This window comes from Gammaproteobacteria bacterium (genome assembly GCA_030949385.1).
Taxonomy (GTDB): domain Bacteria; phylum Pseudomonadota; class Gammaproteobacteria; order JAUZRS01; family JAUZRS01; genus JAUZRS01.
Map to the genome: position 1 here is coordinate 1 of JAUZSP010000004.1, position 57,671 is coordinate 57,671.

Sequence of the window (57,671 nt, forward strand, 5' to 3'; positions counted from 1 at the left end):
ACCTTCGCCAGATTTTTCAGTATCCGCTGGTTCAACTCGGTTTCTTCTTTTAACTGCCCCTCAAACTCGGCTTTCAGGCTGTTAAAGCGTTCAGCAAAATCAAAATCATCATCCACCTCAGCCAGCCCGACATATCGCCCAGGGGTGAGGACATAATCCAGTTCTTTGACCCGCTCGATGGGGGCGGCACAACAAAACCCTTTGATGTCTTGGTATTGATCTACCGTAGGGGCAATCCCTTGTGGTTGCCCTTTTTCTGATCGTTGCCCCATTGGTATTTCGGCATCATTTTGGGCACCCACAAGGGGAACCCCTACGGAATTACGCCAATTATGGTAGGTGTCGGTGATGGTTTGTATATCGTCTTTGGATAATTCACGGGTACGGCGATTGATCAAATGCCCCATATTACGGGCATCAATAAACAGGATTTGATTATTTGTTGGGGCGAACGGCTGCTCGCTCCTACGGATAAACCACAAGGATGCAGGGATTTGGGTATTTAAAAATAATTTGGCAGGCAGGTTGACGATGCAATCAATCAAACCCGCTTCGACCAAGGCTTTTCTAATCTCACCTTCGCCCGATGTTTTCGAGGTCAAGGCTCCTTTTGCCAGCACAAAACCGGCTTGTCCACTGGGGGCAAGGTGATAGATAAAGTGCTGAATCCATGCGTAGTTGGCGTTGCCTGTGGGCGGTGTGCCGTAGTGCCAGCATCCGTCTTTACGCAGTAGATCACCGCTCCAGTCGCTGACGTTGAACGGCGGATTGGCGATAATGTAATCGGCTTTGAGGTCTTTGTGGGCATCGTTTAAAAACGAGCCTTCGTTATTCCATTTCACCTGTGAGCTGTCAATGCCACGAATGGCAAGGTTCATTTTTGCCAACCGCCACGTAGTCTGGTTGCTCTCTTGTCCGTAGATGGAAATATCGTTGATTCTGCCCTGATGGTCAGCCACAAATTTTTCCGATTGCACAAACAGGCCACCCGAACCACAGCACGGGTCAAGCACGCGCCCTTTGTAGGGTTCGAGCATTTCAATCAGTAATTCAACGACGCTTCTAGGGGTGTAGAACTGTCCGCCTTTTTTACCTTCTGCTAAGGCAAATTCACCGAGGAAATACTCGAACACATGCCCTAGCACATCCGCACTGCGAGATTTAGCATCGCCTAGGGCTATATTGCTGATCAGGTCAATCAGTTCGCCCAAGCTGGTAGGGTCAAGATTTTGTCTTGCGTAGACTTTGGGCAACACGCCTTTTAGAGATGCATTTTCCTTTTCAATTGCATCCATCGCTTCATCCACCGTTTTGCCAATGGTGGGTTGTTTGGCATGGGCTTGCAGACGTGACCAGCGGGCATCTTGTGGTACAAAAAAGACATTTTCGGCTTGGTATTCGTCCTTGTCTTCAGGGTCAGCCCCCACATAGTCGCCTTCACCTGTATTTAATGTGGCGTACAGCTCTTCAAAGGCATCGGAGATGTATTTAAGAAAAATCAGCCCTAAAACCACATGCTTGTATTCGGCAGCATCAATGTTTTTTCTGAGCTTATCAGCCGATTTCCACAGTTGCTTTTCCAGTGATTCTTCTTGTCCTGCTTTCTTCTTCGCCATTGTGTCTCCGTTGGTTATTTGTTACTGGCAGGTGGTTATTGTAAGGAGCTAATTGCTGCGGATAACCGATGGACGGCACGCAGCAACAGCCTAAACATGACCCCCCAAACCCTAGCCTTCAGCCACAAACCCAAACGCACGATCATGCACATACACCAACTTACACGCCTCAAGGTATTTGGCATCGTGAATCCGACCGGCCTTAACGTAACCGGTATCCCCCTGATTCAAGATCAACGGCTCACCGTCTGCCAGCAACCCCGACTCTGAAGCGGTGTAAAACTGAATCGCCATTTTACCCTCCACCACCACGGTCATATCATCGCCCGGATGAGAGTGCGGTGGCTCTTCGCTGCCTGCGTCCCATTTTTCCAACATCACCTCAACCCCATCAGGGTTGGTGGGGTGCGTGGTTCTGAGGGTGAAACCCGCTGGGGTATCGGGAATGCTGATGTGATTCTTCCAAATGGCGCTGCTGTTCCCGTCTACGTCTTTATCCGTCGTACTCATACTGCTTTCCTTACGGTTTAATTGCTGAAAAATGGATTCTTAAAAGCCCATGCCAGGTGGCATACGCCCTTTCATACTGCGCATCATCTTAGCCATGCCGCCACCTTTGGAGACCTTTTTCATCATTTTGCTCATCTGCGCGTACTGCTTCATCAACTTGTTCACCTCCTGCACCTGCACTCCAGAACCAGCGGCGATGCGACGCTTGCGCGAGCCTTTTATGATGGCCGGATGACGGCGCTCCTGCTGAGTCATGGAGTTGATGATCGCCACCATGCGATTGACCTCCTTGCCCGCCGCACCGCCGCTCATCTGCTCGCGCACATTGGCAGGCAATTTACTCATGCCCGGCATTTTATCCATCAACGAAGAGATGCCCCCCATCTTCTCCATCTGCAACATCTGCTCACGCAGGTCATCAAGATCAAAACCGCGCCCTTTGCTGATTTTTTTCGCCAGCTTGGCCGCCTGCTTCTGATCAACGTTCTGCTGCGCCTCCTCCACCAAGCTGAGCACATCGCCCATGCCCAAAATGCGCGAAGCCAACCGGTCGGGGTGAAACGGCTCCAGTGCCGTCGTCTTCTCACCCACCCCCATAAATTTAATCGGCTTGCCAGTGATCTCACGCACCGACAACGCCGCACCGCCACGGGCATCGCCGTCGGTTTTGGTCAACACCACTCCCGTCAAGGGCAACGCTTCATTGAAGGCTTTGGCGGTGTTGGCGGCATCTTGGCCGGTCATGCTGTCCACCACAAACAGGGTTTCCGTCGGCTGCAAGACCTTATGCAGCTCTTTGATCTCGCCCATCATCTCTGCATCAATGTGCAAACGACCGGCGGTATCGACAATCAACACATCCACCAACTGTTTTTTCGCCGCTTTTAGCGCCTCTTTGGCGATTTTATGCGGTTTCTGTTTGATCGTGCTGGCGTGAAAACCAACCTCAACTTCAGCGGCGAGGGTTTTGAGCTGTTCGATGGCCGCTGGACGGTAAACATCACAACTGGTGACCAAGACGCTCTTCTTGTGCCGCTCTTTGAGGTGGCGCGCCAACTTGGCCACGGTGGTGGTTTTACCCGCCCCCTGCAGACCGGCCATCAAAATCACTACCGGCGGCTGCGCCTGCAAATTCAGCTCTTCACAGCTCTCGCCCATGACGCTGACCAGCTCGTCATGGACGATTTTGACAAAGGCCTGCCCAGGCGAGAGACTTTTAATCACCTCTTGACCCACGGCACGCTCTTTGACTTTGCCGATAAAGGTTTTCACCACCGACAACGCCACATCCGCTTCCAGCAGCGCCATGCGCACATCACGCAGACTCTCTTTGATGTTGTCGTCGGTTAAGCGCCCTTGGCCGCGCAGCCGATCCAGCGTCCGTCCAAGGCGTTCGGTTAAATTATCAAACATAGCAATATCACTTTAAGAGATGGGGTGGCCAATGCAATCAAGCCAATTCAAAGAGGGTATCAATATTTTAAGGAGGGGATTATAACTGGAAAGTATCGCCGGTTTTCAGCGGAATCAGATCAAATTCAGGCAGCAGCTCCGCGAGCTCTTGCATGGTCTGCTGTTCTGCCCCTGGTTTCAGGTGTGAAATGGCAATTTTAGGCCGGTGTTTGAGTTTGCGCAGATCCGCCGCCAACAGACTAGGGCAGTAGTGATGCGCCAGCAAAGCCAGGTCTAAATTGGCTTCAGGAAAACCACATTCAATCAACAGCAGATCCAGATGGGGTTTTTGATTCAGTGCCACCCAAAGCGTATCGTTGCTGGTGGTGTCGCCGGAAAAACAGAGCGCATGTTCACCGTCACTGATGTAATAGGCCACCCCAGGAATAACATGATTAACCTCAATCATATCCACTTCACGCTGACCTAATGCAACCACCTCACCAATGGCTTGCTCTCGATAGCGCATGACCGGTTTCTCTTCCGTTGGTAACAGACTGAAATCAGGCCAGATCAGCCAATTGAAAATATGCTGTTTAAGCGTATCAAGCGTGGTCTGTTGGGAATAGACCAGCAGCGATTCGGTCGCCAGATCTTCAAATAAAGTATCCACCAGAGGCGGCAACGACATGATGTGATCAAGGTGCGAATGAGTAAGAAACACATGCCGTAGCAGACGCATCTCCTCCAGCCGCAGATCACCCACGCCCGTACCGGCATCAATCAGAATATCGTCATCTACCAAAAACGATGTGGTCCGAAGTCCCTCTCCAATGCCACCGCTGCAACCTAAAACCCGTAAATTCATACTGTTTTTTTCACCAGAGAATCACACCTATAATCAAGGAATGCTAGCATAAATTAACGATTCTCTACCAGCAGAGCCTATTACCGCAATGTGAACCCGTTCACAAAAATAGAGTCGGACACGGAACTTCTTCAGCTCATAAAATTAAGTTAAGGGCTTCAAGCCCAGCCGCGCCTATGTCATTATGCACCTCTTAGAGATAGACTTAAAAACCTAACCAATTGAGCAATATCACAATGAATACAGTGGTGGTGGGCGTTTCCACGACATTTTTATACAGCCTCTCCGCTATTTTACTGGCACTGCGCCTCTGGCAACGGCAACACACCCGCAAATTACCTTTGCTGCTGCCCGCCTTGCTGGCATTGGCACTGCACGCACTGCACCTGTATCAAAACATGATTGGCGCGGCGGGCTTGCAGCTGAGCTTTTTCAGCGCCCTGTCGCTTTTCAGTTGGATTATCGTCGCCCTGATGCTGATGTTATCCGTACGCCAACCAGTGGAAAATCTCGGCATTGGACTGCTGCCCCTGACCGCTTTAGCGGTGCTCTCCAGTTTGGCGTTTGACGATCATGGAGCCGCCCTCAAGCAGCTTTCAGAAGGTCTGCAAATCCATATTTTGGTCTCGGTTTTGGCCTACAGCATGCTCAGTCTGGCCGCCCTGCAAGCGTTGCTGTTTTCGCTGCAAAACCGCAACTTACACAACCATCATCCAGGCGGTTTTATCCGCGCTCTACCGCCACTCTATTTGATGGAAGTGATTCTGTTTCAGATGATCAACATTGGTTTTATCCTCCTCAGTTTTTCACTGCTGAGCGGTTTTCTCTATTTAGAGGACATGTTTGCCCAACACATCGTGCATAAAACCATCTTATCCCTGTTTGCTTGGGGCATGTTTGCTACCCTGCTGATCGGTCGTCGCCTGTCAGGTTGGCGTGGCAAGCTGGCGGTACGCTGGACACTCAGCGCCGCTGCGCTGTTGATGCTGGCCTATTTTGGCAGCAAGTTGGTGCAAGAACTGATTCTTGCCTAAATAGCCTCGGTATTTTATTTTGCATAAGGTTGTATTGTGAACGACATCCCCCTCGGTGCCCTGTTTGGCATTTTGGCTCTTCTGATCATTCTCTCCGGTTTTTTCTCCGGTTCTGAAACGGCGCTGATGACCATCAACCGCTACCGCCTACGCCACATGGCCAAAAAAGGCCACAAAGGCGCACTGCGTGTCGATGCTCTGCTGCAACGCCCCGACCGTCTGATCGGCTTGATTCTGCTCGGCAATAACTTTGTCAACATTCTCGCCTCCATGCTCACAACTCTGATCGCGCTGCGCCAATGGGGTGAGTCCAGCATTGCCATTGCGGCGGGCTTATTAACCTTAGTGGTGCTTATTTTTGCCGAAGTGGCACCGAAAACCTTGGCTGCGCTGCACCCCGAACGCATCGCCTTTGTTGCCGCCTACGTCTACACCCCGCTGATGCGCATCGCTCACCCTTTGGTCTGGGTGGTCAACATTTTAGCCAACAACCTGCTCAAACTGATCGGCGTACAGGCGGACAAAAACCGCAATGAAAACCTCAGCCGAGAAGAGCTGCGCACAGTGGTCAACGAAGCGGGCAGCCTGATTCCCAAACGCCACCGCGCCATGTTGCTCAACATCCTCGACATGGAGAACATTACCGTCAACGACGTCATGGTGCCGCGCAAGGAGATCCTCGGCATCGACCTTGATGACAGTTGGGACGACATCCTTACTCAAGTAAGCAACAGCCCCCGCAGCCGATTATTGGTCTACCGTGAAAACCTAGAAGGCGTAGTGGGTTTTCTCAATCTACGCAAATTGGGCGGCCTGCACCTGCGCAACGAGATCAACCGCGACAGCTTAGAGTCCCGCATTCGTGATCCTTTTTACATCCCCGAAGAAACCCCACTGACCCAACAACTGATCGCCTTTCAGCAGAACAAGCGCCGCATCGGCTTGGTGGTGGACGAATACGGCGATATTTTGGGGCTGGTGACACTGGAAGACATCTTGGAAGAGATCGTCGGCAAATTCACCACCGACCGTCAAACCCTCAGCCCCCATCTGCACCCCCAAGGGGATGGTAGCTACATTGCCGACGGCAGCACCCCATTGCGAGAGATCAACCGCCAATTGAACTGGTCACTGCCCACCGACGGCCCCAAAACCCTCAACGGCCTACTGCTGGAGTATCTGGAGATCATTCCGCAAACGGGAACCACTTTGCTGCTGGAGTCCCACCCAGTGGAGATCATCCAGACCAAAGGCAATGTGGTGCGTTCGGTGCGCATTCACCCCAAGATCAAAAACAGACCACCACTCGAAAAGAACGCCGCTTAAATGGCCAAAACAAAACAACACTACCAGTGCCGAGAATGCGGAGCCATCAGCCCCAAATGGAACGGCCAGTGTCCCGATTGCAAACAGTGGAACAGCCTAGAGGAAACCCTCGCGCCGCCCCCCAGCTCCAGCAGCACCAAAACCAGCCGCAGCCGTTTCCAAGGCTACGCAGGGCAATCCCAAATCCTCTCCATGAGCGATGTAGCACTACAAGCGGAACCGCGCACCAGCAGCGGCATCGGTGAATTGGATCGCGTACTGGGCGGTGGCTTAGTTCACGGCTCCGTGGTGCTGCTCGGCGGCGACCCAGGCATCGGCAAATCCACCCTGCTGCTGCAAGCCTTGGCTGCATTGAGTCAAAAGCTCAACACCCTCTACATCACTGGCGAAGAATCCTTACAACAAGTCACCCTGCGCGCTCGGCGCTTGGGCTTGCAAGAAGAGGGGCTGCGCCTGCTGACCGAAACCTGCGTCGAACAGATCATTGCCGCCGCCCAACAGGAAAAACCCCATGTGATGGTGGTGGACTCCATTCAAACCGTCTTCACCGATCAACTGCAAAGTGCGCCGGGTTCCGTGGCGCAGATCCGCGAAAGCGCGGCTCGGCTGGTGCGCTTTGCCAAACAAAGTGATACCTCGCTGTTTCTGGTGGGTCACGTCACCAAAGAGGGCACACTAGCCGGCCCTCGGGTGCTGGAGCACATGGTGGATACGGTGCTCTATTTTGAGGGGGACAGTGGCAGCCGTTACCGTGTGGTGCGCGCGACCAAAAACCGCTTTGGCGCGGTCAATGAGCTGGGAGTCTTTGCCATGAGCGACAAAGGGCTGAGCGCGGTCAACAACCCCTCTGCCATTTTTCTCTCCCGTCACGAGCAACCCGTGGCAGGCAGTGTCATTATGGTGACCCGCGAAGGCACTCGCCCGCTGCTGGTGGAAACCCAAGTATTGGTGGACGAAAGCCACGGCAACCCGCGTCGAGTCAGCATCGGTCTGGAACAAAACCGCCTCGCCATGCTGTTGGCCACTCTGCACCGTCATGGCGGCATCGCCATGTACGATCAAGATGTGTTTGTTAATGTCGTCGGCGGGGTGCGCATCAGCGAAACCGCCGCCGATCTGCCCGTGCTGCTGGCGGTGCTCTCTTCGTTTCGAGATCGCCCCGTTGACCCACATCTGATCGCCTTTGGTGAGGTGGGCTTGGCGGGTGAAATCCGTCCCGTACCCAACGGTGAAGAGCGGCTGCGAGAAGCGGCCAAACACGGCTTTACCCAAGCCATTGTTCCCAAAGCCAATCAGCCCAGAAAAGCCATTAAAGGCTTGATTGTCCATCCTGTCAGTCGCCTCAGCGACGCCATTGAGTTATTAAATTGATCATTAGGCGGCTCTCAGGTACCGTTGCGCCTTTGGCGAACAGCTGACACTGAGCACGGGAGCACGGGCAATGGCAAAAAAAACCGCAGCGCGTAATTTTGAACAAGGCTTACAAGAGTTGGAACAGTTGGTGGAACGACTGGAACAAGGTGATCTGAGTCTGGATGACTCCATGGGCGAATTTGAACGCGGCATTCAACTGGCGCGCCAGTGCCAAACTCAACTGAGTCAAAGCGAGCAAAAAGTGGCTATTTTACTTGAAAAAGACGCACAGGCGGATCTACATCCCTTCACTGGCGACGACTGAACCGTGAGTGATTTCAAACAACAACTAAAACGACATCAACAACAGAGCGAACAGGCGCTTCACCGTTTCCTGCCCAGCATTGAAACTCAACCCCAACGACTGCATGAAGCGATGCACTACGCGGTGATGAGCGGCGGAAAACGCATTCGCCCCACTCTAACTTACGCCACAGGTCTCGCTCTTGGCGTTAAAACTGACACCCTCGATGCACCCGCCTGCGCACTGGAGCTGATTCACGCCTACTCATTGGTACACGACGACCTACCTGCAATGGACGATGACGATCTGCGCCGAGGCCGCCCCACCTGTCACAAACAATTTGATGAAGCCAGCGCCATTTTGGTTGGCGACGCGCTGCAAACCTTGGCCTTTGAGCTGTTGGCAGATCCAGACAACGCCCCACTCTACGCCGAACAGCGCCTGCGGATGATCCAGAGCCTCAGCCACGCCAGCGGTTCGCTCGGCATGGTGGGCGGTCAAGCCATTGATCTCGATGCCGTGGGCAATCTACTCAGCCAAGCCGATCTGGAGGCGATGCACCGCAAAAAAACCGGTGCGCTGATTCGAGCTGCCGTTCGTCTGGGCGCGCTCTGCGCCCCAAACATAGACGACCAGAGCCTCAAACAGTTGGATCACTACGCCGCCGCCATTGGCCTTACCTTTCAAATTGTCGATGATATTTTAGATGTCACCAGCGACACCCAAACCCTCGGCAAACCGCAAGGCTCCGACATCGCCAATAACAAACCCACTTACCCCGCGCTGCTGGGCTTGGCGGGCGCACAACACCACGCCAAGCAGGTGCATCAACAGGCGTTAACGAGTCTGGAAGGTCTTGATGGCGACTTCCAAACCCTACGCTCATTGGCGGACTACATTCTGCAACGGCGCTTTTAAAACAAATCTGAACATCCCGAACAACCACAGCACCGCCCCAGAATCAGCACTTGCATAGGGTCGAAACGCCCGCCATAATCCTTCGATTATTCTCAGTCGCCGTTAATTCATGCCACTAAAAAATCCCTATCCGTTATTAGAACGCACCAACTCTCCCGCAGAGTTACGCACACTCTCGCCTGCGGAGCTCATAACACTGACCCAAGAGTTGCGCGAGTTTTTAATCGAATCGGTATCAAAAACGGGCGGCCATCTGGCAGCCGGACTTGGCACCATCGAGTTGACCATCGCTCTGCATAAGGTCTATGACACCCCCCGCGACCGTTTAGTATGGGATGTGGGTCATCAAAGCTACCCGCACAAGGTGCTCACCGGACGACGCGAACAGATGTCCACCATACGCAAACAAGGCGGTTTAGCCGGTTTTCCAAAACGTTCAGAGAGCGACTACGACAGTTTTGGCGTTGGTCACTCCAGCACCTCCATCAGCGCGGCTTTGGGCATGGCTCTGGCCTCGTCCATCAAAGGCGAAGATCGCAAAAGCATCGCCATTATCGGTGACGGAGCCATGACTGCTGGAATGGCTTTTGAGGCGCTCAATCACGCCGGCCACCTAAACCACCCCGATCTGCTGGTGATTTTGAACGACAACGAGATGTCGATCTCCAAAAACGTCGGCGCACTGAGCCAATATTTGGCACGCATTCTCTCCAGCAAAGTCTATTCAGGTGTCAAAGAGGGTGGCAAAAAAGTACTCGCCAAACCGATGGTTCAATTTGCTCGACGCTGGGAAGAGCATATGAAAGGCATGGTGGTTCCAGGAACTCTATTTGAAGAATTAGGCTTTGATTATTTCGGTCCTGTAGACGGTCATGACCTACCCAACCTGATTCACATGTTCGAGAACCTGAAAAAACTCAAGGGACCACGACTGCTGCATCTGGTAACAAAAAAAGGCAAAGGCTACAAAAAAGCGGAAGAAGATCCTTGTGTCTATCACGGTGTCTCACCCTTCGACCCTCATACCGGCACAAAACCCAGCACGCCCTCACTCACCAACCCCAGTTACACCGCCGTCTTCAGCCAATGGCTCTGTGATATGGCCGCCATTGACAAAAAATTAGTCGGCATCACCCCTGCCATGAGCGAAGGCTCTGGTTTGGTGGAATTTGCTAAGCAGTACCCCGAACGCTATTTTGATGTCGCCATTGCCGAGCAACACGCCGTCACACTGTCGGCAGGGCTGGCCTGTGAAGGATTAAAACCCGTGGTGGCCATCTACTCGACCTTTTTGCAACGCGCTTACGACCAACTGATTCACGACGTGGTGTTGCAAAACCTGTCTGTGCTGTTCGCCATTGACCGAGCCGGTCTAGTGGGAGCCGATGGCCCCACCCATGCGGGCAGCTTTGACCTCTCCTTTATGCGCTGCCTGCCCAATTTGGTGATTATGGCCGCCAGCGATGCCAACGAATGTCGGCAAATGCTCTACACCGGCCATCAACACAATGGCCCAGCGGCGGTGCGCTACCCTCGTGGCAGTGGCCCAAAAGTCGAAATTCAGAGTGAAATGGAGCTGATCCCCTTAGGCAGAGCCGAACCTCGTCGCCAAGGTAAAAAAATCGCCCTGTTGGCCTTTGGCAGTATGCTCACCCCTGCCTTGCAGGCGGCTGAACGCCTTGATGCCACGGTGATCAATATGCGTTTTGTTAAACCCTTGGATGAAAACCTGCTGCTTGAGACGGCCAAAGAGCATCAACTGCTGGTGACCCTTGAAGAGAACGCCATCGCCGGTGGTGCGGGCAGCGGCATCAATGAATATCTGCTCAGCCAGGGCATACAGGTACCCATTTTAAACTTGGGTCTGCCCGATCAATTCAGCGAACACGGCGTACACAGCGACCTGCTTCGTGATTATGGTCTTGATGCCCAAGGCATTGTGAGCCAAATAAACACCTTCACTGCTTCAACGTAGCCACGGGGCGCTGTACTAACTTCGCCCGTGCCTTGAAGTGTGTTTTACCGCGTAAACCGTGAATCTGAACCTCTTCGCCCGGCGTCAATACCGAGGTGGATTCCAACAAAGTATACACATCCAGCACCGGCTCACCGTTGAGCTGAATGATAATATCACCGGCCTCCAGACCGGCTCGATAGGCCGGACCGTTGCGGTAAATGCCGGTCACCAACACCCCACTTTGCACACGCAATTTTTGCTGCACCCGCAGCGAGAGGTCTTGTGCCGCCACCCCCAGCCAGCCCCGCACCACCTCACCACGTTCAATAAGTTGGGTTAACACCGTCTGCACCAGCGGCGCTGGAATGGCAAAACCGATGCCTTGCGAACCACCAGAACGAGAAAAAATGGCGGTATTAATCCCCACCAATTCACCACGGGGATTGATCAGCGCACCACCTGAATTGCCTGGGTTGATCGCCGCATCGGTCTGAATAAAATCTTCAAAGGTACTCAAGCCAAGACGGTCTCGGCCCGTGGCACTGACAATGCCTTGCGTCACGGTCTGACCAACTCCAAAGGGGTTGCCAATGGCCAACACCACATCGCCAACAAACAGGTTCTCGGCAGCAGAAAACGTAATCGCGGGCAAATCTTCCTGTGGCACTTTCAATAGGGCTAAATCCGTCTCAGGATCACTGCCCACCAGGCTTGCCTTTTGCGGCGTGCCATCACTGAACATCACCAAAATATCGCTGGCATTTTTAATCACATGGTTGTTGGTGACGATGTAACCCTGTGAACTGACCACCACCCCCGAACCCAAACTGCGCTCCAGATGCGATTTTTGCTCTTCGCCAAAAAATTTCTGTAACAGCGGGTTTCGATACTGAGGAGGGTCTTGAATCCGTTTGGTGGTGTAGATATTAACCACCGACGGCGATGCTTTCTGCACCGCACTTCGGTAAGAATAAGGCTCTAAATTCTCTTGAGTTGGCTCCAGCAGCACGCTGCTCGGCGCTGCTTGTACAATCTCCACTTGCTGGCGCTGGGGCGGCAGAACTGAAAACAGCACCAGCGCCACCAGCAGTCCCAATGCGGTTGCTTGCAAGATAAAGGTGAGCAGGGGACGATTTGGCATTGAAATTCCTAAAAAAGCACAAATTAAGGTGTATTATGACCTCTTTTTGGCGTAATGCTAAGAATTAAAATATCCATTCACTCTGTTTGAGTTGTGAGAATCATGTTGGAACGCAACACTCTGCTGGCCTATCTGGATGCACTCTTAGCCAAAGATGACTTTCAAGATTACGCCCCCAATGGCTTACAGGTTGAAGGCCGTTCACAGATCAAAAAAATTGTCACCGGTGTCACCGCCACCCAAGCACTAATTGAAGCGGCCATTGATAACAACGCCGATCTGCTGTTGGTACACCACGGCTTTTTCTGGAAAGGTGAAGACCCTTGCGTGGTGGGCATGAAACAGCGCCGCCTAAAAGCACTGTTGCAAGCCGATCTTAATCTGGTCGCCTACCATCTGCCATTGGACGCTCACCCCACCCTGGGCAACAACGCTCAATTGGCTCAGCGATTGGGCATCAGCGCAACCCAAAGTGTGTCTGCGGGCGGCACACGGGACTTACTCTGGCTTGGACAATTGCCGCAGGCCATTTCAGCTCAAGACTTTGCTGCACAACTGGAACAGCAACTGCAACGCACTCCCTTATTAATCGAGAGCTGTGACAAAATGATCAAAACTTTGGCTTGGTGCTCCGGCGCAGCTCAGGGTTTTATTAGCCAAGCAGCGACCCTAGGCGCTGATGCTTACCTCAGCGGTGAGATCTCTGAGCAGACGGTACACGTCGCTCATGAGTGCGATATTCACTATTTTTCTGCTGGTCACCACGCCACAGAACGCTTTGGAGTACAAGCACTGGGGTCACACTTGGCAGAAAAATACGCTCTGGAACATCAATTTATTGATATTGGTAATCCAGTCTAAGCGTTTACGATGGTTAACTTTAGCTTAATAAGAAATTCTTTATATGCTAAAATTATTATTTTCTAAATAACTTTTTATTTGTGGGAGAGAGTCCATGTCTACTGAAGTTGTAGATAAAAGCAGACGCCGCTTTCTTACAGCTGCGACCGGTGTGGTTGGAGCTGTTGGAGCTGCTGCCGTGGCGGTTCCGTTTGTATCCTCCATGTTGCCGAGTGCTCGTGCTCGTGCCGCTGGAGCACCTGTTGAAGCCGATCTGAGCAAACTGGAACCCGGTCAGCTGTTAACCATTGAGTGGCGCGGCAAACCCGTCTGGATCGTACGACGTACCGAAGAAGCACTGCAAACCTTGTCGAGCCTGGACTCCCGTCTGCGTGACCCTGCCTCTGACGTACTCAGTCAACAACCTGAATACGCCCATAACGCAGTACGCTCGATCAAACCCGAATTTATGATCATGGTCGGCATTTGTACGCACTTAGGCTGTTCTCCCACCTTCCGCCCTGAAATGGCACCGGCTGATTTGGGTCCTGACTGGAAAGGCGGCTTTGCTTGTCCTTGTCACGGTTCACTCTTTGATTTAGCCGGTCGTGTCTATCACAATGTGCCTGCACCAACAAATTTAGTGGTTCCTCCACACAAATACCTGAGCGATCACTTTATCCTAATTGGTGATGATGGGAGCGTAGCTTAATGAGCAAGATGAACAATTTTATGGGCTGGATTGATGCCCGCTTCCCTGCAACCAAGATGTGGGAAGAGCACCTTTCCAAATATTACGCGCCGAAGAACTTTAACTTTTGGTACTTCTTTGGTTCATTGGCGCTGTTGGTGTTGGTATTGCAATTTGTCACCGGCATCTTCTTGACCATGAACTACAAACCTGACGGCGCATTGGCCTTTGCTTCCGTCGAATACATTATGCGCGATGTGGAATGGGGCTGGCTGATTCGTTACATGCATTCCACCGGTGCCTCGATGTTCTTTGTGGTGATTTATCTACACATGTTCCGTGGCATCATGTACGGTTCCTACAAAAAACCTCGTGAGCTGATCTGGATCTTAGGCATGTTCCTTTATGTCGCTCTGATGGCCGAAGCCTTTATGGGGTACCTGCTGCCTTGGGGGCAGATGTCCTATTGGGGTGCTCAAGTGATCATCTCCCTGTTCAGCGCCATTCCCTATGTAGGCGAACCCCTGTCTCTTTGGATTCGGGGCGATTACGTCATATCCGATGCCACCTTGAACCGGTTCTTTGCTTTCCATGTCATTGCTGTACCGTTGATCTTATTAGGTCTGGTCGTGGCACATATTCTGGCTCTACACGAAGTAGGCTCTAACAATCCCGATGGCGTTGAAATCAAAAAACACAAAGATGAAAACGGTGTCCCCTTGGACGGCATCCCCTTCCATCCTTACTACTCAGTCAAAGATTTGGTGGGTGTTGGGGTGTTTTTGACCCTCTTCAGTGCGGTGATTTTCTGGGCACCGGAAATGGGCGGTTACTTTTTAGAACACGCCAATTTTGTCCCCGCAGATCCATTGAAAACCCCTGAGCACATTGCACCCGTGTGGTATTTCACCCCCTTCTACGCCATTTTGCGTGCCGTACCTGACAAGCTGTTTGGCGTCATTGCGATGGGTGCTTCCATTGTGATTTTGTTTGTTTTGCCCTGGCTGGATCGTAACGGCATACGTTCGATTCGTTTCCGTTCTTTGGCTTACAAACTGAATCTGACCGTCTTTGTAATCAGTTTTGTTGTGCTGGGCTGGTTGGGTATGCAACCCTCCACCCCCACCTTGACGCTTTTTTCACAGATTTTCAGCGCACTCTATTTTAGTTTTTTCTTAGCGCTGTTTTTAATCAGCAAAAATGAAAAAACCAAACCGGTTCCAGAGAGGGTCACAGACTAATGAAAACACTCCTTGTAGCATTTTTGATCACGCTCATGCCACTGACCGGTATGGCCTCTGGCAGTGCAGTTCATCTGGATGAAGCCAACATTGATCCCAGCGACAAAGCATCCTTGCAACGTGGGGCGAAATATTTCATCAACTATTGCATGGGCTGTCACTCGGTTAAATATCAGCGTTACAGCCGCATGGCCAGTGACTTAGGCTTGAGTGATGCTCAAGTAGAAGATAACTTGATCTTTACCACCGATGAAGATGGTGCACCGTCTAAGGTTGGCTCGTTAATGACGATTAATATGTCGGACAAATACGCCAAAGCCGCCTTTGGAGTCGTACCACCAGATCTGAGCTTAGTGGCGCGTTCTCGCAGTCCAGACTGGATCTACACCTACCTGCGCAGCTTTTACCTGGATGATTCACGCCCCATGGGTGTAAATAACTCGCTGTTCAAAAACGTCGGTATGCCCCACGTTTTATGGGAATTGCAAGGCTTGCAAACGGCACGCTACGAAGCTCACGAAGAGGGTGCTGAAAAACACATCTCACATCTGGAGTTGACTCAAAAAGGCAGTTTGAATGAGGCGGAATACAATACCGTGGTACGAGATTTGGTGAATTTCCTCGCTTACGTAGCGGAGCCCACCAAGCAGAAACGTGAAAGCATGGGCATTTGGGTTATTTTGTTCCTGATGTTCTTCACCTTCATCGCGTATCAGCTGAAGAAGGAATACTGGAAAGACATCCACTAAGTTGTTTTTCTGTTAGACTCGCGCACCCTTGGAGCCAACTTCCTCGGGTGCGCTGTTGTTTTTATGCTGTTATCTTTATAAAAAATGAAATAAGGGAGTCCTGGCTATGTCGTCAATCGCCAATCGTCGATCTGTGATGATGCTGTTTTCTGTGCCGAACTGTTTACACAGTCATCGTGTGCGTATTGTCCTTGCCGAAAAAGACATTACGGTGGACATTCTTGATGTGGATCTAGACAACAAACCGGAAGATCTACTGGACATTAACCCCTACAACTCCACCCCTACTTTGGTGGATCGTGAATTGGTATTGTACGATTCACGGGTGATTATTGAATATTTAGACGAGCGTTTTCCTCATCCACCACTGATGCCCGTTGACCCCGTCTCTCGGGCGCACACTCGGCTCTCGCTGTTTCGGATCGAAAACGATTGGTACAGTCTGGTAGGCGAATTAGAAAGCGGTGATGCTGCTCGTGTTGAGACGGCTCGTTTACGTTTGACCGAAGAGTTAATCGCTTCCAACGATATTTTTGCCGTCAAGCCATTTTTCCTCAGCGATGACTTCACATTGGTGGATGCCAGCTTGGCACCTCTGCTCTGGCGTTTGCCACTCTACGGCATTGAAATCCCCGACACAGCGCCCGATCTAAAAATTTACATGCAACGTATTTTTGCCCGCGAAGGGGTACGAAACAGCCTCAGTGAAGCAGAAAAAGAGTGGCGCTAGCGGATGTCAGATATTATGACCTCCAATCGCGCCTATCTGGTGCGTGCCTTATTCGACTGGATCATTGATAACAACCTGACCCCGTACTTGTTGGTCGATGCATCTGACCCACAGGTTGTGGTACCGCAGCAATTTGTCGAAGAGCAGAAAATCGTCCTCAATATCAGCCCCAGCGCCACCAGCAACTTGGTGCTGGGCAATGAGGCCATCGGTTTTAATGCGCGTTTTTCTGGCCAGCCCATGAACGTCTCTTTTCCGATAGATGCTGTGATGGCCATTTACGCTAAAGAAAACGGCCAAGGGATGATGTTCGCCAAAGAAGAGGCCGCTGTTTTATTGGACAATGAAACCGACTCTGATCCTGAACCAAAACCACCCACACCGCCTGCCAGCAAACGACCCACGCTGAAGGTCGTCAAATAAGCCCCTTTCTCATCTGCCAACAAGCGCCTTATCGTTATGACATCACCTCGTAAAATATTGGTCACCAGCGCCCTCCCCTACGCCAACGGCTCGATTCATTTAGGCCACTTGGTTGAATATTTACAGACCGACATCTGGGTGCGTTTCCAAAAAATGCGCGGTCATAACTGCACCTACCTCTGTGCCGACGACGCCCACGGCACACCGATTATGCTGCGCGCCCAGCAAGAAGACATCAATCCAAAGACCCTGATTGACAGAGTTCGCGCCGAACACGAAGCGGATTTTGCCGATTTTCAGATCGAATTCGACAACTACCACAGCACCCACTCCGAAGAGAACCAGTTTCTCTCCAACCACATTTACACCCGACTGCGTGACGCAGGCCACATCAGCCGACGCACCATCAAACAAGCCTACGACGAAGAAGCGGGCATGTTTCTGCCCGACCGCTTTGTCAAAGGCGACTGCCCCAAATGCGGCGCGCCCGATCAGTACGGCGACTCCTGCGAAGCCTGTGGCGCAACGTACAGCCCCGCCGAACTGAAAAACGCCGTCTCAGCGATCAGTGGCAGCGCACCGGTGGAACGTGAATCAGAACACTACTTTTTCAAATTGGCCGATTTTGAGCCAATGCTCAAGCAGTGGACGCAAGGCGAACACATGCAGCCCGAAATCGCCAACAAACTGCAAGAGTGGTTTGAAGCCGGTCTGCAAGAGTGGGACATCTCTCGTGATGCACCCTACTGGGGGTTTGAGATCCCCGATGCCCCAGGCAAATATTTTTACGTCTGGCTCGATGCGCCCATCGGTTACATCGCCAGCTGCAAACACCACTGTGACAACAACGGCCTCGACTACACCGATTTTTGGAAGCCCGACAGCGACGTTGAGCTGTATCACTTCATTGGCAAAGACATCGCCTATTTCCACACCCTCTTCTGGCCTGCCATGCTCGAAGGTGCGGGCTTTCGCAAACCCGATGCGGTCTTCTGCCACGGCTTTTTGACCGTCGATGGCAAAAAGATGTCCAAATCACGGGGCACCTTTATCAAAGCGCGCACCTATCTGGACCACCTCAACCCCGAATATCTGCGCTACTACTTTGCTGCCAAACTCAGCTCCGGCATCGACGACATCGACCTGAATTTAGAAGATTTTGCTCAGCGAGTGAACTCCGACTTGGTGGGCAAACTGGTCAACATCGCCAGTCGTTGCGCCGGTTTTATCAAAAAACGCCACCAAAATCAGCTTTGTGAGCGCATCGACAATCCCGAGCTGTTGGCCGACTTTATCGCCGCCGCGCCCAAATTAGCGCAGCAGTACGAAGCCCGCGAGTTTAGCAAAACCATGCGCGACATCATGGCGCTGGCGGATCGCGCCAACCAATACATCGACGAGAAAAAACCGTGGATCATGGCCAAAGATGAGACTCAAGGCCAAGAGGTACACAACGTTTGCAGCATGGGCATCAACCTCTTCCGCATCCTGATGGGCTACCTAAAACCGGTGCTGCCGGTTTTAGCACAAAAAGCCGAACTGTTTCTCAACGTCGAACCACTCAGCTGGGAGCACTTAAGCACCCCATTGCTCGATCACCAAATCAACAAATTCAAGCCGCTGATGACCCGCATAGACCTCGAAAAAATCGAAGCAATGATGCAACAGACTCAGGTCGAGTTAGAACAAGAACACGCTCTGAAACTCGCCAACAGCCCGAAAAAAACCACCACCGCACTGGACAAAGAGCCTCTCGCCGCTGAAATCAGTTTTGACGATTTTGCCAAACTGGATCTGCGCATTGCCCGTATCGACAAAGCCGAGCACGTCAAAGGCGCAGACAAACTGCTGCAACTGACCTTAAATCTGGACGGTGCGACTAAAACCGTTTTTGCCGGAATCAAGTCCGCTTATCAACCCGAAGAGTTGGAAGGTCGTTTAACGGTCATGGTGGCCAATTTAGCGCCGCGAAAAATGCGTTTTGGCCTCTCAGAGGGCATGGTGCTGGCCGCCGGTCCTGGTGGAGATGAATTGTTCATTTTGCAACCGGACAGCGGCGCAAAACCCGGCATGAAAGTGAAATAAGCGGTTTTATCCACATCTGAAAAAAGCGTGCAAAACCCGCTTTTTCGATAAAAACTGCAAAGCAAAGCCCATATCTGCTATCTTTGCTCCAGCGTCACAATAAAACCAAAAAAACACCCAATGACTCATCACAACCACTCTGATTACCACACTTATGGATAAATCCATTCAAGTCCACGATTATCAAATATCGACTCGAAAATTAGCCCCTTCGGCAGCCGCTGTTGTCCGCAGCCTAAAACGCCCCCGCGTGATGGAATATCTCCACGACGGCGGTGCCAATCGACGTATTTTTGCCGTCGAAGGTCAAGCAGGACAAGGCAAGACCACCCTGATTTCACAGTTTTTGAAAGAGTATCACTGTCCTAATCTCTGGTACCAGCTGGATGAAAATGACACCCAGCCGATTCATCTTTTGGCCGGTCTGCTGTCGCTCTGTTACCACAATTTTTCAGATTTTGAATCACCCTTTTTAGAGCGTCTGGTGGAGTGGGGCGAAACCACCGACGACAAATTAGAGACCGCCGTTAACAGTTTGGTCTCCACTTTGGAACGCTACATTGGCAATGAACGTTATCTGGTATTAGACAACTTTCAAATTCTGGAAGGGCATAAAAAATCAATTAAAATCGTACAGATGTTGCTGGATCAAGCACCCAAACAGCTCAAATTCATCTTGATCTCTCGCCTACCAGTCACCCTGCTACTGGGTAAACGCAACTCACCTCAGGAATGGCTGACCCTTGGCAACCAACGATTGGCCTTTAACCACGACGAAATGCATCGTCTCTCCAGCGAAATCTTTGGCAATACCCTCACCGAAGAAGCGTACCAAGAGCTGTATAAAAACACCCAGGGCTGGCCTGTCGGGCTGATCTCCATGGGTCACAATCAAGACGACACCCTGCCCTCACCCAGCGGCATTATCACCGATGCCAAAAGCGCACTGTTGCTCAGTGACATCGGCTCCTACTTTAAATACGAACTGCTGGAAAAACTGCCCCCGGAACAGCGCAGCTTTCTCTCCCAAATAGCCCTACTGGAAGAGATCAGCACACCACTGGCCAGCGCGGTCACTCAGCGTGAAGACACACAAAAACTGTTGTGGTTGCTGCTGGAACGCCACGGTTTTCTCTACCGCCTCTCGCGCACCACCTACACATTGCATCCGCTGTTGCGCACCTACCTGCGCGAAGAGTCACAAAAGCAACTCAGCAAAGAGGCGCTGAACCAATACCTACGGCGCATTGGCAACCACTTCCAAGAGGAAGATAAAACCCACAAAGCAGTTTATTATTTTCTCAAAGCCGGTGATTACCAACATACCGAATCACTGCTGCAACAGATGAACGCCCGTCTGCTAAAAATTCCTCAGCACACCAGCGATCTGGAAGAGTTACAGCAACTTCTGCCGAAAAAAATCAGCGAAAATTCAGGCTGGTTATCTCTGCTGCTGGCCGCCATCCAGATGGAAACGGCTCCGCTGGAAGCCAGCCGCCACTTTGAACGAGCCAGAACCCTGTTCAACCAAAGTGACGATAAAAAAGGCTTGTTATTACTGATCACTCAAGAGCTGCTGTTCCACGCCCTGATTGACGGTCGCCATGAACGCTGTGCCGGTCTGCTCTCAGAGGCAGAGCCGCTCTATCAAAGCCTGCATCAGCAAATTGATCCCTACTCCACCATTTACATCAACAGCTCCTTGAGTGCTGCCAGCCTATTTGTCCATCAACAACAAGGCCCACGCGCCCTGAACGACACTTTGCGTATTGCCGAGCAGGGAAAATACCGTGACTTGATGATTCACATCCATCTATTGCAGGCCTTTCACCGGGTGCTCACCGGCCAGCTCAATGCAGCCAAAGAAGATCTCGAGGTACTACATCAAGCACTGCATCAAAACCAACTCAACCAGCTGGAACGCTGCCTCGCCTTTACCGTCGTCAGTTATTGGCTCTATAAATCAGCCAATTTTAGCGCCCTGAAACGTCATCTCACCCAGAAAAAAGAGCTGCTCAACGAAACATTACTTAACCAGACCCTACTTGCTTCGGTGATCCAAGTACTGCAAGTACAGATGTCCATTGCCGAAGGTCACTACGCCCAGGCTCGCAGCTTAGTGCGACGCACCCGCAGCATGGCCTACATCAATGATCATCGCCCGCTGCACAACCGCTTGATGCTCTATCAAGGCCTATTGGAAGCGATGAGCGGCGAATCCACTCAAGCTGCGCAAATTCTGAACGAATTGGAACAGCGCATCACCTCTGAAGGCCCCTTGGCGATCCACGACCACACCCTGATCGGCACCATTTACATGATGCTCGCCAATTGGGAACACGCCAAACGGCACTTAGACAAGGCCATTCAGTGGGGGCAAGTCTATGGCAATCAACAAGCCATCGCCGGAGCACTGCTGCACCGTATCTTTGTCCAGATTCAGCGTGATGAAACCGCCACCGCCAGCGCCGACATCAATCACTTCGTCTCCTTGATGAAGCAGATCCAATACCCCCATTTTGACCTCTGGTTACCGCGCATCAGCGAAGAGGTCTTCCGCTACGCGGTGACAAACAACATCGATGCCGAATACATGCGTGAAATCTCCGCCTCACGGCTCGACATCGGCATGGATGCCAAGGGCAACTCCATTCCTATCCTGCACATTGAGTGTCTAGGCCGTTTGGACTTTTTGCTGCACACTGAAACACGGCTCTCACAAGCCGATTTAACCCCCGCTCAGCGTGCCTTAATTGCTCTGTTGCTGACCACCCCTGAACTGCACATGGATCAAGCCGACATTCAACAAGCCCTGTGGCCAAACAGCCCACTGGAAAAAGCCCGTGCCACCTTTGATGCCCTATTGTCACGCCTGCGCAGCACCTTTAATAAGTCACTGACACCGCACTCAGCAAAATCTTACTTGCTGCTCAAGCGAGGTGAACTGTATTTGATTAATTGCCAAGCGGATCTGCTGTTGTTTGCTCAAGAAGGGCAAAAAGGGCTGAAGCTGTCCAAAAGTGGTAAATTCTGGGAGGCCAGCCTGTCACTTTATGCCGCGCTGGAAAAATGGCAAGGGGAATTCTGTATTGGCGTTGATCTGACCTACTCGGTACGCGATTTACGCGATCACTTGGGCAGCCAATACGTTCAATGCTGTAAAACACTGGCCAACATCGCTGCCACTGCCAACCGCCCTCATGAAGCCATTCAGCTGCTTACAGAACCGTTCCGTGCCGACCCCAGTGATGAAAATTTGGTCAGTACCCTCTATCTGCTGCACCGCAAAATTGATCAACGCGAAAAAAGCATCAAAATTTTACGCATGTACCGCAGCGCCCTAATTGAAGAGGGCATGGGAAGTACAGAGGCCAACGAAATCGTAGTGGAACTCTACAACAATCTCAAACAGCAACTGCTCAACAGCGAGCCATAAACCCGCACTGCGGATTTAAAAGGTGAAGGGTTTGCTGCCGTTGTGAGTTTTCACCACCATCGCAATGGTGTCTTCCAACGAGGTACCCGCCTCAATCAGTGCATTATGGTAGGCGGTCAAAACCAACGCCGCTTGATCTCGTTGCCCCAGCTGTTTATAAAGACTGTAAAGCCGACGTACCAGACTTTCATCGCTGGGATCCCGCTGGAAAAAGAGCTTCAATAGATCAACGGCCTCCTGATGCTCCCCCTCTCGTTCCACCAACTGCGCCAAAGCACGGCTGCACTGAGCGTGCTGTTCATTGAGCTGTTCGCGCAGATCATCAATCACCAGCAAATTCTGCTCTTCAGGGCAGAGCGGACCTTGCCAATAGTTGACTGCCTTGCGCAAACAGAATCCCGCCTCCCAATGTTTACCCTCCTTGTAGAGGCGCAAACCCTCCTCGCTTTGGCGACGGAAATGGTGCAGATCCACCTCACAATTACTCAAACAGAGCACGCCCCGCTTCAAGACAAAATACGACTTTGCCTTCCACGGTTTCAGCGCTTTATTCAAGGTGCTTCTGACCCGAGACAAAAGGGCATCAAAATTAGCCCGCGCCTTTTCTTGCGGACTGTCAGGCCACAACATCAGCTGCACCGAAGCTTGATCCAAACAGAGATCTGGAGCGGTAATCAACAGCGACAACAGAGAACGTTGAGCGGGGGTTAAATCCGACTGTTGCAAACGAGACTCACCAGATAACGTAAAAGAGATGTCGCCCAAACTCTGCACATGCACCATCGGCAAGACTTGACCTTTATCATCCACTCCCACATCCAAACATTGCACCGCCAATTGACGTAAAAAACGCGACTCAACGCCGTTTTTTATGCCCGTCAAATAGAACTGCATCGCCACATCGGGTATCCACACATCACTGTAACGGCCATTGTGTTGAGGCATCACGGTGACGAATTCTTGGGTATCTTGTTTGGCCAGATCTTCTTGCCCCAAGGCGTGGAACAGAGTCGCTCGCTGCAACAACACCGCCGACTGAGTAAAATAATCTTTACGCAGTTCGGCGCGTTTGTGCGCTTCATCCAAAAACAGTTTGGCTTCGCCGTGATCGCCCAACTGCAGATAAGCGGCTCCCAAAACCAGCAGAGCATGCAAACTGTGCATATCGCCTTTGGCCACTAAGGCCAACTGTGCCAGCGCTTTTTTGTGTGGTGCACTGAAGTTATCCAGCAACAGATCCAACAGAGGATGATAAGGCCGTAAATACTGACTTATGGCCAAATGCCGATCACACGCTGGCAAACCCAAATTTTGCTGTAAAAGGTGTTTGGCGGTTAAAAAATCACCCTCCGCCAACGCCGCCTGCATCTCCCAAACGAGCAACAATGCCCCGGCCAAATTCTGCTCCAAAATAGGCCGCGACAGATAGAGTTTGGAAAGCCTCAGATGACGTTTCAGCTCTTGCAGTTCACCTGAGCGATAGAGCCAATAAGCCATTGCAGCATAAATATAACCCTGCTCCAGTGCATCACACCAAGTCTCACCAATGACCCCGTGCAACGCCTCCATATCGCCTTTTGCTTCCAACAACTGACCCGAGGATATAAGGTCAAACAGGCGCATAAGGCGAATGCGCAGCGCCAAACGTTCAAAACGGTGTTCACTGGCCAGACGCAAAGCGTACTCCAGCGAGTTACGCCCCAACTCGGCATTATCATGAATCACCAGTTGAGCTGCGCCCAGACAGGCGCTGATGTACGCCTTAGCGTAATGGTTCAAACTGTGTTGCAACTCGCTGTACAGCACTGAAGCACGCTGATAAAGGTTCTGCACCTCTTCAATTTGGCCACTGACTAAGGTATGAAACAGAATTGAAAGTGACAACGCCAACAGCTCGCCTTGTTGATCTTCCTCCGCTTTCAACTTATTCAGGGCAAGATGCAGCGGCTCACGAGCCGCAGCAGGATCACATTCCATCGCAGCCGTCGCTTGCAATAACAGCAACCATGCCGAATTTGACTCCTTACGAGCCAGCAGTTGCAGCACATCTTTTGGCTCAATATGGCAAACGATCTCCAATAACGTCGGCCCCATCAAACGCAACAGCTGCTCCACACTGCGCAAATCCCCTGCCCTCAAGGCATAAACCACCGCTTGACGAGGCTGTTTTTGCGAGACCAGACGCTCCATAACCCGCTGTAGAATTTCTTTAAGGTTATTGCGTCCCAAGTACGCACTCGCCTGTTGGCGCAAAATAGTACGCAATAACGGATGCATCTCAAACACCGCTTGTCCAGGACGCTGATAGATAAAACCGTGCTGTTCCACCATCTGTTGCAGCAGTGCCGCAGCGTCTTCACGTCCGCTGACCGTCAACACCAGCGACAACGAAATCGACTCCAACAACGCCACTCGCATCAGAAAATCACGCACATCATTGGAGAGGCCATCCAGCAACTCCCGTTGAAAATAATCACTCAGAGCGGCAGCACTGTTGACGGCTCTTGACTCAGGCAACAGATGCGTCAAACCCACAGGCCAGCCTAAAGAACGACGAAACAGCTCTGCCGCACGGCTTTGAGAAACCCCTTTAGAGATTTGAGCCAATAGAGAAATCACTTCATCACGACTGAAGGCCAATTGGGCGTTGTCGATGATGCACCACAACTGCGTGGCGTGAATGTCACTCAGTAAAATCGCCACTGGGGTGCGTGAGGTGATCAAAAAAGTGACGTCCATCGGTGTCATCTCAATCAAGCGCTGCAACAGAACCAGAGCCGAGCTGCTCTCCTCCAAGACCTGCAGACCATCTAAAACGATATGAACACTTTTTTGCGATTTATGATTTAATTTAACGCAGACATTCAAAGACTGCTGAAAGGCTTCCAGTAACGCCGTCTCATTTTCTAAATCAACAGACGATAACGATTCCAACGGCGGACAAGAGAAACCCAATAACGTCGCCTGACAGGCCTGTACCAAGGAGATCAACAACGTCGCTGGATCACAATCCTTTTCATCCAGCCGACACCACGCATAGGCACAGTCCAGATGTTCCAGATATTGAGAAACAAGTACCGACTTGCCTTGCCCTGCTTGGCCTTCAAACACCGCCACTTGACGATGGGTGGCACGTTTTGTCAAACGCTCAATCAGACGGGGGCGAAACAAAAATCGCTGTGATTCAACAGCAAGGCGTTCAAACTTACCTAGGGGGGTGATTTTATCGTCGTTCATCGATCAACCGTTCTCATTTAACTGAATGTTCTAAAAATGATCGTCTTTCATGACATAAATGAAAAACGCCCCGCTTTCTACCATGCCTGAACTCATTTTCCCAGTTTAAAGCGAACAAACCCACTTTTTAGACGCTAAAACGTCACAGCATGCAAACCTGCTACAAAATATCTCTGCCAAGACTGGAGAGTCAATATGACCAAAGCACCGCCCAAAGAGGATAAGAATTTGTTAAACTCCTGCTCCAATATCACTTTAAACCACAGCAGCCACAGAACGACATGAGCGAATACGCACTAATCCTCATCAGCACCATTTTAGTCAACAACTTCGTTCTAGTGAAGTTTCTCGGCCTATGTCCCTTTATGGGCGTCTCCCGCAAGCTGGAAACTGCGGTGGGAATGGGCTTGGCCACCACCTTTGTGCTGACCTTGTCCTCAGTTTGCAGCTACTTGGCCAATCAATATTTGCTGATCCCCTTCGAGCTGGAATTCCTACGCACCATCACCTTTATCCTTATCATCGCCGTGGTGGTGCAGTTTACCGAGATGGTGGTGCATAAAACCAGCCCGCTGCTCTACAATATTTTAGGCATTTTTCTGCCCCTGATCACCACCAACTGCGCCGTCTTAGGCGTTGCTTTGCTTAACATTCAAGAAGATCACACCTTTATCGAATCGGCACTCTACGGTTTTGGTGCCGCCATCGGCTTTTCTATGGTTTTAGTGCTGTTTGCTGCGGTACGCGAACGAGTCGATGTGGCCGATGTGCCCACCCCCTTTAAAGGCAACGCCATCGCTCTGATTACCGCCGGTCTGATGTCCTTGGCGTTTATGGGCTTTTCAGGCCTAATCAAGGTATAACCCATGCTCAGTGCTCTGATTGTTCTCACCTTGCTGAGTCTGGCTTTTGGCCTACTGCTCGGTTTTTCTGCGATTCGGTTTAAAGTCGAGGGCGATCCGGTCGTAGACCAGATTGATGCCCTGCTGCCGCAAACCCAGTGCGGTCAATGTGGTTACCCTGGTTGTCGCCCCTACGCCACGGCGCTTGCCGAAGGCAACGAAGAGATCAACCGCTGCCCACCAGGTGGCGAAGCAGGCATACAAGCGTTGGCGGATCTGCTCGGACGAGAAGTGATCCCCCTTGATCCAGAAGCGGGTGAAGAGAGTGAACCTGAATTGGCCATCATTGACGAACACGCCTGCATCGGCTGCACCCTCTGCATTCAAGCCTGTCCTGTGGATGCCATCTTGGGTGCCGCCAAACAGATGCATACGGTGATTGAGAGCGAATGCACCGGCTGCAAACTCTGTCTTGATCCCTGCCCAGTGGATTGCATTCTTATGGTGCCAAACCAAGAGAGCCTGAACAGTTGGAAATGGCCTTATCCAGCCTCAAAACAGCCAACGGCTGCGCAACATAAGACGGCCTCCTAATGCCCATCGAACAACTCTCCCATTTCCACGGTGGCCTTAAACTCTCGGGCTTTAAAGCACTCTCCGCCAACAGCCCCATTCAAAAAATGGCGCTGTTGGCGGAATATCGGCTGCCTCTGCAACAGCACATCGGCGAACCTGCTGAGGCCATCGTCAGCGTCGGTGAACGGGTACTCAAAGGGCAGATGATCGCCCAAGCACAAGGCTCCATCAGTGCGCCCATTCATGCGCCCACCTCCGGCACCATCAGCGCCATCGACAAACAGGCGGTGGCGCACATTTCCAGACTGCCCGCCACCTGCATCACCCTCACCAGCGACGGCCTTGATGAAGCATCGCCTGCGCAGCCCCTTGGCGAAGAGTACCGCCAACTGGGTAAACAAACGTTATACGAGCATCTGCGCCAAGCGGGCATTGTTGGTTTGGGTGGCGCAACGTTTCCCACCGCCACCAAACTCGCCCTCGCTTCGAGACGACCTTTAAAAACCTTGATCATCAACGGTGCCGAGTGCGAACCCTACATCACCTGTGATCAAAAGCTGATGGAAGAGCGCGCCGATGAGGTGTTAAAAGGCATTCATGTTCTGATTCACAGCCTGCGTCCGCGCCAATGCCTCATCGGTGTCGAAGACAACAAACCCGCTGCCATCACAGCCTTAAACGAAGCACTCAAAAACGACCCTACACCCTCATCCGTGTCGATAAAAATTGTCGCCGTTGCCAGCCTTTACCCAACGGGCGGGGAAAAACAGCTGATCAAAGTGCTCACCGATCAAGAGGTGCCCAGCGGCGGTTTTCCCGGTGATTTGGGCATTGTCTGCCAAAACATCGGCAGTGCCTACGCCATCTACCGCGCCATCTACGAAGCTGAACCGCTGATCTCACGCATCGTCACCCTCACCGGCGCGGGCATCCAAAATCCGGGCAACTGGGAAGTGCTGATTGGCACCCCCATTGAGCAGTTAAGTCGAGCCGGTGGGGGTTACACGAATGACGTACAACGTCTGATCATGGGCGGGCCGATGATGGGCTTGGCGCTGCACAGCGATGAGCTGCCGATCAGCAAAGCCAGCAACTGCATTTTGGCGCTCAGCAGCAATGAACTGCCCAAAACCGAAACCGTCAGCCCCTGCATTCGCTGCGGAGCCTGTGTGGAGGTCTGTCCCGCCAACCTGTTGCCGCAACAACTTTACTGGCACAGTCGCGCCAAAGACTTTGACAAAGCGCAAGACAACAACCTGTTTGACTGCATCGAGTGCGGCTGCTGTGATTACGTCTGCCCCAGCCACATTCCTTTGGTCAGTTTTTATCGTTACGCCAAAACCCAAATCTGGAACGCCGAACGAGAGCGACAAAAAGCCGATCAAGCCCGAGAGCGACACCAATTCCGCGAACAGCGCATCGAATTGGCAAAACAGGAAAAAGAAGCCAAAATGGCCAAACGCCGTGCCGCCCTCAAAGCTAAAAAAGCCGGTGACAGCAGCAGCTCCGCCAAACAAGACGCCATCAAAGCCGCTCTGGCACGAGTACAGGCGAAAAAAAGCAACAAAGCCTCTAACTCCGAAGGCACACAAGGTTAATCCTCATGCAGTTTAAAACATCCGCCTCCCCACACAACAACGACGTCAACAACGTTGCTCGCGTTATGCGCCATGTGATCTACGCCCTGATTCCCGGCACATTGGCGTATGCGTGGTTTTTTGGCCCTGGTGTGCTCATCAATCTGGCGCTGGCCATTGCTCTGGCTCTGGGCGCTGAAGCGCTGGTACTCAAACTGCGTAAACAAGCCATCAAACCGGTACTCAGCGACGGCAGCGCCCTTGTCACCGCTTGGTTGCTGGTCTTAGCACTGCCGCCCCTCACCCCGTGGTGGATGATCGCCATCGGCATCGGTTTTGCCATCATCGTTGCCAAACAGCTTTACGGCGGCCTCGGCTACAACCCTTTCAACCCCGCCATGGTGGGTTACGTGGTGCTGATCATCTCTTTTCCTCGTGAGATGACCCTCTGGCCCGCCCCGCAGGAATTAGCCCAACAGAGTTTTGGTCTCTGGCAAAGCGCACAGATCATCTTCAGCGGCTCCTTACCCAATGCCCTCAGTTGGGACGCCATCACCATGGCCACTCCGCTGGACATCACCCGCACTCAACTGGGGCAGAACATGATGCTCTCAGAGATCCAAGACAGCCCGCTGTTTGGCACTTTTGGTGGCGTAGGCTGGGAATGGATCGGCAACTGGTTTTTTCTCGGCGGCCTCTACCTTCTCAAAGTTAAAATAATCGATTGGCGCATCCCTTTCAGCCTCATTGCCACGTTGTTGATTGCCACCACCCTGACCTACGCCTCAGCTCCCGATGCTCAGGCCGGCCCCATGTTTCACCTCTTTAGCGGTGGTGTGATACTGGCGGCCTTTTTTATTGCCACCGACCCCGTCAGTGCTCCGGCCAGTAATCGAGGACGCCTCATCTACGGCTGTGGCATTGCCCTGTTTATTGTCATTATCCGTCAGTGGGGCGGTTATCCTGATGGCATCGCCTTTGCGGTTCTGTTAATGAACATGGTGGTGCCTACCCTTGACCACTACATTAAACCGGCTGTCTTTGGCCAGGGCAGCAAGGAGTAAATATGAAACGTGCTCTGCGTCAGATCTCTTGGACATCGTTGGTTTTGGCCAGCTTTGGGTTTATCGGTACTTTGTTGATCGCCGGTACCGAAGCCATCACCCATGAGCGGATTGCCGAAAACCACCGCCAATTGTTACTTAAAAGCCTGCATACCTTGGTACCCGCTGAAAAAATGGACAACGACCCCTATCGGGATCAAATTCTGATTCACAGCGCTGCCCTGAGCAAGCAGGCCATTCCTGTTTATCGAGTACGCAAAGCGGGCAAACCCGTCGCCGTGATTCTCACCACCACCGCCCCTGATGGTTACAGCGGCAGCATCACACTGCTGGTGGGAATCTATCTGGACGGTACTTTGGCTGGAGTGCGAGTCAGCTCCCATCGCGAGACCCCCGGCCTTGGCGATGGCATTGAATCCCAACGTAGCGACTGGATTCTCGGTTTTAACGGCAAATCGCTGCAAAATACCAGCAGCAAAGAGTGGGCGGTAAAACGCGACAAAGGCCAATTTGATCAATTTACTGGCGCAACCATCACCCCAAGAGCGGTGGTAAAAGCGGTTTATAAAACCCTACTCTATTTTCAAACACATCAAGAGATGCTGTTTAACACCCCCACACACACCGCCGCAGGTAACGATCATGAATGACAACGCCAAAATTTTCCGCGAAGGTCTGTGGAACAACAACGCCGGATTGGTTCAACTGCTGGGGCTTTGCCCACTGTTGGCCGTCACCTCCACGGTGATTAACGGCCTCGGTTTAGGTCTGGCAACAATGGCCACCCTGATCCTCTCCAACAGCGTCGTCTCCATGATTCGCCATGTGGTACGCCCTGAAATCCGCATTCCCGTTTTTGTTTTGGTCATCGCCGCCATCGTCACCAGCATCGAGCTGGCCATGAGCGCTTGGATGCACGGCCTTTACACCATTCTAGGTATTTTTATTCCCCTAATTGTCACCAACTGCGCCATTATTGGTCGTGCCGAAGCCTTTGCCTCAAAAAACAACGTCAAACAAGCGGCTCTGGATGGCTTTGCCATGGGGCTAGGCTTTACCCTGTTGTTGGTGGTTTTGGGTGGAATGCGTGAGTTGATTGGCATGGGTACGCTCTTTTCACAGGCGCACTTGATGTTTGGTGAAGCGGCTCGCGGCATGACTTTGCACATCATGGGTGAAGATTATCGCGGTTTTCTGCTCGCCATTTTGCCACCAGGTGCCTTTTTTGGCATGGGCATTTTGATTGTGGTCAAAAACCTCATTGATCAACGCCGCAAAAACAAGCTCTCCAGTCTGGCAACAATCAATGTCATCGTTGAACCCATCCAGCCACCTGCCACCTCCTAATGAACAGCACAAAACGCGCTGAAATTTTCAGCCGCTTACGGGCAGCCAATCCACACCCGAAAACCGAACTCAACTACCAAAGCCCTTTTGAGCTACTGATCGCCGTCATTCTCAGCGCCCAAGCCACGGACATAGGGGTCAACAAAGCCACCGCTAAACTCTACCCCATCGCCAACACCCCACAACAGATTCTTGATCTCGGTGAAGAGGGATTAAAGCTGTACATCAAAACCATCGGTCTGTTCAACGGCAAAGCGCGCAACATCATCAAAACCTGCGCTCTGCTGCTGGAAAATCATCAAGGCGAAGTTCCACAGGGACAAAAAGAGTTGGAAGCGCTGCCGGGCGTGGGGCGAAAAACAGCCAATGTGGTACGCAACACCGCCTTTGGTGTCGCCACCATCGCTGTGGATACCCACATTTTTCGGGTCTCCAACCGGATAAAGCTGGCTCCAGGGAAAAACGTCGTCGAAGTGGAAGAAAAATTGATGCGCTGGGTGCCAACGGAGTTCAAACAAGACGCGCATCACTGGCTGATTCTGCACGGTCGTTACGTCTGTGTGGCGCGTAAACCGCGCTGCGGAGCGTGCGGCTTAGAAGATCTGTGTGAATTCAAACAAAAAAATCTCGACTAACGTATTTAGCCCACAACAAGATTCCTTTTATGTTTTTTAGCAAAGAGCGTCACTCCCTACGCAAAACCTACCTGCACGCGTGGCAAAAAATGCAACAAGGCCAGCCCCTGCAAGCAATGGAAGAGATCATTGCCAACGTGATCGCCGAACACCCCGAGTACCACAAGCAGTTACAGCAGTTGGAAAAGGAGTATCTGCCCGAGAACGGCGAAAGCAACCCCTTCTTGCACATGGGATTGCACATTGCGCTGCGCGAGCAATTGAGCACCAACCGACCCGCAGGCATCGCCACCCTGACCCGCCAGTTGCTGGCCAAACTCAAAGATGGCCATGAAGTGGAACATCAAATGCTGGAATGCCTAGCAGAATCCCTCTGGCACGCGCAACGCTACCAGCAAGCCGCTGACGAACAGAAATACTTAGCCTGCGTGCGTCAGTTGGTGATCAAAATTTGCCAAGAAGAGCCACAAGCTTAAAAATTCAGACGGATGCCCACATGCAGGCGATCATCCAACGTCACATCTCCGCTCAGCTTAAGGCGCGTGTTTAAATAGCGATAACCCAAATAGGCACGCGCAGAAGGCATAACATTAACCTCCACTCGCGCTTCGACTTGAATCACCTCTTCCGTGTCCGAAAAACTGGTGATGGGTGGGGCGTAATACGCTTCCAAGGTCAAACCGACGGGAATGTCTGCGGGCACAATGTAACGTGCAATGCCGCCCAAACCCACCGCTGCCACACTCTCATCGGTACCATCCAAACTGGCAACATAGGCCTTAGCCCCCACACCCAACTGCATTGGCAGTGATTCGCTGGCCGGATGCCCCACCACCAAGATATTGGCATTGGCCATGTAATTACTGGAATCATCGTAAAACACACCCACGCCGATATCAGCACCACCGCTGCCCAAGGCACTGGCATCACTCAAAAATTGAAAATTGGCGGTTTTACTGCTCAAGCTAATGTCCAAACTGGAAGCATTAACCACAGCACTGCCCAGCAGACAGACGCTCAACAAAAGGGGTTTAAACACGGCACTACTCCTCAAAGGGAAAAATTGCTGGCAAGCTTAGACCCAGCCTAAGGGGGTATGCAAGCCGTAAACCTTGGATTTTTTGCGACAGACCGCTACTATTCCGCATTCGCTGTGGAAAGCCACAGCCCTTTTTCAGCAAAGAAGAGACCTATGCCAACCGACAGCCGCCTACAACAACTGCAACAATGGATCAGCGAAGTTAAACCCGAGCAACAAGGCACTCTGCAACCCGCCTCCAGCGACGCCAGTTTTCGGCGCTATTTTCGCCTACAAACGGGTTCTGGCAGCCTCATTGCGATGGATGCACCACCGGAAAAAGAGCACAGCCAGCCCTTTGTGGAAATCGCCCAACTGCTGGAAAGTGAAGGCCTACACGTCCCTCACATTGAAGCGCATGATCTCAAACAAGGGTTTATGCTGCTCAGTGACTTAGGTTCAGAACCTTACTTGAACAAACTGGATGAGAGCAACGTAGATCGTCTCTATGGCGACGCAATGGAAGCACTGCAAGTGTTGCAAATCTGCACCCCACACGAAACACTGCCCGCCTACGATGCTCCCCTGCTGCATCGAGAGATGCAGCTGTTTGTCGATTGGTTCTTAGAAAAAAGAGTTGGCGCTTGAATTAGATCAAGGCGCTAAAACCCTCATCCAACAAACCTTTGAACAACTCAGCGAAAGCGCCCTACAACAACCGCGCTGTTTTGTTCACCGCGATTTTCACTCCCGCAACTTGATGTTCAATAAAAAACACAACCCTGGCATCATCGACTTTCAAGATGCGGTCAGTGGCCCCGATCACCTACGATCTGGTTTCACTGTTAAAAGATTGTTACGTCCGCTGGCCACGAGATCAGGTCATTGATTGGGTGAAAAATTTCCAAAAACAGTGGTTTCACAGCAGCGGCATTGAACTGCCCCGCGAACAGTATCTGCGCTGGTTTGACCTGATGGGAATGCAGCGCCACCTAAAAGCCATTGGCATATTTGCCCGTCTCAAGCAACGCGACGGCAAACCGAGCTACCTTCAGGATATTCCGCGTACCTTTGCTTACATTATCGAGGTCTGCGAGATCTATCCCGAATTACAGAGTTTTGCCCAATTGATGCACGAGCTGAACGTTGCAGAAAAACTCGCCCAATGAGAGCGATGATTCTGGCCGCCGGACGAGGGGAGCGAATGCGCCCGCTCACCAACCACACACCAAAACCGCTGCTCAAAGTGGGCGGCAAAACCCTGATCGAATACCATCTACTCGCGCTAAAACAGGCCGCTGTCCAACAGGTCGTGATCAATCTGGCACATCTCGGCAGCCAAATCCAAACCGCCCTTGGTGACGGCTCTGCTTACGGTTTAGAGATTCACTACAGCGACGAAGGCAGCGCCGCACTGGAGACCGCAGGCGGGATTAAAAAAGCCCTACCACTGCTGGGTGACACACCCTTTTTGGTCATTAATGGCGACATCTGGTGCAATGCCCCACTGCACGATTTACAGCTCCCCTCTGGAAAATTAGCCCACCTACTGATGGTCAATAACCCCAAACACAACCCCAAGGGTGATTTTTATTTGCACGACGGTTTGCTGCACAACGAACAACGGGGCGGTGAAAAACTCACCTTCAGCGGCATCGGTCTCTACCACCCCAGACTATTCCAAAATCTGCCAGCGGGTGCCGCTCCCTTGGCACCACTGTTACGAGAAGCAATGAAAATAGAACAGGTCAGCGCTGAACACCATCGTGGCGAGTGGCTCGACATCGGCACTCCTGCCCGCCTGCATGAGTTAGATCAACGCCTGCAACAACAGCGCTGATGCCTGCTTCCAAACCCAAATCCCTGCTGCTGTACGATCTGGCCATCTTCTCCATTATGATGGTGCTGGCGGGATGCGGCCTGATCTACGAATACCTACTTTCCCACTACGCAGGGCGCGTACTGGGCAGCGTTGAAAGCGCCATCTACGCCATCATCGGCATTATGATCGTCTCTATGGGTCTCGGTGCGTTTGCGGCGCGTTTGGTAAAAAACCCCTTCAGCGGTTTTGCTTGGCTGGAGCTGATCGTAGCCCTGCTCGGCTCTTCAGCGGTGCTGATCATCGCCCTGCTGTTTGCCTTTAGCACCCGCCTGCCACAAATTTTATCTGAGACTTTTGCTCTGCCACCGGATCTGCTCCTAGATGGAGGGCTGATGCAGTTCAGCGAACAGGTCGCCGCCATCAGCCCCTATTTGATGGCCGCTCTGTTGGGCTTTTTGATCGGCATGGAAATTCCACTGATGGCGCGGGTGCGCCAAGCCCTCTACAGCCAACACCTGACCCACAACACCGGCTCCATCTACGGTATGGATTACCTTGGTGCGGGCATCGGTGCTGCGCTCTGGGTCGGTTTGATGCTAACGATGGAGATCTCCTACGCTGCGGCTCTGACCGCCAGTGCCAACTTGATCATGGGTCTGCTGTTTCTGTTTATCTTCCGCCAACACATCGCCTCACGCCTGCCCCTGCTGCTGGCACACGGCTTAACCGCCCTGCTGGTGTTGAGCATCGCTCTGTTTGGCGATCAATGGAACGCTCAAATGGAGGAGATGCTCTATCGGGACAAAGTGGTCTATCGCCTCAACACCCATCATCAACGCCTCACCATTACCGAACGCCACATCGGTGCCAATCAACCTGCGGTACTGACCTTCTACATCAACGGTCGTACCCAGTTTGCCAGCAACGACGAGCACCTCTACCACGCCCTGCTCACCGCACCGGCACTGGCGGCATCAGCACGTCAGGAGCGCATCCTGATCATCGGTGGCGGCGACGGTTTGGCGCTGCGAGACGTGCTGCGCTGGCAGCCTCAACACGTAACGCTGCTGGATCTCGACCCCACTCTGGTGCGGCTCTTCTCCGCACCTTTGATCATTCAAGGCAAACAGGTCAATCAACGCCTACTGGCAATGAACCACAACGCCTTTGCCGATCCACGCGTGACTGTACAGTTCGGTGATGCCTTTTTAAACGTCGATGATCTGATCCAGCAGCAGCGCACGTTTGACAGCATCATTGTGGATCTGCCCGACCCCAGCCACCCCGATCTGAACAAACTCTACTCCAGCCGCTTTTATCACAAACTCAACTTGCTGCTGGCGGGAGACGGTGCAATGGTGGTGCAATCCACCTCACCCTACCACGCACGCAAGACTTTTTTGAGCATTGGCAAGACCATTAAACACGCCGGTTTCAAACACGTTCAAGCCTATCACCACAACATTCCCTCCTTTGGTGAGTGGGGTTGGCACATTGCCAGCAAAGAGGGCAGCTCCGCCAAGCGCCGCTTGCAACAACTCAAACAACTGCCTATTGATGACGGCTGGAGCAGCCGGGCAGCACTGCTGGCCACCTTTGAGTTTGGGCGTTATTTCTTCGATGACTTAGAGCAGATCAAAATTAATCGTCTTGGCTCAATGCAAGCCTATCAATACCATCAACAGGACTGGCAGCAAGAACAGGGCGTTTATCACCTCAATAAAGGGCGCTCATATCCTTAAAAATTCTTAAAAATAGGCTCAAAAACTGGACTTTCAACCAGATTTTTCGATATATTGACAAAGGATTTAGCGCCTTTTATCCACGTAAGTCCCGCCCCTGTCGCAACAATTATTGGAATTTTTAGATGAAAAAAACAGACTGCTCTCGCCCTCGGCCTACTTTTAGCCTCTACAGCTGCCTCAGCTGATGCTCCCTTTTTCACTGCATCTTTTGAGGTCGGTGGAGATACCCTAGCCGAACTGACTGATGGCACCGAACTCACCGCTGGCGGCGATTTTTATCTTGCACTGGGTTACGAAGTATCCATTCCTAACTCAGAGAGCCTCTCCGTTCTAAGCAGTATCGGTTGGAAATACGGCAGTTTGGTCGCCTCTGACGGCGATGCCGACCTCACCCGTTTTCCGCTGGAACTCATTATTCAGAGCAGCGTCAGCGATAAAGTCAAACTGGGCGCCGGTCTCAGCTACCACCTCTCACCAAATTACAATGAAACCAGCCCAGGCATTGCTGCTCTAACCGTTGACTTCGATAACGCCCTTGGTTTTGTGCTGCAAGGCGGTTACAGCTTATCCAAACAAGCCTCCATCGGTGCTCGTTTTACTGCCATTGACTACACAATCAACACCGTTTCCATCAATGGCAGTAACTTCAATATCAACGACAGCATTGATGCGAGCAGCTTTGGCCTGTTTTACCATCAGAGCTTCTAGCGCCTCGCTCCCTCGCCAAGGCTTTTTTCTGAATATCGGCACTTTATTCTTGAAATGCAGGTCATACCCCCCATATCGTTTACAGTACCTGCTTTTTTTCAGGGTCTTTTCAATCAGGAGTTATTAATGAGCAACGATGCACTGGCTAATTTCGCCGCAGAATTGGACGGTCATTTGACCGAAGAAGGGATGAAACTCTCCGCGAACATGAGGGATCACGACGGAGCGCATGTGATCCAAGTGGAGATTGAAGATCGGGAAGAATTCCCCATTTTTATCAGCCTCGACAGCGAACAACTGCTCTGCACCTGCTACCTCTGGCACGACAATGAGGTCAACAACGAGCGGCGTTGCGACATGCTCGATGCCATGACCACCCTCAACCTGCCCATGCCCCTCTCCTCCTTTGGCAAAGTGGGTGATCAATATTTAATCTTTGGTGCCATGAGCGCCAAACCAACGCTGGACGATCTGATTCATGAAATCTGCGTGCTGAGCGACAACAGCCTAAACGCCATCGAAACCTTGCAAGATTACCTGAACTAGGAGTTCACCATGAGCATTTGGAACAAGCTGATTACCGCTGTACGCGGCGGTGCAACGGAAGTGGGTGAAGCGATTGTGGACACCCAAGCCCTGCGTATTTTGGATCAAGAGATGCGTGATGCACGCAAACATCTGGATCAAGCCAAACAGAGTCTGACCGGCGTGATGGCAGAAAAAATGGGCGTGGATCGCAAGGTCAAACAGCTCGCCGCCTCGGTGACCGAACACGAAGGGTACGCCATCAAAGCGATGGAGAGCGGCAACGATGCCTTGGCGCTGGAAGTGGCCGAAAAAATCGCTGAAATCAGTGAAGAGCTGGATGCTCAACAAAAATTGCTCGACGGTTACAACAGCAACGTCAGCCAACTGAAAAAAACCATCGCCGAAACCGAGCGCAACGTGCGCGCGATGGAACGAGAAGTCTCCATCGTCAAAACCACCGAAGCGGTCAACAAAGCCAACTCAGCAGCAGCGGCCAAATTCTCCGGCAGCAACTCCTCCATGCGTTCGGCCACCGATTCACTGGAACGCATCAAAGCCAAACAGCAAAAACGCCAAGACCAAATGCAGGCGGCGATGGAGCTGCAAAACGAAGGCAGCGGTGCCGATTTGAGCGCCAAACTGAAAGAAGCGGGCATTGTCAGTGGCGCAGCTTCCGGCAACTCCATTTTGGAACGCCTAAAAGCCAAGCAACAAGCCGGTGGCTAATCCATGAGTTTTTTTAAAAACATCTTCAACTCCGAGCCGGATCCCGTTCCGGCTCGCCGTCTAGAAGATCCAAAGAATCTGCAAGTCGGCGACATTGCTAAATTCGGTTTTGCCGCCCAAGCTGCGATCAGCAATCAATCGTTTGTCATTGAAGACGTTCACAGCTACGACTTGGGCGGCGAGCAGAAACGCAAAACCGTCTTCACCACCGAAAACAGCGACGGCGTTTTGCTGCGTTTGGCGGTGATTCATGAACGCCATCAAGAGCGACTGGAAATCGCCATTCCTCTGCTGCCCGACGATGTGCAGCAGGTATTTAATATTGATGCTTTTGTGGATTTATTGGATCCCGACAGCGGCACTCATCACGTTCTGGAACGCATCGCCGACGTGGCGGATCTAGAGGGCTGGACAGCGCCGGTTTATCGCCAAGAACAGGGACACAACGCCTATTTTTACGACCGAGATTATCGCGGCCTGTCACTGCCCGAAGACGCTGACGAAGGCACCGCTTTTAGTTACTACTTGCTGGTAAGTGACAACCGCGAGTACGCGCTGGAGGTACAGGTGTTTGATGGCGGTCAAACGGAGGTCTATCTGCTGGTCTATTTGGCCGTAGAAAAAATCGAGGAGTTGTGGCCTGCTAAAGTGGAGGTTAAGGTTTAAAACAGCTCAATCGCCGGTAACTCTGGGGCGGCAGGTTTATTCACGTTTTGGCCATTGGCTTTATCATGGATCAAACGTTGATCCGCCATGTAATAGCCTTCATACAATTCATCTAAGTTCAGCGTATCCAGCTCATAAAACGCCTCTCTGTCCAAAATGGCTTTGGGCACAGCGGCAATGTGCTTATCAATCAACTCGTGTGCCGCTTTAATCTGTTCCAAACGTTGGCGAGTGATGTCTTGAAACTGCACCCGCGCAAAGGCTTCCACGGTCAAGTTGGTAATCTGATCCACACTCTCTGAAGTGCTGCGAAACACCGCTTGATTCAACTGCTCCAACTCATCGTACATGCTGGCCATGCTGCTCAAATCCGTCACAAAACCGTTCAACTGCTGCCGCTCGGCTTCGATTCGAGCGGGGTCTAAAATCTGTTTCATCTGCTGGTCGGCAATCTGGATCACTTTTTCAATGCCCACATCAATGTGGCTCGCCGCCTCTTCCGACTGCTCTGAGAGACGGCGCACTTCACCGGCCACCACGGCAAACCCTTTGCCTGCCTGTCCTGCTCGTGCCGCTTCAATGGAGGCGTTCAGCGCCAAGATATTGGTCTGAAACGCGATGTCTTTTACCATGCCGGTTAAGTTGCTGAGCTTGGCAATCTCTTTTAATACCGCCTCAATCTGCTGCGAATGGCTCACGTTTTCCTCTTTTCGTTGCGCCACGTACGCTGTTAACTCACGTACATTGTTGTGAATGCTCTCCACCCGATTCTGATCATTACCTGCCAGCGTGGCTGAATGTGAGATGGCCTGTTGCACTTCGCTTACTGAATTATCCGCTGCGGTTTCAATGGCCTGAATCTTCTCCATCAGATCCAACGCCGCCTCTTCGGTCAACTGCGCCACACCGTCCAACTGCGAATCAAGAATGTGATGAAACTCCTCCACCTGTTTGTGCGTACCCAGCATCTGCGCCACCACATCGAGCGCGTAATCCAACCCTTGCGCCTGCACCGCCTCAATTTGCACCGCCATATCCAGCGACACCTTCGGCTCCTCTTCTGGCTGCATGACCCGCACAAAGGCCAACAACGCCTGCTGACTGGCATCTACGTTTTGCAGAGCAAATTGGGTGATTTTAGCCCATGCTTGATTCTGTTTGACCTGCATGTCTGCCGATGCCACCGTTTCGCTATCAAGAGACGCTTCTAACCCCTTCTTGGATTCCTGCTCTAATTCGATCCCAATGGCCTCTGCTTGCACTTCACACCATGTGATCACATCATTCACATCTTGTTGTTGAGTGGCAGACCAAACAAACGCTTCTCCCGCTGCCACCTGATTCAACTTCTGCTGCAACTGAGCCTGAAATTGACCCACTTTTTGCTGACAAAAAGCCAAATGAGCCAATAATAAAGTTGAACCACGCACACTTTTTTGACACACTTTTTTCACCTGCTGAGAGACTCGATTCTGATACACATCCGCCGCCATTCGGTTCTGTATTTGCGATTTTTTTAATTCAAATAAAAACAGACACCCAAGCACCAAAACCGCACTCAATGAGGCCAACAGGGGCTGATAATAAGTGTCTTTAAATGCAGGCAGCAGCGCGGAGAGCAATAAAAACAGCACAAATACCGCAACAAAAGAAAACAGACCCACAAAAAAATAATATCTCTTCGGACAATCCATTGCCTTGCGTGATAACGCAGGCAAAATCAACTCCGTTCGATCTCGCATATCACGCTCCTGGTAACACCTGCTTAACCACCTGAGTCAACTGTTCCGGTGCCACGGGTTTGACCAACCAACCCATCGCACCCGCCTGCTTGGCCTCGTCTCTTTTTGACTGCTGCGACTCCGTGGTCAACATCAAAATCGGCTTAAAACGCATTGCCGCCGTTTTTTTCGACGCTTTGATAAACGTAATGCCGTCCATACCCGGCATATTCAGATCAGTAATCACCAAATCCGGTTTAAAACCCTCTATTTTTTCCAGCGCCTGTTGGCCACTGCTGGCCGTCAAAACCTCAAATCCCGCACGGCTTAAAATGCCTTTCATGCTCATCAATAACGTTGTTGAATCGTCCACCAGCATAATTTTTTTCATCGTTTTCACCTCACATTAGGCCTAAAAAAGAATCTCCAACTCCTCCACCATCAAACCATAATCCATCGCGCCTGAACTGCGCGGCGCGTAAGAAAAAATCGGTTCACCTGCTTCAAACGCCTCTGCTAATTTAATGTTATTGCGAATGCCCCGCAAAATCCGTTCACGGCCAAACTGCTGCCCCAGATCCGCCAACACCCGCTGCTGCAATTTCAACTTACGATCCAACATAATCGGCAGCAGACCCAACAATCTCAAGTCAGGGTTGTGCAGTGTGGCCACCTTATAAAACAGCTTCGCCAATTGACGCACCCCCACCGCCGACAAATGATGCGGCACAAAAGGCACTAAAACCCCCTGCGCTGCCACCAACGCACTGATTAAAAGCGAATCCATCGTCGGTGGCGTATCTAGCACAATGCGATCAAAGGCCACCGCCACCGCCTCACTGTTCAAGGCCTGCTTCAACAGCGATACCGGCAACTCCTGCGCGCAAAAATCCGTATTCGCCGGAGCCAAACAGAGGTTGCGAATCGGCGTTAACTGCACCACATCCATCAAGGCCAACTCCGGTTGGTGCAGCAACTGATGCACATGCTCCTCCGCTCGCCGCGCCGCCCGACACCCCACCCCAATCGCCGCATGGCCTTGGCTGTCAAGATCAATCAGCAACACCCGATGCCCTTGTCGGCTCCACTCAGCAGCCAAATTGACCGCCGTGGTGGTTTTACCCGAACCGCCTTTGCGGTTGCTCACCGCCAAAGTAAAGGGCTGTTGCCACTCAGCCATCCAAAACCGCCGCTTGCAGCCATTGAGTCAACTTCGCGTCATCAGGCCACACCGACACCGAAATTCGATTCGCCATCATCACCTGCAACACCGCGCTGTGTGGGTGCTGCAAGGTTTTTAAATTCAATTTGCCATTGGGGTTGGCCAACAGCCACTCCCACAAGGGTTCAGCCTCTTCAATACTGCAAAAATCACTCAGTTTCGCCACGGTTTTTTTATAACTTATCGACATGCCAACAGCTCCGGTGTGTTCAAAACCAACAGCACCCGCCCATCGCCCAGCAACGTCGCACCCGAGTAGCAGGGGTAATGCGCCATCACCCCCTCCAAGGATTTTTGGATAATATCAATGCCTTCATGAAATTCATCGATCACCAGCGCCACCTCCTCTTTTCCCAACATCATCACCAATACGGCAATCTCCTCAGGAGGCTGTGCCCGTGCGGGCAACTGCAACAACGCCCGCAGTGAAAAGAGCGGAATCAAACGCTCTCGCAACACCAACGCCTCGCTCTGTTTGATCCGTTGCACCGCTTCACGCGGCACCCGCACCGTCTCCACGATGTTCTCCATTGAGATGCCATAACTTTGCCCCGCCACCTCGATCATCATCACCCGCGTGACCGCCATCGACAGCGGCAGACTCAAGCGCACCGTGCTGCCCTGCCCCAATTCGCTGCTCACCTCAACGCTGCCACCGGCAGCCTGAATTACCGAGCGCACCACATCCATACCGACACCGCGCCCAGAAAGATCCGACACCGCCTCCGCCGTGGACAGCCCCGCCGAAAAAATCAGCTGCAACGCCTCATGGTCGCTGATGTTGTCCAAACTCTGCTCATCCAGCAGACCGTTTTGGTAGGCTTTTTTCTTGATCTTTTCTGGATCAATACCCCGCCCGTCATCACTGATTTCAATCACCACCTGATCATCTTGACCCAGCGCACGCAAGATGATCGTACCGCTGGCAGGCTTGCCCGCCGCTCGGCGCTCCTCTGCACTCTCCAGTCCGTGATCCAGGCTGTTACGCACCAGATGAATCAGCGGATCGGCCAGATTTTCCACCACGTTTTTATCCGCTTCGGTCTCTTCGCCCTCCACCTTCAGCTCCACCTGTTTGCCCAACTTGCGCGACAGATCGCGTACCAGCCGTGGAAACCGCTGAAACACGGTGGAGATCGGCACCATGCGAATTTGCATCATCGCCCCTTGCAATTCCTCAGAGAGACGATTGATCACCGTATATTGACTCTTAATCTCTTTTGCCAGCTGACGCACACCAAAATGCTCTTCGGCGCGCTTGGCCAAAAACGGCAGCGCATTTTTAGCCACCACCAGCTCGCCCACCAGATCCATCAACGCATCAATGCGCTGCTGATCCACCTTCAAGGTTTTGCTCACCACCTCCTTCTCATGACGACGCTCTGCCTGACGCCGATCCGCTTTGCGCTGTTCCACAGGCGCTGGCAACACAGACAACGAGGGCGATGATTTCGCTGGAGCGGCCTTCGCTGGCCTATTTTCAAGCTCATCTTCAGGCTCATCAGCCGATAAATTTAGCCCTTGTAAAAAACCCAACAACGGTTTGAGAGATCGCTCAGCTTGGGCTTGATCACGCACCCGACAGACCGGCTCCACAGGCAGTGACAACAGCCGCATAACGTTACCCACCACCGTAGACACCGACGCAATGCGTCCCAGCAACGCTTCATCAGAACAAGGCAAAGCCAAAATATGCTGCTGCGTCTGCAACGCCTGCTCGGAGGCTTTTTTCTGTGCCACCGATATTTTCGATACTTCTTCATCCCACTGCGTTGAAGGTGCTACAACAGCCACCGCTTCCGGCCACGTCAACTCCTGTTGAGTCATTGAGACCAACAAAAAACGGAACAGCTCCACCGTCTGACACCCCTGATTCAGCAACAAGCGCAACCAACGCAACACCGACGTTTGGCGTAACTCCGCTCCGCTCAACTCCAACAGAGGCCGAATCAATTCAGCCAGACGCGACCAATCTTCCGCCATTACCACCGCTGGAGCCTGTTGCAAAAACAGCTCAAACGGCTCTTCATCACCCCACTCACCGCTAACAAAAACCAACTCTGACAGCGCCAAGACGCTCACATTCACCTGCTCAAGTTGGTAGCGAAAATAATCTTTCAGCTCATCCTCAGTTGCCACACTGAGCGCATAAAAACTCAAGTTGCATTGATACAGATCACGCTCTTTAAGCGGCAACCAAGGGGCTTGCGTTGTCACGCCAAACCAGAGCAGATGCGGTGCATTTTGCACCGTGTGCAGCGGGTCTTCTCCAGAAAAAAAAGCATCCTCTGCCGGAACATATTCAAGCGCAAGCAAGGTTGTATCAGCCGCGTAGTAGCGCCCGAAGAGATCCGCACGCTGCTTTTCTTCAAGCGCAGACAACCACGAAGGCGACTCGCTCGGCAGCGATAAAAGAGGCTCTGGCTCTGCAAGATCCAGAGCCGAGCTTAACGCTTCATCAGCCTCAGTGCTGGGGGGTGAGATCAAGCTTAACTCTTGACTCAGATTCTGGCTGATGGCCATCGCATCCCCCCCCAAGCTGCCCTCATCCTCCAATTCATCCAACCAGATAGCAACCTGATCCATCACCTCCAAAAACAGGTCGATGTGTTCCGCTCTCAAGCTCACCTCACCCGCACGCACCCGATCCAAAAGATCCTCCGCCACATGCACCACCTTGGTAAAATACGGCATCTCAAACAGACCCGACGAACCTTTAATGGTGTGAACGGCACGAAACAGATCGTCTAACAACGCACGGTTATCGGGGTTTTTCTCCAGCTCCAAAAAACAGCGGCCTGCGGTCTCCAAATTCTCCCGCGACTCCGACAAAAAACAGGCCAGCAAAGAATCCATGCTTACGCTCCTCCCGCCAGCAAGGTGGCGTAGGTCTGCAACTCAGCCACATCCGCCGGTTTCACCACATAAAAATTAGCGCCACTCAAATACGCTTTTTCCCGATCCTGCTCCGACTCTTCGGTGCTGATCATAATCACCGGTGTGGCGGCCAAACTTGGCTCTTGGCGCATCGCCTCCACCAAGCGATAGCCGTCCATCTTGGGCATATTTACATCCACCAAAAAGAGATCAAAATGCTCGCTCAAACCTCGCTCCAGCGCCTCAATGCCGTTTTCGGCCTCCCCCACCTCAAACCCCAAGGTCTCCATCAACTGGCGGTGATAAAGGCGCACCGTCAGCGCATCGTCCACAATTAGAATTTTTTTCATGCTCAATGACACTCCCTAGCAAAGCGGTTTTTGGTAGGCCAACGCCTTGGAAAATTTACGCACCGAAAACAGCGATGAGATGCGGCTCATGGATTCCGAATGCCCCAAAAAAATAAACCCACCCGGATTCAAAGCGTCATAAAACAGCTCTGCCGCCTGCCGACGTGAAGCATCATCAAAATAGATCAGCAAATTTCGACAGAAAATCAGATCAAAGTTTCGATAGCGGCGCATCTGACTGGCGTCGTTCAGATTCGCTTGGGTAAATTGAATCGACTCTCGCAGTTCACGATCAATCTGAAAACGATCCCCTGGCAACGGTTTAAAATGCCGTTTTAACAGCGCCTTTGGCAGTTGTTTCACCGACCGCTGGCTATAAATTCCTTTACGACAACTTTGCAATATTTTGCTGTCGATGTCCGAGGAACAGATCTCCACATCCACCTTCGCCAACAGAGGCCAATGCTCCAACAGATACAGCGCAATGGAATAAGGCTCCTCCCCACTGCTGGAGGGCAGAGACCAAATACGGATACTCTCACCAGGCGATTTGTGGCGCACCACCTCGTTCAGCAGCTCATCCACCATGCACTTAAACTGATACTCTTCACGAAAAAAGTAAGTCTCGTTCACCGTCATGCTGTTGATCAGCTCTTGCAGCTCATCCCGTGAAGCCTGAAAACGCATAAAAGTAAAATAGCTGCGAAAGCTCTCATGCCCCGTCTGCTGCATCCGCTCCAACAGCCGCTTATCGACAAAATAACGTTTGTTATTTTCAAACCGAATGCCCGTTTTACGATAAAAAAAATCCCGAAAACGCTCAAACTCCACATCGCTAATGGTGCCGTCACGCTCTGCCACCGACGCTGCCAACATAACTAAACCTCCTCGATTCGACGACAGGCCAGATCCACTGCAAAGGCCAAATACGCCTCCTTCGGGAAACGCTGCTTAATCGCCATCAGCTCCGGCACCATCTCCGCCCGCCCCACCTCAGCCAAACGATCCACCGCCGTGCTCACCACATTGATGTGGGTCTCATCTTTAAGCACCGACAACAGCCATTCGGGCGCTTGTGGGTGCGCCAACTGCTGCAAAATATCAATGGCAAAAATACGCACATCCGAATACCGATCATTGAGCAGCTCCAACATGTGCAACGCCACCCCTTCGGGCATGGTCTGCAACACCTCAATGGCACCGTTACGCAACACCGCATCCTCCGAACGCAGCAAGGTAATCAAGCCCGCCACTACCGGCTCACCGCCAATCTGTTGTAACGCTCCCAACAACGCCTCACGCACCGCGTGTTCAGGCTCACTCGTCAAGGCATTCAACAAGTCCGTCACCGCCTGCGGATACGCCGACAGCTCCCGCACCGCGTCGCGGCGCTTAAGGGCCGACTCCGAAGCCAACGCCAGCAGCAGCGTTTCGTAACCGCGCTCCAAAACCACGGTTTCCTGCTCATCTTCTACCGCTCTTTTTCTCAGTCCCATCGCCTCATCTCCTTCAGCTACGCCATTCGACGCTGTTTTTGCTCACTGGGCATTTCCTCTGCCCAACGAATCAACTGCGCGGCAATTTTATCGCAGGGCAAAACCAACTCCGCTCCGCCACGCTCGACCAATTCACGAGGCATACCGTAAACCACCGCCGTCTGCTCCGACTCTGCAATGGTGCGCGCACCCTGTTTATGCAACTGAGTCATCGCCTCCGCTCCATCGCTGCCCATACCGGTCAACTGCACCGCAATCACCTGTTTGGGATCACAGGTCTGTTGCAGAGATTGAGCCAGATACTCCACACTGGGGTGCCAAAGAAACTCCGCCCGCTCCGGTGTCAGGCACGCCATCAAACGCCCTGAACGCCGAATCACTTTCATATCGGCATTGCCCTTAGCGATCAGTACCGTACCCGCTTGCAGTGGGGTGGGTTTATCCAGCTCCTGTATTTGCAGGGGCGATAATTTATTCAAACGCTCGGCAAACAGGCGGGTGAAACTGGCAGGCATGTGTTGCGCCACCAAAATGGGCAACGGAAAATCCGCCGGTAACGCGCAGATCACCTCTTCCAAGGTGCGCGGCCCTCCCGTTGACACACCGATCAACACCACCCCTTCGGCAGCCTGCCCAGCCACAGGTGGTGGACGTTGCAAAACAGGACGACTCTTAACAGGCATAGAGGGGCGTTTCTGCACCGAACGAGGCCTTGAAAGTCGCGCCATAGAGGCCGCTTTCACCTTGCTCAACAGCTCTTTTTTCACCTCTCGCAGATTGACCGACACCGTGCCGCCTGGTTTGGCCAGATAATCCACCGCCCCCAGTTCCAAGGCCTCAAAAGTAGCCAGCGCGCCTTTTTCCGTCAAAGAGGAGACCATCACCACCGGTCTGGGACACTGCTGCATAATCAAACTCAAGCAGGTCATGCCGTCCATCACCGGCATATTCAGGTCCAACGTCACCACGGCAGGGTCAAAGGTCTCAATTTTGCTCAAACCCTCTTCTCCGTTGCGAGCGATCTGCACCTCGTAACCGCCCTGTTGCAACATTTCGCTTAACTGGCGACGCATCAATGCGGAATCATCAATCACCAAGACTCGTTTCATCTCATTGCTCCTTTGTCAGCCAGAAGATCAACACAATTCAACCTCCTCATCGCTCAATAATTCAGCGGCAGACAACACCTGAATCATGCGCTGCTCTTTTTTCAAGTTAATCACCCGTCCCATAATGCGCGCCTGATCCTCCGACAGCGGCGGAGCCGTCTCAATCTGAGAGCGAGGCAGGCGCAACACCTCTGCCACCGAATCCACAATAAAGCCCGTGCGACTGCCCTTGAGGCTAAAAACGATGATGCGCTGCCGTTCACTGCGCTCCATCTTCGTCATCTCAAACCGGCTGCGCATGTCCAGTACGGGCAACACTGTGCCGCGCAGATTCACCATGCCCTCAATGGCCGCTGCCGTTTTCGGCACTTTATCCAGCGTCTCTGGCACACGGGTGATCTCTTGAATGTCATCAATGGTCACGCCGTACTCCTGCTTACCGAGCAGAAACACCACCAACTGCTCTATGTCATCGTCATTTTCAAGCACCGCTTCCTCCTCATTTTCAAGCGTCTCTTGTGCCTCATCACCGGCACTCTCTTCGAGGGCCGCCTGCACGCTGGGCAGAGCAAAAAGAGACTCCGCTCGCAACACCGATACCAGACGTTTACCCCCATCAAGCCGACAGATAGAGGCGATTTCCGCCCCTTCTGCATCGTCATTTAACAGAGCGGGCATTGCGTCTTGCAGCGATTTTTCCACCCGCAGAACTTCTTTCACATCGTCCACCACCAAACCGACAGAGGCTTTTTTGCCCTGTGCGTTTTTCAAGCTGATCACCAAAATGCGGCTCTCATCGTTGCTGCCTTCCACTTCGGAAAAGTCCAGCAAACAGCGTAAGCTCACCAAGGGCAACAGCCGACCGCGCAGATCCATCAAACCCACCACATGGCTATCGCTGCGCGGCACACTGGAAATCTGCTCTGGCAGACGCACAATCTCCTCCACCTCCAGCAAATTGAAGGCGTACTCTTGATCCTCCAAGGTAAAACTCACCAATTGATCGGTCTCTTCTTCCGCCTCACGAGCAACGGCAATGGCGGCCTCCCGTTCGCTCTCATCGGACTCCGCCAAGGCCAATACGGCGCTGAACTCTTGCTCGATCAACTGCGCCACATTCAGCAACTGGATCAAGGCATCGCCGCTGTCGCCTTTGATCACCCCCGCCAACAGATCCGCACCGATGTTCTGCTGCATCTGCTCGTTGAGATCAATGGTGTCGGCTTCCACCTGCATCACCCGCGCAACTTTATCCACCACCAACCCCACGGGCGCACCCAGATCCGTGACAATCACTCGGCTGGCATCGTTGTATTCCCGCGTCGGCAAATCCAACATCTGGCGTAGATCTAAAATTGGCAGCACGCTGCCGCGCAAATTGGCCAGCCCCAACAACGCTTTGGGGGTCAGTGGCACCGCCACCGTCTCGGGCAACCGAATGATCTCCAAGACCGTGTTCATCGGAAAGGCAAACACCTCCTCCCCCACCTGAAAACTGACGTATTGATTTCTCTCTTCTAATGCCTCGTCTTCAGCTTCAGATTGACGCTCTGCCAGCGCCTCTGGGTCATTTTCTACTGCCAATGCCATCGCCATACCTTTGCCCTCGCTTGAATCAAATGCACTACGAACTTTGCAACTCATCGGCAATCGAGGCGATCTCTTCGGTGGCTACCGCCAATTCTGTGGCACCTTGGGATTGTTGACGCGCTGCCGTAGACGCTTCTTCCGCGTTGCTGCTGGCTTGTTCGGCTGCGGCTGCGATCTGCTCCATATCCCTCTTAATTTCACCAACGGCTTTAAAAACATTCTCTGAAACCGCTTTCAACTGGCTGCTAACAGTCAAAATCTGTCCCACCCCTTCTTCTGTCGTCACTAAATCAGCAACCGTCTGAGTAGCACGCTCCACATCCTTCACCGTATTGTTTGCCACTTCGGTTAAATCCAAGCGCACCTTAGATGCTTGCTCCTGAATTGCCTTCACCTGATCTTTAATCTGATCCACATTATCGGAAGCATCGTCGGCCAAGCTCTGAATATCCGAAGAGACTACGGCAAAGCCTTTGCCGTATTCGCCTGCGCGCGCCGCTTCCACCGCGCCATTAACCGCCAACATGCCGGTTTTAATCGAGACCGTGGCAATGGCATCGGTAACCTTGTCGATCAAACGCGCCAACTGCCCCACCTCTTCGATACTCTGCAAATTTTTACTGCCCGATTGCATCGACTGGTTTAACCCCTCCGTCATATCTACAATGCTCTCTTTATTTACCTTTAAGAGTTCTTGAATAATTTCACATCGGCGCAGCGTCTCATCACTGCTGGCATTCGCCCCCTCCATGCCTTGTTCGATTTCAGCAATGCCCGACACCGCTTGCTCGATGGCGCTGGCGCTCTGTTCTGCACCCTGACTGATCTGATCAATGGCGGTGCCAATTTGGGTTGCAGAGCGATTGATCTCCTCAATGGAAGAGGAAAGCTCTTCGGCACTGGCGGCCACCTCTTCGGCACTTTTAGCAATATCAGTGCTGTTTTTTAACTCATCGGAAATCACCTCCAGTCCTTGTGCTGCCTGCTCTGATTCACCCAGCGCCTGCGCCTGCTGCTCCAGTGAAACCACCACCTCTTCCGCCGCACTGGCCTGCTCTTGAGCGGCGGTGGCAATGGTGTCGGAGGATTTTTGCACGACTAAAGAAGATCGATTCACATCACTGGCCAGTGATTCCAAGGTTTGCGACCCCTTATAGATTCCCTCCACCTCCGATTTTATCTCCCCCAGCTGAACCGTGATCACCTCACCTTTTGCCACTTCTTCCAGTGCCGTTTTGCTCGCCTGCGTAACCGAATCCCCCACACTGCGCGCCCGTTCTTTAATCACCTCAATCTGCTTAGAAATTCCCAAGGCATTTTTTTCCGCCGTCTCGGCCAGAGTGCGTACCGTGTCCGCCACCACCGCAAAACCTTTGCCGTGTTTGCCCGCCCGCCCCGCTTCAATGGCGGCATTGAGCGCCAACAAATTGGTCTGATCTGCAATTCGCATCACCTGACGCACCGACTCATTGATGCTAACCACTTGTTTTTCCATCTCGGCCACAGCGGCCACAGAACTTTTTTGTCGTTCTGATGAGGTGCGGACGTTCTCCACCAAATTAATCACCGATGCAGCGGTACGTTTCACCAATGCCTGTATTGCCACCGTGCGATTGGCCATCGCTTCTGCCAAGGCGGTCTGCTCCTTAATTTTCGTGCTAATTTTAGTGATCGAAAACAGGCTCTGCTCACAGGCACCACTGGCCTGTTCCGCTCCAGCGGAAATTTCACCCACCGCAATCGACAACTGATCTCGCGCACTGGCCGCTTGCGTCACCCCACTGGCCAACTCCGTGGCAGCGGCAGAGATGCGCTCCGCCGCCTGCTGCTGCTTGGCCATCGTCCGTGCGTGGCGACGCTGCTCATCCGCACCGCGTTTCACGCGCAGATCCACAGCACCGCCCTCATCACCACCGTGTTGCCGAGCCATATTTTTTAAAGCCATTTCACTCTCCTGACGAAATTAGGAACCACCTAATAGCCTCTCCGCAATATGCAAGCCACCTTAGATTAAAAATGAATCTAATTACGCTTGTCACCATTAAAGCGCGCATGAGAGAATCCCGCCCCACTGAGAAAGGGGTCAACAGATGGCAGCACAGATTATCGACGGCAAACAGATTGCCCAAGAGGTTCGTCACGGGGTCAAAGAACAGGTCAGCCACCGCTTAGCCGCTGGAATGCGCGCGCCCGGTTTGGCGGTGGTGCTGGTGGGCAGCGACCCCGCCTCTGAGGTTTATGTCAAACACAAACGCCGTGACTGCGAAGAAGTGGGCTTCAACTCCTACGCCCACGATCTGCCCCACAGCACCAGCCAACGGGAACTGCTGGAGCTGATCCAAACCCTCAATAACGACAACAACGTTGACGGTATTTTGGTGCAACTGCCCCTACCCGAACACATCGACGGCAACCGCGTTATTGGACAGATCAACCCCAATAAAGACGTGGATGGCTTTCATCCCCACAACATCGGCCTGCTGGCCTTACGAATGCCACAGCTGCGCCCCTGCACCCCGTGGGGCATCATCAAGCTGCTCAACAGCGTAGGAGAGACTTACAAAGGCCGTCATGCGGTGGTCGTCGGTGCCTCCAATATCGTTGGTCGCCCGATGGTGATGGAACTGCTGATTGCCGGCGCCACCGTCACCGTCTGTCACCGTTTTAGCCACGACACCGCCAACCACATCAAACGCGCCGACATCGTCATTGCCGCTGCGGGCAAACCGGGCTTGGTCAAAGGCGATTGGATCAAAGAGGGCGCAACGGTGATTGATGTGGGTATCAACCGCACCGACGAGGGTCGTTTAGTGGGGGATGTAGAGTATGAAATCGCCGCACAACGTGCCGCTTACATCACCCCTGTTCCCGGCGGAGTCGGCCCTATGACCCGTGCCATGCTGCTGGAAAACACCCTGCAAGCCGCTGTGATGCGCGAGTGAAGCCGCGCTTGCTGCTGAAAACGCAGTGGCCAATTATCGCCCTGCTGTTTGTCAGTGCGCTGTTTGTGCTGTTTCCTCAGCTGGATTTGATCAGCGGTGGCTGGTTTTATGACCCTGAAACGAAACGTTTTCCCCTTCTCGGCCAGCCTGTCGTAGAGATCCCTTATGATTGGGTTCCCCTTATCGGACGCGGCATTCTCATCCTGCTGCTGCTCACCTTTGCCCTCAGTTTTCGACCCATTTGGCGACATTGGCGTAAAACGACTCTGTTTCTCTTCTTCTGTCTGCTGGTGGGGCCGGGTCTGATCGTCAACGCACTGTTTAAAGAAAACTGGGCGCGAGCACGCCCCTATGAAGTAACTCAATTCAATGGCGCGATGCAGTTCACTCGTGCGTGGCAGATCACCGACCAATGCCCCTACAACTGTTCCTTTGTCAGCGGTCACGCCTCGGCTGCGTTTGTGCTGATGGCTCCGGCGTTTCTGTTTGTTGGCTGGCGGCGCAAAACTTGGTTTGCCATTGGCTTGGGGATGGGCGCGTACATCGGCTGGGTGCGTATGGCACAGGGAGGGCATTTTCTCAGCGATGTGATTCTGGCCGGTTTTGCGGTTTATTTTGGCTGTAAGTTGGTTTATTGGTTGATGTATCAAATGCCTTGGCGACGGGATAAATCTAATTAACTGATGTTACGCAGTGAGTGAGAAACTAAGAGAATTTCAACCCACGTCATTCTCGCGTAGGCGAGAATCCACATGAATCTATGACAAGACCCTATGGATTCCCGCCTTCTCGGGAATGACGAGCGAAAAATAAACCTCCCCTAACCCAGAACCTCTCTTCCACTGAAGAAGGAAAATTAGGTCGTGTTGTTTGAATAACCTTTAAGGTAGATACCATCGGTTCTTATTCAGCGCGCAACATCAGTGATTCAATAAATCGAGCAAACCCTGTTTTGCCTGCTGCTGCTTTTCTGGCGAGGCGTGATCTAACTTGATTCGATTCAGGTCAATCCCAAACGCATCTTTCAGCACATCCACCATTGCCGCTTTGTTTGGTGCTGAAATCAATTGACTGCGAACCACGCCATCGGCATCCCGTTTCAGTTGATACGCCTCACCCTCTTCCAGTTGAGAGATCACAATGGGTGAATGAGTCGTGATATAAAACGTGGTATTGGGGAACAGTTTTTTCAGCAAAGGAATAATGTTTGCCTGCCACGTCAGATGCAAATGGCTTTCAATCTCATCAATTAAGACTATGCCCTTCACATTTTGCAACTGAGTTTCAACAGAGTCTGAAACAGAGACTCCAAGGTTTTGGTTTTACCAATACCATTGCTGCCAATCAACGTGTAAACACGCTGCTCCGGCTGAAAATCCAGCTCAACATCGCCCACCCCTTTCACCGCCTCAAACCTAATCTTTGCTCCCAGCATCACTCATTCCCCAATCATCACAGATGAAATGCAGCCTAGCCCAAAACCCAGAGGATAAAAAGGCTTGAACCCAACGCCATTGCTCGGCATAGTAGCCCCACTTTTAAAAAGGGCTTTGATATGACTCGCACCTACGCCACCTCCTCCAGCGCAGATCATGCACTCGCACTGGTTACCGCACTGCAACAACGCTTCGTCACTGGGCTGGAAGCCCTCACCTGTGGGGGCAAACAACAGACCTTTAACGCCGTCGAATGGCTGCGCGAAGACGGACAATTTGGCGGCGGTGAACGTTATGAAAGCGCCGATGGCGCGCTGTTTGGCCGAGGTTCGGTTAATGTCTCGCAGATTCATTACGATGATCTCCCCGAGAAAAAACTCGCCTCCGCCACCGCCCTCTCCACCATCATTCATCCCCAGCACCCATTGGCTCCTTCGGTACACATTCACCTCAGCTGGACAGAAATGAAAGACGGTCACGGTTACTGGCGTTTGATGGCTGATTTGAACCCCTCCAACCCCATCGAAGCAGATAAGATCGCCTTCCTCGCCGCACTCAAAACCGCTGCACCCGAGCAGTACGATTCGGCACTGACGCAAGGCGACGGCTATTTTGAGATTCCGGTGTTAAAACGGCATCGCGGCGTAGCGCATTTTTATCTGGAGAACCACAACAGCGGCGATGCGACAGCGGATCTTGCCTTGGCCATGCGCGTGGGTGAAGCCGCCATTGACGGCTATCTGGCTATTTTGAAGCCGCATTTTGAGCACCCCATGCCAGCCAGCGCCGAACAAAAAGCAGCACAATTGGCCTATCACAGCCTCTACTTTTTTCAGGTCTTGACCTTGGATCGTGGCACCACCACCGGCCTGTTGATCCACAATCAAAACGACGTCGGCATTATGGGTTCGCTGCCCGCTTACGTTGATCGTCAGCTTTTGAGTTCATGGGTCAGCCGCATGACCTCGCCACAAGATGAGTTATTAACGGGGTTAATTGACGTGTTGCCAGAAACCTCGCCCAGTTTGGTCGATGAGGCGGTTAAGGAAAAATTAGCCGAGGTGGTACGCAGACACTACAAAACCACCCTGAGGCGATTGCCATGCAGGCGGCGGGGGCGGTGATTCCGGCCACGGTTAAGAATCACGGTTAAACAATCAATCTGTCTGGAAAGAAACAAGGGCGGAAAATGTTCCGCCCCTACGCCCGTCGCCAATGGGTTTTACCCGCTGCGTCTTCCAAAACAATATGAGCCTCTTTAAGCTGATCCCGAATGCGATCCGCTTCCGCCCAATTTTTATCCGCTCGTGCTTGGTAACGGGCTTCAATCAATTGATCCACTTCGCCATCACTCAAACCCTCGTCACTGCCCGCCGCTTGTTTGAAAAACTCATCAGGGTCGTTTTGCAAAATGCCCAATACGCCCGCCAATGCTTTTAAGCTTGCCGCCAACGGAGCCGCTTCTGCCAAGGATTTCTCCTTCAGACGATTCACCTCACGCGCCATCTCAAACAGCACCGCCAACGCCTCAGGGGTGTTGAAATCATCATCCATCGCCGCATTAAAACGACCTTCGTAATCGCTTTCGCTCTGCACGGCTTCAGCCACAGGCAGATCACGCAAGGTGGTGTAAAAGCGCGTCAAAGCCGCACGGGCGTTTAACAGATGCTCTTCATCGTAATTCAGTGGGCTGCGGTATTGACTGGTGAGAATAAAATAGCGCACCTCTTCGGCTCGGTAACGCTCTAAAATGTCACGCACAGTGAAAAAATTACCCAAGGATTTGGACATCTTCTCATCGTTGATGCGCACAAAACCGTTGTGCAACCAGTAATTAACCGTCTTGTGGCCGTGACAGCCTTCCGACTGGGCGATCTCGTTTTCATGATGAGGAAATTGCAGATCTTGGCCGCCACCGTGAATATCAAAATGTTCACCCAACAGATCCGTGGACATGGCGGAACATTCAATGTGCCAACCGGGACGACCTTTGCCCCAAGGGGAATCCCAAAACGGTTCATCGGCTTTGGCCATTTTCCAGAGCACAAAATCGAGCGGATCGCGTTTCTGCTCGCCGATCTCCACCCGTGCGCCTGCGCGCAGATCCTCCACTTGCCGCCCCGACAATTTGCCATACTCAGCGAAAGATTTGACGCTGTAATAGACATCGCCGTTCTCCGCTTGATAGGCAAACTCTTTTTCGATCAGTTCTGCGATCATCTTCAAAATGGAGGGCATCGACTGAGTGGCGCGTGGCTCGGCATCTGGGGGTAGCACCCCCAGCGCATCGGAATCGTCGTGCATCGCCTGAATAAAACGCTCGGTCAGAGTCAAGAAAATCTTCGCCGTTTTCATTCGCTCGGGCAATGATTTTATCGTCAATATCGGTGATGTTACGCACATAATTGACCTTAAAACCGCGATGACGAAAATGACGCACCATGACATCAAACGCCACCATCACCCGAGCATGACCTAAATGGCAGTAGTCGTAGACGGTCATGCCGCAGACGTACAGACCCACTTCACCGGCTTTGATCGGTACAAAAGGTTCTTTTTTATTCGTCAGAGTGTTGTAAAGAGAGATCATGGGGCTACTCCTGTGTTCGTCAAGCTCAACGCCCGCTGTAAACGCTGTTCAACTCGCGTCTGACCCAGCAGCGGGAAAATATGCCCCATCTCAGGGCCGTGAACCTCACCGCTCAAAGCCGCTCTCAGCGGCATAAAGAGGCCTTTTCCCTTCACTCCAGCGGCTTTGCCCACCGCTTTGGCAAAACTGCGAAAATCATCGGCCTCCGGCAGCAACGCCAAGGCGTTCTCAAACAGAACGGCGGGGCTGTTTTGCAGCACTTCTGTTGCCGCCTCACTCAACACGGGAGACGCAGAAAAGAACTGCTCTGCCCAGTGGTAGGCTTCCGCCGGTTGCGTAATGTTGGCACGCACGGCACGAACAAAGTTGGCCAACAATTCCGCTGGCACACGCTCACGCAAAGAAACACCCTCTGGTTCATGAGACTCTAACCACACCAACACCGCCTCATCATCGGCAGCCGCCAAAGCTAATTTTTGCCAATGATTAAGCTGAAACTCATCGTGACGCGCCGGGGCTTTGCCCAAGCTACTGAGCTGAAAACCGTCACTGAGCTGTTGCAAGCTCATTAGACTCTCATCGCGGTAGTGATGCCCGAGACGCGCCAGATGGTTCAAAATGGCAATGGGGAAATAACCCATTTTGCGCAGTTCTTTAAGACTGCGTGAACCGTTACGCTTGGAGAGCGGTTGACCGTCTTGCCCCAAAATCAGCGAGGTGTGGCCGTACTGCGCTTGTGGCAAACCCAAAGCGTTCAAAATCATCAACTGCCGTGGGGTGTTGGTGATGTGATCCTCGCCACGCAAAACACAATTGACCTGCATCAGCGCATCATCCAAGCGCATTGGCGAAGAAAAAGGCCGGAGAACCATCGGCACGACGAATGATAAAATCACCAATGTCTTTACCCGAATACGCCTGTGAGCCGCGCACCAAATCCTCAAATTCGGTTACAGAATCATTGGCAACCCGAAACCGCAAGGTGGGTTGACGACCGTCATCCAAGCGCTGCTGACGGTCGCTGGCAGAGAGATGGGCGCATTTGCCCGAATAACGCGGCGGCAATCCCGCCGAACGCTGCGCTTTGCGGCTCAGTGCCAACTCTTCAGGGGAGCAAAAACAGGGGTAGGCGTGATCCGCCTCTTCCAGTTGTTGGTAATAGGTGTCGTAGGTGTCGCTGCGCTCCGATTGACGATAGGGTCCCAACTCACCGCCGACCTCGGGGCCCTCTTG

General features: G+C 52.4%; 52 protein-coding genes and 4 pseudogenes (1 of these 56 running past the window's edge). 34 read left to right on the forward strand and 22 right to left on the reverse strand.

Annotated elements, in window-relative coordinates; all coding sequences use genetic code 11:
* From Q9O24_06510 to Q9O24_06525, 4 genes are all read right to left on the reverse strand, one after another.
* A partial coding sequence (locus Q9O24_06510; protein MDQ7074800.1) for a class I SAM-dependent DNA methyltransferase occupies window positions 1-1,616 on the reverse strand: 1,616 nt, incomplete at its 3' end.
* A 111-nt stretch (window positions 1,617-1,727) separates the two neighbouring features.
* On the reverse strand, window positions 1,728-2,126 hold the full coding sequence (locus Q9O24_06515; protein MDQ7074801.1) for a cupin domain-containing protein: 399 nt from the start codon (window positions 2,124-2,126) through the stop codon (window positions 1,728-1,730).
* Window positions 2,127-2,165: 39 nt separating this feature from the next.
* The gene (ffh, locus tag Q9O24_06520) at window positions 2,166-3,539 is read right to left on the reverse strand and encodes a signal recognition particle protein (GenBank protein ID MDQ7074802.1); all 1,374 of its coding nucleotides are present in this window, start codon (window positions 3,537-3,539) and stop codon (window positions 2,166-2,168) included.
* Window positions 3,540-3,618: 79 nt separating this feature from the next.
* Window positions 3,619-4,323, reverse strand: a complete 705-nt coding sequence (locus tag Q9O24_06525; protein MDQ7074803.1) for a 3',5'-cyclic-nucleotide phosphodiesterase — start codon at window positions 4,321-4,323, stop codon at window positions 3,619-3,621.
* Between the two features lie 299 nt (window positions 4,324-4,622).
* Between Q9O24_06525 and ccsA the strand changes: the two genes are divergently transcribed.
* From ccsA to dxs, 6 genes are all read left to right on the forward strand, one after another.
* A complete protein-coding gene (gene ccsA / locus Q9O24_06530; protein ID MDQ7074804.1) occupies window positions 4,623-5,420 on the forward strand; it encodes a cytochrome c biogenesis protein CcsA in 798 nt (265 codons plus the stop codon).
* Between the two features lie 36 nt (window positions 5,421-5,456).
* Window positions 5,457-6,746 carry an HlyC/CorC family transporter gene (locus Q9O24_06535; protein MDQ7074805.1) on the forward strand — a complete coding sequence of 430 codons (1,290 nt, stop codon included), beginning with the start codon at window positions 5,457-5,459 and terminating at the stop codon, window positions 6,744-6,746.
* On the forward strand, window positions 6,747-8,117 hold the full coding sequence (gene radA, locus Q9O24_06540) for a DNA repair protein RadA (GenBank protein ID MDQ7074806.1): 1,371 nt from the start codon (window positions 6,747-6,749) through the stop codon (window positions 8,115-8,117).
* Window positions 8,118-8,187: 70 nt separating this feature from the next.
* Window positions 8,188-8,424, forward strand: a complete 237-nt coding sequence (gene xseB, locus Q9O24_06545; protein MDQ7074807.1) for an exodeoxyribonuclease VII small subunit — start codon at window positions 8,188-8,190, stop codon at window positions 8,422-8,424.
* 3 nt (window positions 8,425-8,427) lie between these two features.
* Window positions 8,428-9,321, forward strand: a complete 894-nt coding sequence (gene ispA, locus Q9O24_06550) for a (2E,6E)-farnesyl diphosphate synthase (GenBank protein MDQ7074808.1) — start codon at window positions 8,428-8,430, stop codon at window positions 9,319-9,321.
* 109 nt (window positions 9,322-9,430) lie between these two features.
* Entirely contained in the window at window positions 9,431-11,296 is a 1,866-nt protein-coding gene (gene dxs / locus Q9O24_06555) for a 1-deoxy-D-xylulose-5-phosphate synthase (protein MDQ7074809.1), read from the forward strand.
* On the opposite strand, the gene Q9O24_06560 is transcribed toward dxs, so the two are convergent.
* A complete protein-coding gene (locus Q9O24_06560; GenBank protein ID MDQ7074810.1) occupies window positions 11,280-12,419 on the reverse strand; it encodes a trypsin-like peptidase domain-containing protein in 1,140 nt (379 codons plus the stop codon). The genes dxs and Q9O24_06560 overlap by 17 nt on opposite strands.
* Before the next feature lie 102 nt (window positions 12,420-12,521).
* Between Q9O24_06560 and Q9O24_06565 the strand changes: the two genes are divergently transcribed.
* From Q9O24_06565 to Q9O24_06600, 8 genes are all read left to right on the forward strand, one after another.
* Complete coding sequence (locus tag Q9O24_06565; GenBank protein ID MDQ7074811.1) at window positions 12,522-13,280, forward strand: Nif3-like dinuclear metal center hexameric protein; 759 nt, start codon at window positions 12,522-12,524, stop codon at window positions 13,278-13,280.
* A 94-nt stretch (window positions 13,281-13,374) separates the two neighbouring features.
* Window positions 13,375-13,971 (forward strand): ubiquinol-cytochrome c reductase iron-sulfur subunit, encoded by a 597-nt coding sequence (petA, locus tag Q9O24_06570; GenBank protein MDQ7074812.1) that lies wholly within the window; start codon window positions 13,375-13,377, stop codon window positions 13,969-13,971.
* On the forward strand, window positions 13,971-15,191 hold the full coding sequence (locus Q9O24_06575) for a cytochrome b N-terminal domain-containing protein (GenBank protein ID MDQ7074813.1): 1,221 nt from the start codon (window positions 13,971-13,973) through the stop codon (window positions 15,189-15,191). Before petA ends, Q9O24_06575 begins: the two co-directional genes overlap by 1 nt.
* Window positions 15,191-15,940 carry a cytochrome c1 gene (locus Q9O24_06580; GenBank protein MDQ7074814.1) on the forward strand — a complete coding sequence of 250 codons (750 nt, stop codon included), beginning with the start codon at window positions 15,191-15,193 and terminating at the stop codon, window positions 15,938-15,940. Before Q9O24_06575 ends, Q9O24_06580 begins: the two co-directional genes overlap by 1 nt.
* Window positions 15,941-16,046: 106 nt before the next feature.
* Window positions 16,047-16,670 carry a glutathione S-transferase N-terminal domain-containing protein gene (locus tag Q9O24_06585; GenBank protein MDQ7074815.1) on the forward strand — a complete coding sequence of 208 codons (624 nt, stop codon included), beginning with the start codon at window positions 16,047-16,049 and terminating at the stop codon, window positions 16,668-16,670.
* Between the two features lie 3 nt (window positions 16,671-16,673).
* Complete coding sequence (locus Q9O24_06590; protein MDQ7074816.1) at window positions 16,674-17,093, forward strand: ClpXP protease specificity-enhancing factor; 420 nt, start codon at window positions 16,674-16,676, stop codon at window positions 17,091-17,093.
* A 36-nt stretch (window positions 17,094-17,129) separates the two neighbouring features.
* On the forward strand, window positions 17,130-19,178 hold the full coding sequence (metG, locus tag Q9O24_06595) for a methionine--tRNA ligase (protein MDQ7074817.1): 2,049 nt from the start codon (window positions 17,130-17,132) through the stop codon (window positions 19,176-19,178).
* Window positions 19,179-19,332: 154 nt separating this feature from the next.
* A complete protein-coding gene (locus Q9O24_06600) occupies window positions 19,333-22,614 on the forward strand; it encodes a BTAD domain-containing putative transcriptional regulator (GenBank protein MDQ7074818.1) in 3,282 nt (1,093 codons plus the stop codon).
* A gap of 15 nt (window positions 22,615-22,629) precedes the next feature.
* Here Q9O24_06600 and Q9O24_06605 read toward each other — a convergent pair whose 3' ends face one another.
* Window positions 22,630-25,851, reverse strand: coding sequence for a BTAD domain-containing putative transcriptional regulator (locus Q9O24_06605; protein MDQ7074819.1), 3,222 nt, complete (start codon window positions 25,849-25,851; stop codon window positions 22,630-22,632).
* A 281-nt stretch (window positions 25,852-26,132) separates the two neighbouring features.
* Here Q9O24_06605 and rsxA point away from each other — a divergent pair, with 281 nt between their 5' ends.
* The 8 genes from rsxA to Q9O24_06645 are packed head-to-tail and all read left to right on the forward strand — an operon-like array spanning window position 26,133 to window position 32,368.
* Complete coding sequence (gene rsxA, locus Q9O24_06610; GenBank protein ID MDQ7074820.1) at window positions 26,133-26,714, forward strand: electron transport complex subunit RsxA; 582 nt, start codon at window positions 26,133-26,135, stop codon at window positions 26,712-26,714.
* A 3-nt stretch (window positions 26,715-26,717) separates the two neighbouring features.
* A complete protein-coding gene (gene rsxB, locus Q9O24_06615) occupies window positions 26,718-27,287 on the forward strand; it encodes an electron transport complex subunit RsxB (protein MDQ7074821.1) in 570 nt (189 codons plus the stop codon).
* Window positions 27,287-28,867, forward strand: coding sequence for an electron transport complex subunit RsxC (gene rsxC, locus Q9O24_06620; protein ID MDQ7074822.1), 1,581 nt, complete (start codon window positions 27,287-27,289; stop codon window positions 28,865-28,867). The genes rsxB and rsxC overlap by 1 nt, the downstream gene beginning before the upstream one ends.
* A gap of 5 nt (window positions 28,868-28,872) precedes the next feature.
* The gene (gene rsxD, locus Q9O24_06625; protein ID MDQ7074823.1) at window positions 28,873-29,910 is read left to right on the forward strand and encodes an electron transport complex subunit RsxD; all 1,038 of its coding nucleotides are present in this window, start codon (window positions 28,873-28,875) and stop codon (window positions 29,908-29,910) included.
* Between the two features lie 2 nt (window positions 29,911-29,912).
* The gene (gene rsxG / locus Q9O24_06630; GenBank protein MDQ7074824.1) at window positions 29,913-30,560 is read left to right on the forward strand and encodes an electron transport complex subunit RsxG; all 648 of its coding nucleotides are present in this window, start codon (window positions 29,913-29,915) and stop codon (window positions 30,558-30,560) included.
* Complete coding sequence (locus Q9O24_06635) at window positions 30,553-31,257, forward strand: electron transport complex subunit E (protein MDQ7074825.1); 705 nt, start codon at window positions 30,553-30,555, stop codon at window positions 31,255-31,257. Before rsxG ends, Q9O24_06635 begins: the two co-directional genes overlap by 8 nt.
* Entirely contained in the window at window positions 31,257-31,892 is a 636-nt protein-coding gene (nth, locus tag Q9O24_06640) for an endonuclease III (protein MDQ7074826.1), read from the forward strand. The genes Q9O24_06635 and nth overlap by 1 nt, the downstream gene beginning before the upstream one ends.
* Before the next feature lie 29 nt (window positions 31,893-31,921).
* Window positions 31,922-32,368, forward strand: a complete 447-nt coding sequence (locus Q9O24_06645) for a DUF1841 family protein (GenBank protein ID MDQ7074827.1) — start codon at window positions 31,922-31,924, stop codon at window positions 32,366-32,368.
* On the opposite strand, the gene Q9O24_06650 is transcribed toward Q9O24_06645, so the two are convergent.
* Window positions 32,365-32,931: a YfaZ family outer membrane protein gene (locus Q9O24_06650; protein ID MDQ7074828.1), complete on the reverse strand. Its 567-nt coding sequence runs from the start codon at window positions 32,929-32,931 to the stop codon at window positions 32,365-32,367. The two genes, Q9O24_06645 and Q9O24_06650, sit on opposite strands and share 4 nt — an antisense overlap.
* 153 nt (window positions 32,932-33,084) lie before the next feature.
* On the opposite strand from Q9O24_06650, the gene Q9O24_06655 reads away from it, so the two are divergent.
* The 9 genes and pseudogenes from Q9O24_06655 (at window position 33,085) to Q9O24_06695 (ending at window position 39,105) form a co-directional block, all read left to right on the forward strand.
* Window positions 33,085-33,558, forward strand: a complete 474-nt coding sequence (locus Q9O24_06655) for a phosphotransferase (GenBank protein MDQ7074829.1) — start codon at window positions 33,085-33,087, stop codon at window positions 33,556-33,558.
* Complete coding sequence (locus Q9O24_06660; protein MDQ7074830.1) at window positions 33,548-33,799, forward strand: phosphotransferase; 252 nt, start codon at window positions 33,548-33,550, stop codon at window positions 33,797-33,799. The genes Q9O24_06655 and Q9O24_06660 overlap by 11 nt, the downstream gene beginning before the upstream one ends.
* A gap of 4 nt (window positions 33,800-33,803) precedes the next feature.
* Entirely contained in the window at window positions 33,804-34,079 is a 276-nt protein-coding gene (locus tag Q9O24_06665; protein ID MDQ7074831.1) for a hypothetical protein, read from the forward strand.
* Window positions 34,076-34,750 carry a nucleotidyltransferase family protein gene (locus Q9O24_06670; protein MDQ7074832.1) on the forward strand — a complete coding sequence of 225 codons (675 nt, stop codon included), beginning with the start codon at window positions 34,076-34,078 and terminating at the stop codon, window positions 34,748-34,750. The genes Q9O24_06665 and Q9O24_06670 overlap by 4 nt, the downstream gene beginning before the upstream one ends.
* Window positions 34,750-36,474 carry a polyamine aminopropyltransferase gene (locus Q9O24_06675; GenBank protein ID MDQ7074833.1) on the forward strand — a complete coding sequence of 575 codons (1,725 nt, stop codon included), beginning with the start codon at window positions 34,750-34,752 and terminating at the stop codon, window positions 36,472-36,474. Before Q9O24_06670 ends, Q9O24_06675 begins: the two co-directional genes overlap by 1 nt.
* A gap of 156 nt (window positions 36,475-36,630) precedes the next feature.
* A pseudogene (locus tag Q9O24_06680) lies at window positions 36,631-37,185 on the forward strand (outer membrane beta-barrel protein).
* Window positions 37,186-37,311: 126 nt separating this feature from the next.
* Complete coding sequence (locus tag Q9O24_06685; protein ID MDQ7074834.1) at window positions 37,312-37,731, forward strand: DUF2170 family protein; 420 nt, start codon at window positions 37,312-37,314, stop codon at window positions 37,729-37,731.
* 9 nt (window positions 37,732-37,740) lie between these two features.
* Window positions 37,741-38,439: a PspA/IM30 family protein gene (locus Q9O24_06690; GenBank protein MDQ7074835.1), complete on the forward strand. Its 699-nt coding sequence runs from the start codon at window positions 37,741-37,743 to the stop codon at window positions 38,437-38,439.
* Between the two features lie 3 nt (window positions 38,440-38,442).
* Window positions 38,443-39,105, forward strand: a complete 663-nt coding sequence (locus tag Q9O24_06695; protein ID MDQ7074836.1) for a hypothetical protein — start codon at window positions 38,443-38,445, stop codon at window positions 39,103-39,105.
* Here Q9O24_06695 and Q9O24_06700 read toward each other — a convergent pair.
* Genes Q9O24_06700 through Q9O24_06750 form a run of 11 tightly spaced genes read right to left on the reverse strand, consistent with a single transcriptional unit; the run spans window position 39,102 to window position 51,415 of the window.
* Window positions 39,102-40,847 carry a methyl-accepting chemotaxis protein gene (locus Q9O24_06700; protein ID MDQ7074837.1) on the reverse strand — a complete coding sequence of 582 codons (1,746 nt, stop codon included), beginning with the start codon at window positions 40,845-40,847 and terminating at the stop codon, window positions 39,102-39,104. The genes Q9O24_06695 and Q9O24_06700 overlap by 4 nt on opposite strands.
* Window position 40,848: 1 nt before the next feature.
* Window positions 40,849-41,217 carry a response regulator gene (locus Q9O24_06705; protein ID MDQ7074838.1) on the reverse strand — a complete coding sequence of 123 codons (369 nt, stop codon included), beginning with the start codon at window positions 41,215-41,217 and terminating at the stop codon, window positions 40,849-40,851.
* 21 nt (window positions 41,218-41,238) lie between these two features.
* On the reverse strand, window positions 41,239-42,006 hold the full coding sequence (locus Q9O24_06710) for a ParA family protein (GenBank protein ID MDQ7074839.1): 768 nt from the start codon (window positions 42,004-42,006) through the stop codon (window positions 41,239-41,241).
* Window positions 41,999-42,238, reverse strand: a complete 240-nt coding sequence (locus Q9O24_06715) for a hypothetical protein (protein MDQ7074840.1) — start codon at window positions 42,236-42,238, stop codon at window positions 41,999-42,001. The genes Q9O24_06710 and Q9O24_06715 overlap by 8 nt, the downstream gene beginning before the upstream one ends.
* Entirely contained in the window at window positions 42,229-44,904 is a 2,676-nt protein-coding gene (locus Q9O24_06720) for a chemotaxis protein CheA (protein ID MDQ7074841.1), read from the reverse strand. The genes Q9O24_06715 and Q9O24_06720 overlap by 10 nt, the downstream gene beginning before the upstream one ends.
* A 2-nt stretch (window positions 44,905-44,906) precedes the next feature.
* A complete protein-coding gene (locus tag Q9O24_06725) occupies window positions 44,907-45,275 on the reverse strand; it encodes a response regulator (GenBank protein MDQ7074842.1) in 369 nt (122 codons plus the stop codon).
* Window positions 45,276-45,290: 15 nt separating this feature from the next.
* Window positions 45,291-46,151: a protein-glutamate O-methyltransferase CheR gene (locus Q9O24_06730; protein ID MDQ7074843.1), complete on the reverse strand. Its 861-nt coding sequence runs from the start codon at window positions 46,149-46,151 to the stop codon at window positions 45,291-45,293.
* Between the two features lie 2 nt (window positions 46,152-46,153).
* Window positions 46,154-46,771, reverse strand: a complete 618-nt coding sequence (locus Q9O24_06735; GenBank protein MDQ7074844.1) for a HEAT repeat domain-containing protein — start codon at window positions 46,769-46,771, stop codon at window positions 46,154-46,156.
* Window positions 46,772-46,788: 17 nt separating this feature from the next.
* A complete protein-coding gene (locus Q9O24_06740; GenBank protein MDQ7074845.1) occupies window positions 46,789-47,880 on the reverse strand; it encodes a chemotaxis response regulator protein-glutamate methylesterase in 1,092 nt (363 codons plus the stop codon).
* Between the two features lie 27 nt (window positions 47,881-47,907).
* On the reverse strand, window positions 47,908-49,470 hold the full coding sequence (locus Q9O24_06745) for a chemotaxis protein CheW (protein MDQ7074846.1): 1,563 nt from the start codon (window positions 49,468-49,470) through the stop codon (window positions 47,908-47,910).
* A gap of 34 nt (window positions 49,471-49,504) precedes the next feature.
* Window positions 49,505-51,415 (reverse strand): methyl-accepting chemotaxis protein, encoded by a 1,911-nt coding sequence (locus Q9O24_06750; protein ID MDQ7074847.1) that lies wholly within the window; start codon window positions 51,413-51,415, stop codon window positions 49,505-49,507.
* A 145-nt stretch (window positions 51,416-51,560) separates the two neighbouring features.
* Here Q9O24_06750 and folD point away from each other — a divergent pair, with 145 nt between their 5' ends.
* On the forward strand, window positions 51,561-52,412 hold the full coding sequence (gene folD, locus Q9O24_06755; GenBank protein ID MDQ7074848.1) for a bifunctional methylenetetrahydrofolate dehydrogenase/methenyltetrahydrofolate cyclohydrolase FolD: 852 nt from the start codon (window positions 51,561-51,563) through the stop codon (window positions 52,410-52,412).
* Window positions 52,409-53,092 carry a phosphatase PAP2 family protein gene (locus Q9O24_06760; protein MDQ7074849.1) on the forward strand — a complete coding sequence of 228 codons (684 nt, stop codon included), beginning with the start codon at window positions 52,409-52,411 and terminating at the stop codon, window positions 53,090-53,092. Before folD ends, Q9O24_06760 begins: the two co-directional genes overlap by 4 nt.
* 240 nt (window positions 53,093-53,332) lie before the next feature.
* On the opposite strand, the gene Q9O24_06765 is transcribed toward Q9O24_06760, so the two are convergent.
* Complete coding sequence (locus Q9O24_06765) at window positions 53,333-53,680, reverse strand: AAA family ATPase (GenBank protein ID MDQ7074850.1); 348 nt, start codon at window positions 53,678-53,680, stop codon at window positions 53,333-53,335.
* Window positions 53,677-53,847, reverse strand: coding sequence for a hypothetical protein (locus tag Q9O24_06770; GenBank protein MDQ7074851.1), 171 nt, complete (start codon window positions 53,845-53,847; stop codon window positions 53,677-53,679). Before Q9O24_06770 ends, Q9O24_06765 begins: the two co-directional genes overlap by 4 nt.
* A 120-nt stretch (window positions 53,848-53,967) precedes the next feature.
* On the opposite strand from Q9O24_06770, the pseudogene Q9O24_06775 reads away from it, so the two are divergent.
* A pseudogene (locus tag Q9O24_06775) lies at window positions 53,968-55,001 on the forward strand (coproporphyrinogen III oxidase).
* Between the two features lie 47 nt (window positions 55,002-55,048).
* Here Q9O24_06775 and cysS read toward each other — a convergent pair.
* Both cysS and gltX read right to left on the reverse strand, forming a co-directional pair.
* A pseudogene (gene cysS, locus Q9O24_06780) lies at window positions 55,049-56,438 on the reverse strand (cysteine--tRNA ligase).
* Window positions 56,435-57,671: pseudogene (gene gltX / locus Q9O24_06785) on the reverse strand (glutamate--tRNA ligase); it runs 219 nt beyond the window's last position. The pseudogenes cysS and gltX overlap by 4 nt, the downstream one beginning before the upstream one ends.

Bases quoted from the DNA above. Each gene is read 5' to 3' on its own strand.
- dxs (MDQ7074809.1), top strand. From the start codon at position 9,431: ATGCCACTAAAAAATCCCTATCCGTTATTAGAACGCACCAACTCTCCC.
- Q9O24_06605 (MDQ7074819.1), bottom strand. From the start codon at position 25,851: ATGAACGACGATAAAATCACCCCCCTAGGTAAGTTTGAACGCCTTGCT.
- rsxG (MDQ7074824.1), top strand. From the start codon at position 29,913: ATGAAACGTGCTCTGCGTCAGATCTCTTGGACATCGTTGGTTTTGGCC.
- Q9O24_06705 (MDQ7074838.1), bottom strand. From the start codon at position 41,217: ATGAAAAAAATTATGCTGGTGGACGATTCAACAACGTTATTGATGAGC.
- Q9O24_06720 (MDQ7074841.1), bottom strand. From the start codon at position 44,904: ATGGATTCTTTGCTGGCCTGTTTTTTGTCGGAGTCGCGGGAGAATTTG.
- Q9O24_06750 (MDQ7074847.1), bottom strand. From the start codon at position 51,415: ATGGCTTTAAAAAATATGGCTCGGCAACACGGTGGTGATGAGGGCGGT.
- Q9O24_06770 (MDQ7074851.1), bottom strand. From the start codon at position 53,847: ATGCTGGGAGCAAAGATTAGGTTTGAGGCGGTGAAAGGGGTGGGCGAT.
- Q9O24_06585 (MDQ7074815.1), top strand. From the start codon at position 16,047: ATGTCGTCAATCGCCAATCGTCGATCTGTGATGATGCTGTTTTCTGTG.
- Q9O24_06565 (MDQ7074811.1), top strand. From the start codon at position 12,522: ATGTTGGAACGCAACACTCTGCTGGCCTATCTGGATGCACTCTTAGCC.
- Q9O24_06670 (MDQ7074832.1), top strand. From the start codon at position 34,076: ATGAGAGCGATGATTCTGGCCGCCGGACGAGGGGAGCGAATGCGCCCG.
- xseB (MDQ7074807.1), top strand. From the start codon at position 8,188: ATGGCAAAAAAAACCGCAGCGCGTAATTTTGAACAAGGCTTACAAGAG.
- radA (MDQ7074806.1), top strand. From the start codon at position 6,747: ATGGCCAAAACAAAACAACACTACCAGTGCCGAGAATGCGGAGCCATC.
- Q9O24_06655 (MDQ7074829.1), top strand. From the start codon at position 33,085: ATGCCAACCGACAGCCGCCTACAACAACTGCAACAATGGATCAGCGAA.
- folD (MDQ7074848.1), top strand. From the start codon at position 51,561: ATGGCAGCACAGATTATCGACGGCAAACAGATTGCCCAAGAGGTTCGT.
- Q9O24_06685 (MDQ7074834.1), top strand. From the start codon at position 37,312: ATGAGCAACGATGCACTGGCTAATTTCGCCGCAGAATTGGACGGTCAT.
- Q9O24_06730 (MDQ7074843.1), bottom strand. From the start codon at position 46,151: ATGTTGGCAGCGTCGGTGGCAGAGCGTGACGGCACCATTAGCGATGTG.
- Q9O24_06700 (MDQ7074837.1), bottom strand. From the start codon at position 40,847: ATGCGAGATCGAACGGAGTTGATTTTGCCTGCGTTATCACGCAAGGCA.
- Q9O24_06515 (MDQ7074801.1), bottom strand. From the start codon at position 2,126: ATGAGTACGACGGATAAAGACGTAGACGGGAACAGCAGCGCCATTTGG.
- Q9O24_06715 (MDQ7074840.1), bottom strand. From the start codon at position 42,238: ATGTCGATAAGTTATAAAAAAACCGTGGCGAAACTGAGTGATTTTTGC.
- Q9O24_06645 (MDQ7074827.1), top strand. From the start codon at position 31,922: ATGTTTTTTAGCAAAGAGCGTCACTCCCTACGCAAAACCTACCTGCAC.
- rsxB (MDQ7074821.1), top strand. From the start codon at position 26,718: ATGCTCAGTGCTCTGATTGTTCTCACCTTGCTGAGTCTGGCTTTTGGC.
- Q9O24_06560 (MDQ7074810.1), bottom strand. From the start codon at position 12,419: ATGCCAAATCGTCCCCTGCTCACCTTTATCTTGCAAGCAACCGCATTG.
- Q9O24_06635 (MDQ7074825.1), top strand. From the start codon at position 30,553: ATGAATGACAACGCCAAAATTTTCCGCGAAGGTCTGTGGAACAACAAC.
- Q9O24_06690 (MDQ7074835.1), top strand. From the start codon at position 37,741: ATGAGCATTTGGAACAAGCTGATTACCGCTGTACGCGGCGGTGCAACG.
- rsxA (MDQ7074820.1), top strand. From the start codon at position 26,133: ATGAGCGAATACGCACTAATCCTCATCAGCACCATTTTAGTCAACAAC.
- ffh (MDQ7074802.1), bottom strand. From the start codon at position 3,539: ATGTTTGATAATTTAACCGAACGCCTTGGACGGACGCTGGATCGGCTG.
- Q9O24_06725 (MDQ7074842.1), bottom strand. From the start codon at position 45,275: ATGAAAAAAATTCTAATTGTGGACGATGCGCTGACGGTGCGCCTTTAT.
- petA (MDQ7074812.1), top strand. From the start codon at position 13,375: ATGTCTACTGAAGTTGTAGATAAAAGCAGACGCCGCTTTCTTACAGCT.
- metG (MDQ7074817.1), top strand. From the start codon at position 17,130: ATGACATCACCTCGTAAAATATTGGTCACCAGCGCCCTCCCCTACGCC.
- rsxC (MDQ7074822.1), top strand. From the start codon at position 27,287: ATGCCCATCGAACAACTCTCCCATTTCCACGGTGGCCTTAAACTCTCG.
- nth (MDQ7074826.1), top strand. From the start codon at position 31,257: ATGAACAGCACAAAACGCGCTGAAATTTTCAGCCGCTTACGGGCAGCC.
- rsxD (MDQ7074823.1), top strand. From the start codon at position 28,873: ATGCAGTTTAAAACATCCGCCTCCCCACACAACAACGACGTCAACAAC.
- Q9O24_06735 (MDQ7074844.1), bottom strand. From the start codon at position 46,771: ATGGGACTGAGAAAAAGAGCGGTAGAAGATGAGCAGGAAACCGTGGTT.
- Q9O24_06675 (MDQ7074833.1), top strand. From the start codon at position 34,750: ATGCCTGCTTCCAAACCCAAATCCCTGCTGCTGTACGATCTGGCCATC.
- Q9O24_06695 (MDQ7074836.1), top strand. From the start codon at position 38,443: ATGAGTTTTTTTAAAAACATCTTCAACTCCGAGCCGGATCCCGTTCCG.
- ccsA (MDQ7074804.1), top strand. From the start codon at position 4,623: ATGAATACAGTGGTGGTGGGCGTTTCCACGACATTTTTATACAGCCTC.
- Q9O24_06745 (MDQ7074846.1), bottom strand. From the start codon at position 49,470: ATGGCATTGGCAGTAGAAAATGACCCAGAGGCGCTGGCAGAGCGTCAA.
- Q9O24_06710 (MDQ7074839.1), bottom strand. From the start codon at position 42,006: ATGGCTGAGTGGCAACAGCCCTTTACTTTGGCGGTGAGCAACCGCAAA.
- Q9O24_06740 (MDQ7074845.1), bottom strand. From the start codon at position 47,880: ATGAAACGAGTCTTGGTGATTGATGATTCCGCATTGATGCGTCGCCAG.
- Q9O24_06600 (MDQ7074818.1), top strand. From the start codon at position 19,333: ATGGATAAATCCATTCAAGTCCACGATTATCAAATATCGACTCGAAAA.
- Q9O24_06590 (MDQ7074816.1), top strand. From the start codon at position 16,674: ATGTCAGATATTATGACCTCCAATCGCGCCTATCTGGTGCGTGCCTTA.
- Q9O24_06575 (MDQ7074813.1), top strand. From the start codon at position 13,971: ATGAGCAAGATGAACAATTTTATGGGCTGGATTGATGCCCGCTTCCCT.
- Q9O24_06580 (MDQ7074814.1), top strand. From the start codon at position 15,191: ATGAAAACACTCCTTGTAGCATTTTTGATCACGCTCATGCCACTGACC.